This is a genomic window from ANME-2 cluster archaeon (assembly GCA_014237145.1).
Taxonomy (GTDB): domain Archaea; phylum Halobacteriota; class Methanosarcinia; order Methanosarcinales; family Methanocomedenaceae; genus Methanocomedens_A.
The window spans coordinates 1-57,671 of the sequence record JAAXOC010000002.1 but is presented as its reverse complement, the minus strand read 5'-3'; the positions used below and the strand labels follow the sequence as shown (position 1 = coordinate 57,671).

General features: G+C 42.3%; 58 protein-coding genes, 2 tRNA genes and 1 pseudogene. 18 read left to right on the top strand and 43 right to left on the bottom strand.

The genetic code is table 11. The features are described from left to right. Positions 1-104: 104 nt before the first annotated feature. Positions 105-179, bottom strand: a tRNA-Pro gene (locus tag HF974_00400). A 369-nt stretch (positions 180-548) separates the two neighbouring features. On the opposite strand from HF974_00400, the gene HF974_00395 reads away from it, so the two are divergent. Then, complete coding sequence (locus HF974_00395) at positions 549-1,523, top strand: carbohydrate kinase family protein (GenBank protein ID MBC2696808.1); 975 nt, start codon at positions 549-551, stop codon at positions 1,521-1,523. Here the strand turns inward: HF974_00395 and HF974_00390 are convergent. Both HF974_00390 and HF974_00385 read right to left on the bottom strand, forming a co-directional pair. After that, entirely contained in the window at positions 1,507-2,412 is a 906-nt protein-coding gene (locus HF974_00390) for a formylmethanofuran--tetrahydromethanopterin N-formyltransferase (protein MBC2696807.1), read from the bottom strand. The two genes, HF974_00395 and HF974_00390, sit on opposite strands and share 17 nt — an antisense overlap. Before the next feature lie 45 nt (positions 2,413-2,457). After that, the gene (locus HF974_00385; protein ID MBC2696806.1) at positions 2,458-2,631 is read right to left on the bottom strand and encodes a hypothetical protein; all 174 of its coding nucleotides are present in this window, start codon (positions 2,629-2,631) and stop codon (positions 2,458-2,460) included. 16 nt (positions 2,632-2,647) lie between these two features. Between HF974_00385 and HF974_00380 the strand changes: the two genes are divergently transcribed. Continuing rightward, positions 2,648-3,325, top strand: a complete 678-nt coding sequence (locus tag HF974_00380) for a hypothetical protein (GenBank protein MBC2696805.1) — start codon at positions 2,648-2,650, stop codon at positions 3,323-3,325. Between the two features lie 152 nt (positions 3,326-3,477). On the opposite strand, the gene HF974_00375 is transcribed toward HF974_00380, so the two are convergent. Beyond that, positions 3,478-4,077, bottom strand: a complete 600-nt coding sequence (locus HF974_00375) for an endonuclease (protein MBC2696804.1) — start codon at positions 4,075-4,077, stop codon at positions 3,478-3,480. 241 nt (positions 4,078-4,318) lie between these two features. Between HF974_00375 and HF974_00370 the strand changes: the two genes are divergently transcribed. Next, entirely contained in the window at positions 4,319-4,909 is a 591-nt protein-coding gene (locus HF974_00370) for a DUF445 family protein (protein ID MBC2696803.1), read from the top strand. Between the two features lie 12 nt (positions 4,910-4,921). Here HF974_00370 and HF974_00365 read toward each other — a convergent pair whose 3' ends face one another. The 4 genes from HF974_00365 to HF974_00350 form a co-directional block, all read right to left on the bottom strand. Then, positions 4,922-5,152, bottom strand: a complete 231-nt coding sequence (locus HF974_00365) for a hypothetical protein (protein ID MBC2696802.1) — start codon at positions 5,150-5,152, stop codon at positions 4,922-4,924. A 103-nt stretch (positions 5,153-5,255) separates the two neighbouring features. Continuing rightward, positions 5,256-6,173 (bottom strand): GHMP kinase, encoded by a 918-nt coding sequence (locus tag HF974_00360; protein MBC2696801.1) that lies wholly within the window; start codon positions 6,171-6,173, stop codon positions 5,256-5,258. Beyond that, positions 6,170-7,396 (bottom strand): bifunctional phosphopantothenoylcysteine decarboxylase/phosphopantothenate--cysteine ligase CoaBC, encoded by a 1,227-nt coding sequence (gene coaBC, locus HF974_00355; protein MBC2696800.1) that lies wholly within the window; start codon positions 7,394-7,396, stop codon positions 6,170-6,172. Before coaBC ends, HF974_00360 begins: the two co-directional genes overlap by 4 nt. Before the next feature lie 92 nt (positions 7,397-7,488). Further along, positions 7,489-8,010: a M48 family metallopeptidase gene (locus tag HF974_00350; GenBank protein MBC2696799.1), complete on the bottom strand. Its 522-nt coding sequence runs from the start codon at positions 8,008-8,010 to the stop codon at positions 7,489-7,491. 383 nt (positions 8,011-8,393) lie between these two features. Here HF974_00350 and fhcD point away from each other — a divergent pair, with 383 nt between their 5' ends. Beyond that, positions 8,394-9,290: a formylmethanofuran--tetrahydromethanopterin N-formyltransferase gene (gene fhcD / locus HF974_00345; GenBank protein MBC2696798.1), complete on the top strand. Its 897-nt coding sequence runs from the start codon at positions 8,394-8,396 to the stop codon at positions 9,288-9,290. Positions 9,291-9,397: 107 nt separating this feature from the next. Here fhcD and HF974_00340 read toward each other — a convergent pair whose 3' ends face one another. The 12 genes from HF974_00340 to HF974_00285 form a co-directional block, all read right to left on the bottom strand. Next, a complete protein-coding gene (locus tag HF974_00340; protein ID MBC2696797.1) occupies positions 9,398-10,606 on the bottom strand; it encodes a threonine synthase in 1,209 nt (402 codons plus the stop codon). 145 nt (positions 10,607-10,751) lie between these two features. Then, positions 10,752-11,069, bottom strand: a complete 318-nt coding sequence (locus HF974_00335) for a M48 family metallopeptidase (GenBank protein MBC2696796.1) — start codon at positions 11,067-11,069, stop codon at positions 10,752-10,754. Positions 11,070-11,071: 2 nt separating this feature from the next. Further along, on the bottom strand, positions 11,072-13,996 hold the full coding sequence (locus HF974_00330) for an HsdR family type I site-specific deoxyribonuclease (GenBank protein ID MBC2696795.1): 2,925 nt from the start codon (positions 13,994-13,996) through the stop codon (positions 11,072-11,074). Between the two features lie 3 nt (positions 13,997-13,999). Beyond that, positions 14,000-16,579, bottom strand: a complete 2,580-nt coding sequence (locus HF974_00325) for a hypothetical protein (protein ID MBC2696794.1) — start codon at positions 16,577-16,579, stop codon at positions 14,000-14,002. 4 nt (positions 16,580-16,583) lie between these two features. Continuing rightward, positions 16,584-17,873: a hypothetical protein gene (locus HF974_00320; GenBank protein ID MBC2696793.1), complete on the bottom strand. Its 1,290-nt coding sequence runs from the start codon at positions 17,871-17,873 to the stop codon at positions 16,584-16,586. A 153-nt stretch (positions 17,874-18,026) separates the two neighbouring features. Then, on the bottom strand, positions 18,027-18,410 hold the full coding sequence (locus HF974_00315) for a GxxExxY protein (GenBank protein ID MBC2696792.1): 384 nt from the start codon (positions 18,408-18,410) through the stop codon (positions 18,027-18,029). Positions 18,411-18,547: 137 nt separating this feature from the next. Further along, complete coding sequence (locus HF974_00310; GenBank protein MBC2696791.1) at positions 18,548-18,703, bottom strand: GxxExxY protein; 156 nt, start codon at positions 18,701-18,703, stop codon at positions 18,548-18,550. An 85-nt stretch (positions 18,704-18,788) separates the two neighbouring features. Beyond that, positions 18,789-20,360 (bottom strand): N-6 DNA methylase, encoded by a 1,572-nt coding sequence (locus tag HF974_00305; GenBank protein MBC2696790.1) that lies wholly within the window; start codon positions 20,358-20,360, stop codon positions 18,789-18,791. Positions 20,361-20,730: 370 nt separating this feature from the next. Then, the gene (locus tag HF974_00300) at positions 20,731-21,318 is read right to left on the bottom strand and encodes an indolepyruvate oxidoreductase subunit beta (protein MBC2696789.1); all 588 of its coding nucleotides are present in this window, start codon (positions 21,316-21,318) and stop codon (positions 20,731-20,733) included. After that, positions 21,315-23,147 (bottom strand): indolepyruvate ferredoxin oxidoreductase subunit alpha, encoded by a 1,833-nt coding sequence (iorA, locus tag HF974_00295; GenBank protein ID MBC2696788.1) that lies wholly within the window; start codon positions 23,145-23,147, stop codon positions 21,315-21,317. Before iorA ends, HF974_00300 begins: the two co-directional genes overlap by 4 nt. Positions 23,148-23,169: 22 nt before the next feature. Next, complete coding sequence (locus HF974_00290) at positions 23,170-23,712, bottom strand: hypothetical protein (protein MBC2696787.1); 543 nt, start codon at positions 23,710-23,712, stop codon at positions 23,170-23,172. A 97-nt stretch (positions 23,713-23,809) separates the two neighbouring features. Beyond that, positions 23,810-24,637 (bottom strand): alpha/beta hydrolase, encoded by an 828-nt coding sequence (locus HF974_00285; GenBank protein MBC2696786.1) that lies wholly within the window; start codon positions 24,635-24,637, stop codon positions 23,810-23,812. Between the two features lie 212 nt (positions 24,638-24,849). On the opposite strand from HF974_00285, the gene HF974_00280 reads away from it, so the two are divergent. Next, on the top strand, positions 24,850-25,284 hold the full coding sequence (locus tag HF974_00280) for a hypothetical protein (protein ID MBC2696785.1): 435 nt from the start codon (positions 24,850-24,852) through the stop codon (positions 25,282-25,284). Positions 25,285-25,341: 57 nt separating this feature from the next. Next, a complete protein-coding gene (locus HF974_00275) occupies positions 25,342-26,124 on the top strand; it encodes a hypothetical protein (GenBank protein MBC2696784.1) in 783 nt (260 codons plus the stop codon). 7 nt (positions 26,125-26,131) lie between these two features. On the opposite strand, the gene HF974_00270 is transcribed toward HF974_00275, so the two are convergent. The 3 genes from HF974_00270 to HF974_00260 form a co-directional block, all read right to left on the bottom strand. Continuing rightward, positions 26,132-27,190, bottom strand: coding sequence for a hypothetical protein (locus HF974_00270; GenBank protein ID MBC2696783.1), 1,059 nt, complete (start codon positions 27,188-27,190; stop codon positions 26,132-26,134). A 381-nt stretch (positions 27,191-27,571) separates the two neighbouring features. Beyond that, on the bottom strand, positions 27,572-28,423 hold the full coding sequence (locus tag HF974_00265; GenBank protein MBC2696782.1) for a DUF2099 family protein: 852 nt from the start codon (positions 28,421-28,423) through the stop codon (positions 27,572-27,574). A 368-nt stretch (positions 28,424-28,791) separates the two neighbouring features. Continuing rightward, positions 28,792-30,450, bottom strand: a complete 1,659-nt coding sequence (locus HF974_00260) for a thermosome subunit (protein ID MBC2696781.1) — start codon at positions 30,448-30,450, stop codon at positions 28,792-28,794. 214 nt (positions 30,451-30,664) lie between these two features. On the opposite strand from HF974_00260, the gene HF974_00255 reads away from it, so the two are divergent. After that, on the top strand, positions 30,665-32,173 hold the full coding sequence (locus HF974_00255) for a lysine--tRNA ligase (protein ID MBC2696780.1): 1,509 nt from the start codon (positions 30,665-30,667) through the stop codon (positions 32,171-32,173). A 221-nt stretch (positions 32,174-32,394) separates the two neighbouring features. Beyond that, positions 32,395-32,607, top strand: coding sequence for a DUF2283 domain-containing protein (locus HF974_00250; protein MBC2696779.1), 213 nt, complete (start codon positions 32,395-32,397; stop codon positions 32,605-32,607). Positions 32,608-32,713: 106 nt separating this feature from the next. Here the strand turns inward: HF974_00250 and HF974_00245 are convergent, their stop codons facing one another. Next, entirely contained in the window at positions 32,714-34,003 is a 1,290-nt protein-coding gene (locus tag HF974_00245) for an ATP-binding protein (GenBank protein MBC2696778.1), read from the bottom strand. 341 nt (positions 34,004-34,344) lie between these two features. Further along, positions 34,345-35,688 carry a 4Fe-4S binding protein gene (locus tag HF974_00240; GenBank protein MBC2696777.1) on the bottom strand — a complete coding sequence of 448 codons (1,344 nt, stop codon included), beginning with the start codon at positions 35,686-35,688 and terminating at the stop codon, positions 34,345-34,347. A 169-nt stretch (positions 35,689-35,857) separates the two neighbouring features. Between HF974_00240 and HF974_00235 the strand changes: the two genes are divergently transcribed. Further along, a complete protein-coding gene (locus tag HF974_00235) occupies positions 35,858-36,352 on the top strand; it encodes a hypothetical protein (GenBank protein ID MBC2696776.1) in 495 nt (164 codons plus the stop codon). A 9-nt stretch (positions 36,353-36,361) separates the two neighbouring features. On the opposite strand, the gene HF974_00230 is transcribed toward HF974_00235, so the two are convergent. From HF974_00230 to HF974_00205, 6 genes are all read right to left on the bottom strand, one after another. Then, positions 36,362-36,508, bottom strand: a complete 147-nt coding sequence (locus HF974_00230) for a hypothetical protein (GenBank protein MBC2696775.1) — start codon at positions 36,506-36,508, stop codon at positions 36,362-36,364. Positions 36,509-36,512: 4 nt separating this feature from the next. Then, the gene (locus tag HF974_00225) at positions 36,513-36,845 is read right to left on the bottom strand and encodes a GNAT family N-acetyltransferase (protein ID MBC2696774.1); all 333 of its coding nucleotides are present in this window, start codon (positions 36,843-36,845) and stop codon (positions 36,513-36,515) included. Between the two features lie 7 nt (positions 36,846-36,852). Then, positions 36,853-37,836 (bottom strand): DUF128 domain-containing protein, encoded by a 984-nt coding sequence (locus tag HF974_00220; GenBank protein MBC2696773.1) that lies wholly within the window; start codon positions 37,834-37,836, stop codon positions 36,853-36,855. 18 nt (positions 37,837-37,854) lie between these two features. Continuing rightward, the gene (gene glnA, locus HF974_00215) at positions 37,855-39,177 is read right to left on the bottom strand and encodes a type I glutamate--ammonia ligase (GenBank protein ID MBC2696772.1); all 1,323 of its coding nucleotides are present in this window, start codon (positions 39,175-39,177) and stop codon (positions 37,855-37,857) included. A gap of 89 nt (positions 39,178-39,266) precedes the next feature. Further along, positions 39,267-40,415 (bottom strand): hypothetical protein, encoded by a 1,149-nt coding sequence (locus tag HF974_00210; GenBank protein MBC2696771.1) that lies wholly within the window; start codon positions 40,413-40,415, stop codon positions 39,267-39,269. Next, the gene (locus HF974_00205; protein ID MBC2696770.1) at positions 40,409-41,755 is read right to left on the bottom strand and encodes a Single-stranded DNA binding protein; all 1,347 of its coding nucleotides are present in this window, start codon (positions 41,753-41,755) and stop codon (positions 40,409-40,411) included. The genes HF974_00210 and HF974_00205 overlap by 7 nt, the downstream gene beginning before the upstream one ends. A gap of 99 nt (positions 41,756-41,854) precedes the next feature. Between HF974_00205 and HF974_00200 the strand changes: the two genes are divergently transcribed. Further along, positions 41,855-42,550, top strand: coding sequence for a hypothetical protein (locus tag HF974_00200; protein ID MBC2696769.1), 696 nt, complete (start codon positions 41,855-41,857; stop codon positions 42,548-42,550). A gap of 19 nt (positions 42,551-42,569) precedes the next feature. Here the strand turns inward: HF974_00200 and HF974_00195 are convergent, their stop codons facing one another. Together HF974_00195 and HF974_00190 are read right to left on the bottom strand one after the other, a co-directional pair. Beyond that, positions 42,570-43,316 (bottom strand): geranylgeranylglyceryl/heptaprenylglyceryl phosphate synthase, encoded by a 747-nt coding sequence (locus HF974_00195; GenBank protein MBC2696768.1) that lies wholly within the window; start codon positions 43,314-43,316, stop codon positions 42,570-42,572. 11 nt (positions 43,317-43,327) lie between these two features. Beyond that, entirely contained in the window at positions 43,328-43,477 is a 150-nt protein-coding gene (locus tag HF974_00190) for a 50S ribosomal protein L40e (protein MBC2696767.1), read from the bottom strand. A gap of 216 nt (positions 43,478-43,693) precedes the next feature. On the opposite strand from HF974_00190, the gene HF974_00185 reads away from it, so the two are divergent. Beyond that, positions 43,694-43,778 (top strand) — tRNA-Leu (locus HF974_00185). Between the two features lie 453 nt (positions 43,779-44,231). Here the strand turns inward: HF974_00185 and HF974_00180 are convergent. Together HF974_00180 and HF974_00175 are read right to left on the bottom strand one after the other, a co-directional pair. Further along, entirely contained in the window at positions 44,232-44,546 is a 315-nt protein-coding gene (locus tag HF974_00180; GenBank protein MBC2696766.1) for a DUF2111 domain-containing protein, read from the bottom strand. Positions 44,547-44,588: 42 nt separating this feature from the next. Next, entirely contained in the window at positions 44,589-44,930 is a 342-nt protein-coding gene (locus HF974_00175; GenBank protein MBC2696765.1) for a DUF2111 domain-containing protein, read from the bottom strand. Positions 44,931-45,384: 454 nt separating this feature from the next. On the opposite strand from HF974_00175, the pseudogene HF974_00170 reads away from it, so the two are divergent. Then, positions 45,385-46,677 (top strand): annotated as a pseudogene (locus tag HF974_00170) (transposase). Between the two features lie 1,479 nt (positions 46,678-48,156). After that, positions 48,157-48,507, top strand: a complete 351-nt coding sequence (locus tag HF974_00165; GenBank protein MBC2696764.1) for a hypothetical protein — start codon at positions 48,157-48,159, stop codon at positions 48,505-48,507. Between the two features lie 277 nt (positions 48,508-48,784). Here the strand turns inward: HF974_00165 and HF974_00160 are convergent, their stop codons facing one another. The 3 genes from HF974_00160 to HF974_00150 all read right to left on the bottom strand — a co-directional run bounded on the left by HF974_00160 (position 48,785) and on the right by HF974_00150 (position 50,044). Beyond that, positions 48,785-49,120 carry a nucleotidyltransferase domain-containing protein gene (locus tag HF974_00160; protein ID MBC2696763.1) on the bottom strand — a complete coding sequence of 112 codons (336 nt, stop codon included), beginning with the start codon at positions 49,118-49,120 and terminating at the stop codon, positions 48,785-48,787. Further along, positions 49,110-49,505, bottom strand: coding sequence for a HEPN domain-containing protein (locus HF974_00155; protein ID MBC2696762.1), 396 nt, complete (start codon positions 49,503-49,505; stop codon positions 49,110-49,112). The genes HF974_00160 and HF974_00155 overlap by 11 nt, the downstream gene beginning before the upstream one ends. Positions 49,506-49,852: 347 nt before the next feature. Then, the gene (locus HF974_00150) at positions 49,853-50,044 is read right to left on the bottom strand and encodes a hypothetical protein (protein MBC2696761.1); all 192 of its coding nucleotides are present in this window, start codon (positions 50,042-50,044) and stop codon (positions 49,853-49,855) included. 214 nt (positions 50,045-50,258) lie between these two features. On the opposite strand from HF974_00150, the gene HF974_00145 reads away from it, so the two are divergent. Then, positions 50,259-50,399, top strand: a complete 141-nt coding sequence (locus HF974_00145) for a hypothetical protein (GenBank protein MBC2696760.1) — start codon at positions 50,259-50,261, stop codon at positions 50,397-50,399. A 56-nt stretch (positions 50,400-50,455) separates the two neighbouring features. On the opposite strand, the gene HF974_00140 is transcribed toward HF974_00145, so the two are convergent. From HF974_00140 to HF974_00120, 5 genes are all read right to left on the bottom strand, one after another. Beyond that, positions 50,456-50,758, bottom strand: coding sequence for a type II toxin-antitoxin system RelE/ParE family toxin (locus HF974_00140; protein ID MBC2696759.1), 303 nt, complete (start codon positions 50,756-50,758; stop codon positions 50,456-50,458). 4 nt (positions 50,759-50,762) lie between these two features. Continuing rightward, the gene (locus tag HF974_00135; GenBank protein MBC2696758.1) at positions 50,763-50,987 is read right to left on the bottom strand and encodes a hypothetical protein; all 225 of its coding nucleotides are present in this window, start codon (positions 50,985-50,987) and stop codon (positions 50,763-50,765) included. Between the two features lie 155 nt (positions 50,988-51,142). Then, complete coding sequence (locus HF974_00130) at positions 51,143-51,631, bottom strand: HEPN domain-containing protein (protein ID MBC2696757.1); 489 nt, start codon at positions 51,629-51,631, stop codon at positions 51,143-51,145. A 13-nt stretch (positions 51,632-51,644) separates the two neighbouring features. After that, positions 51,645-51,932, bottom strand: coding sequence for a type II toxin-antitoxin system YoeB family toxin (locus tag HF974_00125; GenBank protein MBC2696756.1), 288 nt, complete (start codon positions 51,930-51,932; stop codon positions 51,645-51,647). 55 nt (positions 51,933-51,987) lie between these two features. Continuing rightward, on the bottom strand, positions 51,988-52,212 hold the full coding sequence (locus HF974_00120; protein MBC2696755.1) for a hypothetical protein: 225 nt from the start codon (positions 52,210-52,212) through the stop codon (positions 51,988-51,990). A 100-nt stretch (positions 52,213-52,312) separates the two neighbouring features. Between HF974_00120 and HF974_00115 the strand changes: the two genes are divergently transcribed. The 4 genes from HF974_00115 (at position 52,313) to HF974_00100 (ending at position 57,171) form a co-directional block, all read left to right on the top strand. After that, on the top strand, positions 52,313-53,602 hold the full coding sequence (locus tag HF974_00115) for a TIR domain-containing protein (GenBank protein ID MBC2696754.1): 1,290 nt from the start codon (positions 52,313-52,315) through the stop codon (positions 53,600-53,602). A gap of 160 nt (positions 53,603-53,762) precedes the next feature. Continuing rightward, a complete protein-coding gene (locus tag HF974_00110) occupies positions 53,763-55,787 on the top strand; it encodes a TIR domain-containing protein (GenBank protein ID MBC2696753.1) in 2,025 nt (674 codons plus the stop codon). Positions 55,788-55,833: 46 nt separating this feature from the next. Further along, entirely contained in the window at positions 55,834-56,388 is a 555-nt protein-coding gene (locus tag HF974_00105; protein ID MBC2696752.1) for a TIR domain-containing protein, read from the top strand. 30 nt (positions 56,389-56,418) lie between these two features. After that, entirely contained in the window at positions 56,419-57,171 is a 753-nt protein-coding gene (locus HF974_00100) for a TIR domain-containing protein (GenBank protein ID MBC2696751.1), read from the top strand. Positions 57,172-57,671: the final 500 nt, after the last annotated feature.

Sequence of the window (57,671 nt, the reverse complement as noted above, 5' to 3'; positions counted from 1 at the left end):
CTCAAGTCCACGTATGGAGCCCGCAGGGCTGCATACGTGTGCAGCCTGCTACTGGCTAGAGTAGGGGTGAGTACATGTGCAGCTCGCTACTTGTTATAGTAAAATGGGGCCGCGGAGATTCGAACTCCGGTCGCAAGACCCCCAGCCTTGCAGGATGGTCCAGGCTACCCTACGGCCCCTTTAAGGTGGGATGTTGGGGGTGTTCTTAGTAGTCTCTTTTTAGTATTTTACCTTTTCTAATGAACCGCAGTATTAATAGAAGTACAAAGGTCTAAACTTGAAGGTGAGAACTCTGAAAAACTCGCTGAACTTAAGGCGGCAGGAGATCATCAAAAGAAATTTAGGATATCTGCTGGATAGAAGTGAAGATCTTGGTGAGTAAAGTACTTGCCCATCCGCCCTGCTTAGATTATGATGGTAATGTTCAGGAAACGATTTTACGATCGATTATGCACAATCATTTTAGAAAAAACAACTTATTTAATATTCCATAAAGATTATTTATAGTCCTATAAAAAAAACACAAAATACCTCCATATCTCTAAACCATGACCACACCACAACAACACCCACCCCCAAATAACACCAACCACACCCCCCACACAATACTTGGTTTCGGAGCACTGAACCTTGACAGGATATACTACGTAGACAGGATTGTCAGGCCCGATGAAGAAGGTTTTATAAGTTCCACAGAAAACCACCCCGGCGGGTCAGCAGCCAACACCATTGTAGGTCTGTCCAGACTGGGCACCGAAACCGGCTACATAGGAAAAGTAGCTGGAGATGAAAGCGGCAGGATATTACTTGATGACCTGTCGTTCGAAGGTGTGGATACAACAGGTGTAAGTATTACCAATAACCAGAATGACAGGAGCGGTGAATGCCTGATCATGGTGGACGGCAGGGGAGATAGGGGTATACTTGTAGACCCTGGTGTTAATGATACCATTTCCATAGCAGATGTGGATATGGACCAGCTCAACAGTGCCGCCCTCATCCACATGACCTCTTTTGTATGCAGGAATTCTGACACATCCTTTAATACCCAAAAGCATGTTGCGGCCAGTACTACCGCAGACATAAGCCTGGACCCTGGCACACTATATGCCGAGCTGGGCATGGAAGCATTAATGGAATTCATAAGCCAGGCCAGGGTGGTGTTGCCAAGCGAACATGAACTAAAACTCATGACCGGATGTGAGGATATTCAGGAAGGTGCCAGTATGCTTATCGATGCCGGGGCACAATGGGTCGCTGTCAAGATGGGGGCAAATGGATGCTATGTTGCAGACGGAACCATACAAAAACAGATCCCTGCGCAAAAAGTGAATGTGGTAGACACTACAGGTGCCGGTGATGCATTCAATGCCGGTTTTATCTATGGTATGCTGCAGGGTAAGGACATAGCGACCAGCGCTCTGATGGGGAACATCACTGCATCAATTAAAATAACAAAACGCGGTGCACGCAGCGGATTACCCCACAAGGACCAGCTGGATGCGGCTATAACAGGTCTTTAAGGTATATCCGGAATTTCCCCAGTTTCCTATCATAATTGCCAGCAGAGATACGTTTTAGACCTTGCACCCCGGATGCTGCATACATAGCTGCTTTCATGGCATTTCCCACAGCCTTTTCATCAACACCGTTTATCACGATCTCGGGTATGGACTCTATGCCATCCGGTACTGCAAAATCCGGGATTTTTCCTTTCAACGTGGGGCAGTAAGGATGGTTGGTACTTGGTCCTACCTCAGGATGTGCTTGCCCGGGATAAACTGGCTTGGAACCGGCAGAGCAGATATCAAAGGTCGATACCGCACCTTTTACGCCATCTACAGCCACTACTGCCTTGTCCCCTGCTTCCAGGGCTGAATCAATTGAATCGCAGAAGAACCATACATTTCCACCCATAACACCCCTTGCCGTGCAGAGGTACCGCTCGATGATGAACTCCCCCATCATAAGCGGAAGCACAATGGTCTGCCTGCCGTAGCGCTTTTCTTCTACCTGATAGCCGTCAGCACAGTATCCTACAGGTGCCATCAGATCAATGGAAGTCCCGGATTCCAGGGCATTGAACACTGATGTGGTGGGCACAACAAGGATGCCTTGTCTGATCCGCCAGCCCAGTTCAAAGGCCAGTATCCGGTCAGAGTCCTTGATATCGTTCACCCATATCTGGACAACAGCCCCTATCCTGCCATCGGGAGTGTCGGCAGGGTCAAGCCAGGCTTCTATACCGCCCTCGGATTTCCCGAATACGGTGGACGGCAGGGCAGTGGAAAGGTAAGCAGCACGTTTGAGCCGCTTCTTGTCGCCGGCAGTGATGATAAATCTGGTAAATACGCCGCTGAAGGCTTCGCAGTAGGTATCATCCACAGTGATGTTATTTATATTCAATTTCATACCTATCTCTTAAAGATTACTGCATTTCTTAGTAATTATATTTTCTCATTCTTTTTGCTGCCACTGTTTTTGTTGAATTTGAGCGATAGCGAAATTGGAATCGGTATCGGTATCGTTGATGCATGGCACATGTTCATACTTGTGGTCCGTAAGAGGATAACCGGGACATAGTTCATTGAAGGTCTTATTGTGCAGTCCCAAAAGTTTTATATGTTTCATAAAATACTATTCTACAATGAAAAATGTTGGATTACTGTTAGAAAGACAACATATACATCTGGTCATATTAGCGGTTCTCCTGGCAGGAATATCTATTCTTGTTAAGACTGGCAAATTCATGGAGGGGCAAATTCTTGGTATCGATACTGTAGCATGGTTCGTGCTTGCCATCGCTATTGCCGTATTGCACCAGGTCTATGTATTGTTCTGCTGGCGGGTACAATTGCATTATTCATTGATCACCAGGTTATTTGGCTGGAACGGATTTGCCTATTATTCAACTGGTTTTTTCATACTTGCAATATTAAGGATAATTTTCGTAATACTACTGGCAGTTTCCAGCAGGAACACCCTGCCTGTAGACCAGTTCATATTGAATATCATGGCACTGGCAGTCACATTGCCGGCCGTGTATCTATTTTATTCTATTGGCAGGTTTTTTCCCTACAATCGTGCTGTGGGGATCGACCACTTTGATATGTCCTATAGAAATAAACCATTGGTAAACGAGGGGATCTTCAAGTATTTCAAGAATCCAATGTATATTTTCGGAATTGCAATACTATTGATACCCGGACTGTTATATTCATCAGGGGCAGCGCTGCTGGTAGCTTTATTTAGCCAGATCTACATCTGGGTTCATTATTATACGACTGAGAGACCGGACATGAAACGAATTTACGGCACCGGTTAAGACATATTTCTATTACCTGAAACCTCATGTCCAGTAGGGACAAGCTGGATTCACAGGGTTTTGATTATACACATGGCGAATGTAATTTCGTGGCATACGGATATGGATAATATCGCTTGTTACCAATTTCTCAGACCAACAGCGCCAGAGTATTATTTTTCCACAAGCACACATTCATCACATCTGTTCTTCCCGCAATACTGTTTACCATATTCCACTATCAGGGCATGGTATTCTTTGAACATCTCAGTATCGTGTTTAAGTTCCGACTCAAACATCTCCTGGAGCGAACGGTAGCTGCCACTTAAACCCAGGCATCCCAGTATCCTGCGGGTATAGGCATCGATCACGAACTTGGGCTTGTTAATAGCATAAAGTATAATGCTGTCAGCGGTCTCCTCCCCCACACCATCAAGTTCAAGCAGGTCCTTTCGCAGGTCTTGCACAGGCCTGTCGTACATGGCATCACCATGCAAGGAAAAATATCGGGCCAGGTTCTTGAGCCGCCTGGCCTTCTGGCGGTAGAAGCCTGTACACCTGACCAGTTCTTCGAGTTTTAGGGTATCTGCACAGGCAAGCCTGTCTGAATCCAACAGGGAATGTGATTTCAGGTTTGAGATAGCTTGTTCTACATTACTCCACCGGGTCTGCTGGGTCAGTAGTGCTCCAACTACCACTTCAAAGGGTGTATCGGCCGGCCACCAGTGCTGGTGTCCAAGTACAGATAGCAGTTTTTCATATATCAGACGCATTTTATTTCCTATTATTCTTTTTTTAGGTTAATGTAAAGGTGATTCACCGGTAAATAAATCTATATGTCCTAATCAAGGATAAGAACGTAATTGACTCCGGACTTCGCTTCGTAGTTGATTTGCAATTTTTTACCGTAATTGACACCAACACCTATGCCAGGGATGCGGACCTCTGTCCACCTAGAAACCCCTGGCAGACTTACACCAACATTAAATTATATTCCGGCATATATCTACTAATATGGAGTACGCCCCCTACCTTTTCCCTATCATCGGGTGCCTGATAGGATACTCAACCAATTATATCGCAGTAAAGATGCTCTTTCGGCCCCACAAGCCCATAGGCATCGGACCCTTCAAGATACAGGGTCTGCTCCCAAAGCGCAGGAACGATATTTCAGAAAGCATTGCTGCCACGGTAGAGGATGAACTGATCTCAATGAAAGACCTTACCAAGGTGCTAAAAGCACTTGACCTGGGGCCAGAGATAGATAAGATGGTGGACGGTTTTTTTGAATCATCCGAGTACAATGGAAAAAGCGAGATACTTGGCAGGATCAATACTACGATCAATGCTTACCTGCACTCCAGGGTCAAGAAGTCAATCAATGCCAATAAGGACGAACTGATAAGTGAGTTCATTTGTGAGATCGAAAGGAACGTGGACTTCAAGGACATCATAGTGAAGAACATAGAATCCTATGACCTTGACCAACTGGAGGACATAGTACTCAGGGTATCCTCAAAAGAACTGGGATACATCACCATTATTGGCGGTGTCCTGGGATTTCTGGTGGGCCTTATCCAGATGGTCTTTTACCTTGGAAAATAAGGCAGGGAATAATTAATCTGCCGAATCCTGGCCTCGTTCATCTGATAATTCTATAGCTATTTTCTTTAAGGTCATGTACTCTTCAAAAGTAGGGTCTTCCTTTTTATTGATGGCCTTTAATCTGTTAATTTCGATGCCACTACTCTTGCTTATGTCCTCGTATGTAAACCGGAAATTATGAATCAACTGCTTGATATAACGTTTGGTCCTTGTCCTGATCCTTGATTTATCCTTATTATCCATAGTATTACACCTATATTATTAATGATAATTAAGAGGTCTGTATTGTTAGTGGGATTATTTAATTTATCGCTTGTCAAGGGGTTATCTAAACTCTGTATACTGTTTAAAGATTATGTGCACCCGTGGTTCCTATCCTGCTGCTACCGACCTGCCCGAATTCCATTAGAGCACTACCGTCCCCCAGCGCAAATACGGTGTCCCCCAGCATAGCCATACTGGCTAGTCCGCCAGCGGCTTCCACTGCTTCAATGGCATCTGCAGCTCTTGAACTGACAAGTCCTGTATCAAATGCAAAATCTCTTGAAAGGGATATAAAATATTCAAGCCCTGGCCGTTTGAGCAGTGCCTTCAATGCCCGTTGGCCCAGTATATTGATACTCTCCATGGTTTTCTCATCATCCAGCACCGATGAGGTCGATATCTCACCCAGGCAGACCCATGACACTTCCATGGCATCTACTGGCACTTTTTTGACCGCACCAACCCCGGGTGCCCCTGCTGCTGTCCTGATAACCAGGCCACCTGTATACTGTCCTGCCACATCCCCCATCCCTGTCCTGTTCACCACTTCCGCAGAATGGGCCACAGCAGCCGCCTGTTCCATAGTAAGGCCCTGCCCCTGGTCGGCATTTATTGCCAGGGCAGTTGCCAGCGCAGCCGCACCGCTCACCCCGAAACCATAACCCAGAGGAACATCTGCTGTCAGGTCAACGATCAGCCTGGAATGCCCGGCACGAAGCAGCGATTCGACCACATACTCAACGGTGGGCAGGTCTATCTGCTCACCATTTAATCTTATAAGCGCCCCTGAACCTGTTATATCGGCTGTATCTAGTGTACCTGTTATATCGGTTGTATCGGTTGTATCGGTCGTACCTGTTGTACCGATTGTTACTCTTGCGGTCACTCCTGTTTCAAGACACAGCCCACAGCCAACCGATCCGGCCTTAACAGGGTCAGGATCGGGCCTTACTGCAAAAAAACCAGTGATATGAGCCGGCGCAAATGCCGTTAAAGTCATCCATTTACCTCTATGAACCTGTCAAGAACAGCCCCTGCAATGACCTGTTTATCCCCTGTAACCGGACCGGTCTCACCACCAGGGCTATCCAGGATATAGACAGTATTATCCCGGGTTCCCATTCCGCCCTTTCCCACATCATTGGCCACTACTATTGAAAGACCATACTTTGCCATCAATTCTTTTGCGCTTGCAATAAGCCCGTCCTTGTCCACATTGGCTTCGGCCTTGAAACCGATAATATCCAGTTCAGGATAATTTTCCCTGACCTTTTGCGTCAGCTTTTGGGCAGGTCGAAGAGTTAGGATGAGTGCTTCCTGGCCCGACTTGATCTTATGGTCCACAGGTTCAACAGTATAATCTGAAATTGCTGCAGAACTAATGAAAAGGTCGCAGCCTTTTTTGATCTCATCCAGCACACTGCGGGTCATGTCCTTTGCTGACACCGCTTCTACCTCAGTTATGCCGTACAGCCCCTGCAGCCCGGGATGCACCAGTGTCACATCCGCACCCTTGCGGTATGCCTCCCTGGCCAGTTCCACACCAGTTCGGCCGGATGAGCGGTTGGTAAGCACCCTGATGGCATCGATACGTTCTATTGTCCCGCCGCCTGTGATCAACACCTTCCTGCCATCTAGGCTGCCGTCTCCCAGTATTCGCTGCACCTCCAGTACTATATCCTCATTAGCTGCTATTTTGGCGGTCTTTTCATCGATGAGCGGATCCTGGAGCAGTACTCCCATGCTTTTTAGTCTCTCGATGTTTTCCCGTATTGCCAGGTGGTTATACATTGAACCGTGCATTGCAGGTACAACAAGCAAAGGTATGCCGCTGCCCATGGCTGTGGTGGCGAAGGTAGTAGGCGGGGTATCGTCGATACCAAGTGCCATTTTGCTGATAGTATTGGCAGTACACGGCGCTACCAGCAGCAGGTCGGCAGTACCTTCCTCCCCGCAGTACTCCACATGTTCCACTGCACCCGTAATCCTTGTCATGACCGGGTGCCCGGTTGCGTAATGCAGTGCATCCGGATGGATTATTCCCTGGGCGGCCTGGCTCATCACCACCCTGACAGTGGCACCGTGGCGCACAAGTTCCCTTGCCAGTTCGATGGTGCGTACCGCAGCAATGCTGCCCGTGACTGCCAGTACTATAGTCCTGTTCTTCAGGGTGGCGGATAAAGTGCCGGTCAGTAGAAGGGTTGGGTGTTCGTTCATAGTCATCACCTGATCTGGGTGTTTGTTCATAGATATCACCTGATTTGTCTGGTTGACTATTCAATGTTTTGATGACAAACCATCAAAGATGGTCAGCCTCACTTATCAGACCCGTTGTTATCTTCCATACCCCGGCAGATCAGAAAACCCCTGGCACGTTCTGCATACCTGTATTCATTTACCTTGTTCCAGAACCGTTTTGAATGGTCAGGATATACCAGGTGTGTTATCTCGTGCATGATCACATAATCCAGTACCCAGATCGGCATATCTGCCAGCTTATGAGAGATACGGATGGTGCCACTTGCAGGTGTACAGCTTCCACTTCTGGCATTCTGGTTTGTTACGTACCTGATGGAATTTACACTAAGCTGGCCGCCGAAATACTTGTTATTGAACTCACTGAACCGCTTTTGGAGATATTGGTCATCATTGAGTTCTTTTTTTAAGCTTTTTTTCTCTACCTTTGCTTTTATTTTTTCTATCCACTGCACCTCTTCCTGTTTGCTTAATCCGGCAGGCAGATAGATCTTTAATTTATTTCCATCCTGTCTTGCCTGGATCGTTTTTTTACGTCGTACGCTTCGGATTATTTCAACAGTAGGCTCTTTGTCAGTCATGGTAATGGCCATATATTGTTATATATATTTGATGTTATAACGGCAAAATAATTAATTATTTTTCCATCATAACAACACCATAGTTAAAAACCAAACAAATAAAACTTACTCTTTGCACTATTTGCAATAGCAAGATGTTTAAAAACAATATCTCCCACTACATTTATTTATTAACGCAAAGTATGCACAGAACGCAAAGTGGTCACATGATATTTAATGAATATTATGTTCTTGCTATAATATTTATGTTAGTGAGTATCTGTTTGTAAAATTTACCTGATTTTGAACGCTTTTTGTTCAACCACATGAATAAAATACATAACCGAACAATTTCGAAGAGTATATGTAGACATCAGTAAAATCAGTTACTTGTAGGGATATATATGGAATTAAATGGTATAGAAATCGAAGATACTTTCGCAGAAGCTTTTCCGATAAAGATTGCAAGAGTACTGATCACCGGAGCTACAGAACGATGGGCCCTTGTGGCAGCCAGAGAAGCCACAGGTTTTGGTACATCAGTGATCGCATGCCCGGCAGAAGCAGGGATCGAAAAAGTTGTGGGTGGAGATGAAACCCCAGACGGCAGACCTGGTGTGTACATACAGATATGTACTTTCGGGTACAAGGCCATGGATGAACAACTACTGAACAGGCTTGGACAGTGCGTACTTACAGCACCTACTGCACATATGTTCAATGGGCTGCCAGATGCCGAGAAGCAATTTGATACAGGCTTTAAGCTCAAATTCTTCGGCGATGGGATAGAGTCCGAACTCGATGTGGGTGGCAGGAAATCATACGCTGTTCCGATGATGGAAGGTGATTTTATCACAGAGCACAGTATCGGTGCCGTGGAGGGCATTGCCGGTGGTAATTTCTTTATGCTGGCAGATAACCAGATGGCTGCACTGGCCGCAGCCGAAGTTGCAGTGGATGCCATCGCTAAAGTTGAAGGCGTAATTACACCCTTCCCGGGCGGCATTGTTGCCAGCGGTTCAAAGGTCGGTGCAAATAATTACTCATTTATGAAGGCCACTTCAAATGAGAAGTTCTCGCCCAGTGTCAAGGATAAAGTAGAAGGCAGCAATGTACCTGCTGATGTGAACGGCATCTATGAGATCGTCATCAACGGACTGGATGCAAAAGTAATCTCAGAGGCAATGCTGGCAGGCATTAAAGCTGCGGTACAGATACCAGGCATGAAGAAAATAACTGCCGGTAATTTTGGCGGCAACCTGGGACCCCATAAATTTAATCTGCACGATATAGTCAAGTGAGACCCCTGGTCTCACCGTTCCTTTTTTTTTTCGATTCAATTAGCTGGTATTTATTGTATCAGTGCCGGATGGGATATTTTCCATGAGGATATATTGAGCCTTTTCATCTATGAAAATACTGCCTTTCGCACAGACTCGGCAGTGGCATCAACTACTATCGGGCTCTCGCACATATCCATAACTTCCTCAGGGTCCTTGAGCAGGTGCCCTGTGGTAATACAGACCACAGTCTCATCAGACTTAATCGCACCCATATCCACCAGTTTCTTAAGACCAGCCACTGAAGATGCACTGGCAGGCTCCACACCGATACCCTCAAGCCGGGCCAGGTCCTTTTGTGCTGCCACTATCTCGTCATCCGATACAGATTCAGCCAGCCCTCCCGACTGGTATATTGCCCGTAGTGCCTTCACCGCATTCACAGGGTCGCCTATCCTGATGGCAGTTGCTATGGTCTCGGGGTTGGTTACAGGAACAATGTCCTTCTGGTTCTGCTTGAATGCATTTACTACAGGACAGGACCCTTCGGCCTGTATCCCAATCATCGTCGGGATACGCTCAGTCAGTCCCAGTTCGTAGAACTCCCTGAACCCCTTGTAAATGGCAGTGATATTACCGGCATTACCCACTGGCAGTACCAGTTTATCAGGCACTTCCCATCCAAGCTGGTCAGCGATCTCAAAAGCAATGGTCTTCTGTCCCTCAAGCCTGTACGGGTTAACTGAATTCAATAAATAGAATCCCTCATTATCACACAGGTCCCTGACAAGTTTCAGGGCATCATCAAAATTGCCCTTTATGCTCAGTACCTTGGCACCGTGCATCATTGCCTGGGCCACCTTGCCCATTGCCACCTTTCCTGCCGGAAGCAGTACCACAACAGGAATACCTGCCTTGGCCCCGTAGATAGCCAGGGAAGCCGAAGTATTGCCAGTGGACGCACATGCCACTGTCTTCATACCCAACTCAAGTGCCTTGGATACACCGACAGTCATGCCCCGATCCTTGAAACTGCCAGTGGGATTAAGACCTTCATGTTTCACATACATGGTATCGATGCCGATCTTTTCGGACAGGGGGCTGCATTTATACAGGGGTGTACCGCCCTCGTTGGTTGAGACAGGTTCCCGCTCAACAGGCAGGAGAGCTTTATATTTCCATACAGACAGCGGAATTCCCTCAAAGTCCTTCCTGCCGATGGATAGGTCTGACCAGTCATAGATTATCTCAAGCAGGCCGTCGCATTTCGGGCAGGTATAAACGATCTCCTGCGGGGTATATTCTGCATTGCACTGGATACATTTCTGGCTGTACATCTTGGTTCTCCGGATATGTGATGAATTTTAATATCTTAACGGAACAGGATTACTTAACTTTATTTATAGGTCAGCCCAAGCCAGGTTTAATTTGACATTACAATCATTAGCTGGAGCCAGGAAGCGAAGACTGAATTAATTTTATCTATTTATCCCCATTTGTTATTTTATTCAATTTCTCTTCCATGTTCTTATAGTCGCCCAGGTAAGCACTCATTAGGCTTTTCCAAAGTTTGCCATGGTTGGGAATATTAAAATGTAACAGTTCATGCACAATTACATATTCGCCAATCTCTTTGTCCAGCTCAAGCAGTTCTTTATTGAAATTTAAATTACAATCTGTCGAACATGAAGCCCATTTGTTTTTCATAGGTCGAATGGCAAGTGCCTTTATTTCAATGTCCATTTTCCCGGCAAACTCTCTTACTCTTGCCTTGAATTCTGATTTATCGTTCCATTTCATAATCATAGATCGTAGGCTTTGAATAGGTGATAAAATAATTCTTCTACAATGACGGCAGCTTTGTCAATATCCTCTTCTTCGTTAAGTACTGCAAAAGTTGCTCCTTTTCTTAAATCTCTCAATTCCTTTTCGCTTGTTTTCCAATTCGGATTATTCATAAACTCTGCTTTAATCTGCCTGGTTATTTCATCTGCATTTTTGATATCTTTGTCAAGAAGTGTACGGTAAATGAAGAATGTTAAGCCATCAAATCCTTTTTCTGCCTGTTCCTTTTTCCTTTGTATGTCATCTTCACAAATCTTTTTAATTTCTTCTAATGCTTCCTGTGTGCTGATTTGTCTGTCTTCATAGTGTTCTTCTACCTGTGCGGCTCTTTCCAGCAAACCAATTAAAAATGGATCATCGGAATTATCCTCTGCAATTTTTTCAATACTCTTAACCAGGTTGATTACCCGTGTATTGTAATTGCTTTGGTTTTCTTTTATTTTTTGAATTGTATCTTCATTGATCTCAAAGAATTCATAGGTTTGCTGCAAATTTTCCATGCCAATTTTTTCTTGGATCAGCTCATTGGTTTTTCTTTGAAATTCCCTGTCAACCTGTATTCTTTTTGTGTAAGCATTTCTTACAATTTTATAAATGGCAGAAAGTGTAGCATAATCATCAATGTAAGGTCTCAGGAATTTGTCAGGTGAAATGATCTCGTATAGCATTTCCACCTCTTTGTATAATTTGAAAAATTCTTTTCGTTTGGATTTATCCCTGAAGTATGCAATGAGATTATCAGTGTCTTTGTCGTTAAACCCATATTTTAATAGTTGCAAGTATGGAGGAACCTTTTCTTCCATGTTTGCCTTGAATAAATGTTTCAGCAATTGAATATCCTTTACTATCGCATTTATTTCGTCGCTGTCAAATGCAAGGGCTTTTTCAAGATTTTCAAATATGCCTACAAAGTCCAAGACAAAGCCATGGGGCTTTATCATGTCCTTTTCTTCGTTCTCATATGGTCTGTTTACCCTTGCAATGGCTTGAAGAAGAGTATGGTCACGCATGGGTTTATCCAGATACATGGCGTATAAAATTGGCGCATCAAATCCAGTTAACAGTTTTTCAGTAACGATCAGGATTTTCGGTTGTTCTTCTATTTTGGTGAACTTCTTTCGGATTTCCTTTTCCTTTTTCTTGTCAATGTGATATTTCTTTAAATCTGGTGTATCATTGTTATTTCCTGTATAGACTACTTCTGAATATTCAGGTGGCAGGAATTTATCTAACGCTTTTTTATACATGGCACATGCCGGACGGTCAACCCCAACTAAGAATGCCTTATAGCCCATTGGCTCCACATTTTCTGTGTAATGCTTTGCTACATATTCAGCTACCTTTTCTACTCGTTCCTGTCCTTTCAAAAAGTTACGGGTATTTACAGCACGTTCCAGAATTTTATTCAATTCCTCAATGTCATTTACTCCATAAGCTTCCGCCAGGTTGAGAAATTCTTTTTCTAAAATTTCTTTTGGTACTAATAGCTCGTTTGGAGCCACACCGTAAAAGAGGGGTAAGGTTGTACCGTCTTCAATACTTTCTGCAATGGAATATTTATGCAGATAACCTGATTTATCTTCTATACCAAAGGTTTTGAATGTTCCTCTACCGTAAACTGTTTTGTCAATGGGTGTACCTGTAAAACCTATGAAGGTGGCATTGGGGACAGCAGCCATCAGATAATTACCCAAATCGCTTCCTGTGGTACGGTGGGCTTCATCAATCAAGACATAAATATTTTTACGAGTATTAACTTCAGCAGGCATATCCCTGAATTTATGTAACGTGCTGACGATTATTCCTCTGTAATCGTTTTTCAGTATTTTTTGCAAGTCTTTGATACGCTCTGCCTGTACCACATTTTTTGCACCGACCGAATCGAGGTTTTTGAGCATCTGGTCTTCCAGCTCATTGCGGTCAATCAATAAAAGAATAGTAGGCTTTTCTGCTTCTGGAGCTTTAAACAACAACTCGGCTGTTTTTATCATGGTGTAGGTTTTGCCGCTTCCCTGAGTATGCCACACTAAACCCCTTGTCTTGTCCGGGTCAATTGCCCGTTCCACCACTTTTTCAACGGCTGTTTTCTGGTGCTGGCGTAAGATGTATTTGTTTAACTCTTCGTTCTGCTCGGCAAAAATTATGAACTTTTTTAGGTAATCAAGTATGTTCTGCTTATCGCAAAACGATTTTATTTTTGCTTCCAGATTGCCGATTTCCTCTTCTTTCCAGTTGAAAATATTTCTTTTGATGGTATTCCAGGTCACGCCATATGAAAAACCAATACTCTCTGTTGCTGTGTAGATCTGCTGGGGAACGAAAAACTCAGGGGTCTCGCGGTGATACCGTCTGATCTGGTCTATGCCGATGGCAATCGCTTCGTCTTTGGTGGCGTTCTTACATTCAATAACCAGAACCGGAATGCCATTAATGAGAAAAACCACATCTTCCCGGTTGGCATATTGTCCGTTGAAGAGATAATATTCTTCAGTTACTTCATAGATGTTTTTGTCTGGCTTGTCATAGTTTATCAGAATAAGGTTAAACTCACGGTTTTCTTCTTTGCTGAAAAAAGTTTTTTCACCTTGAAGGTGTTGTAAAAAATCCCGGTTGCCTGCAATGGTGGGTAACGGCAGATCGAGTTTGCGAAGGAGTTCTTCTTTGCTGTCTTTGAATTTTGGATTGAATTGTTTTACTTTTTCAAATAAGGTATCAGTGAAAAACCGGGAAGCATGCTTGGCTCTTTCTCTGGGTGAAGCGCCGGATGGATCAAAGCCTCTGCACAGCTCGGCTTCGCTTTGTGAAACCACTGCCCAGCCGATTTCCTTTGCATATTTTAGTATGCGGGATTGTACGCTTTTATGTTCAGTTGGTATTGTCATAATCTATTTATAAAACTCAAAGAATTGCTTTAATAATTCTTTGATTTCTGTTCTTCCTTTTTTTGCTTCATGTAAAGTTATTATATTGGAATGAGCTGCTCGGTTTCTATATTCTTTAGTAATGCGATTTAATTCATTTAAAAATTCTAATTCAAGAATGTTTTCTTCAAAGTAAGTAAGCAAGAACTTCTTTAAATCAGCAAGTATTGGGCTTTTTCTGGAAGTTTTTCCTGTTAAATAGCGTAAATTGACTTCCATGGTTCCCAATTCAAAGAACCATTCAGATCTGTCTATATCTAAGCATTTTTGTATATGTTTGGCTAATTTAAATGTATTTTCATTATTGTGTTTACCATTTTCTTTCTTTTCGAAATCCCATGCAAATTTATCTTCTATGTTAGTGTTTTTTGCCTTGAGTTCATCTATATATGCCTTAAAGACCTTATTTAATAATTCAGTCTCTAAAGCCCTGCAATATTGTATGATAAAAGGAGAAAAATCGGTATTAGTAAGATTTGATAATTGTGAAAAAATAAATTCCGCTGAAGGTAAATATTGTTTACTTAATTCGTCTAATCTTTCCCAATCATAGCTTAACCAAGATTTTACTATCTCTATATACTTATCTAATTGATCCTGTTTTTGATTTTGCAATTCTCTTATTTTTTCATCAAGTTCTTTATTAAATAAAATAAGTTTTTCTTCTATTTCAAATGGTTCGCTTTTTATATTTCTAAACTCTTCATTTAAATCTGAAACCAAATCAATAATTAAATCTATTTTTTCTTCCGTCCTGTTAGTTGTCTCTTTAATTGCCTTAATGTCTGAACTCATTTTTTGAATTTGTAAACCAATAATCTCTAACATAAATTTTGTAGCATAACTCGAAGGCTGACTTTGATAAATAGATACAGATTCTTGAACTTCAAATCTGTTTTTTAATTCCTTATTTATTGAAGGAAAATCTTCAATTGGAATAAATTCAATTCCATTATATTCAAATAATTGATTATTAAAATATGTGAATGCAAGTTCAAAGCCAGTCGTATTAATTAAATGCTTTAGTTGATTTTCTATTTGGCTTATATCAAGATCTGATTTATATTGTTTTATTTCCACCAGCCCAATAGGCTTATCTTCAATACATAAAGCTAAATCTATGATTATATTATTTACTCTATATTCCCTTTTAATTGACCATCCCTTTTCTTTGAGTTTTTCTTCCAGAACTAAGGCAATTTTAGATTCAGAAAAGGATGTTAATTTATCCGGTTCTGGAATTAGATCGTTAAGCTGTTCATATGGTAAAATGGGAACTTTAATTTTTCGTAAATCAGATAATGTTAGCTTTTGAATAGTCGTTCCACTACTTCTTCTTTGGGCTTGTTGTAGAAATGCATTATATCCTGTTTCACTTTCAAGGTATGCTTTAATATATTTATTATCACATGCTCTAATAATAGCAAAATTTTGGTTTGCAACTGCTTTAGGATCGTTTTCATTGTATATGTATAATTTAAACGTTTGACCAAATAAAGAAAGAAGTATGTCGTCAGGTTTAAGAATTACCCGATTAAAATTCCGTATGTTCTTATTATCCTCTGCATTACAATAATATTGGCGCTCACTAATAATCAATGAATTCGATTTAATATTACCGGGGGTAAGTACTAAGTAATCACCTTTATCTTTTCTGTATTCCGCAGGAATATGAATCCCAAATCGAATTTCTTCCGATATTTCATCAAGTGGCTTTGTATCTTGTTTATTTAACTCATTTTCAATCTCTAAATATTTTGGATCATGGAAGTTTCTATCCCAGCGGTGAATTAGTTGATTCTGTGGAATCCAAAATTGACCTTTTTGGTTAACATAATCACTTATTATTTGATTTTTATCGTAATCATCTATTATAGTAAGTAATACATTGCTGCGTTGTTTTTGGTTTTTTATATGTATTAAATTAAATTTTATTCCTTGAAATCTATTTCTTGGTAATTCAGCAATAAATTCAAGACTATATTCCTTCAAGATTGATTTTCTAATATTATGAAAAGCTGTTGCACTTAGAAAATTAGAAGGAACCGTTAGAAATAAACTTCCGTTATCATTCAAGCTATTGAGAAGTTTCAAAGTTAATTTGCTTAAATTATTATGTTTTTGACCAAATGGAATCAAGATTGAAGCAATGCAATCATAAGTAGTATTGAAGGTCTCATTAAACGCATCCTTACATTCGATTTTAGCATTTGGATTAAAATAATGTGCAGTTTTAGCTTCAGATTTATTTACATTAAGACCATGTAATGTAATTTCTTTTGGAAGATGAAACAACAAAGTGCCCAACCCACAGAAAGGATCAAGCATAGTTTTAGGTTTATTGATAAGTATGACATCTTTTAATAATTTATAGTATTCTGCTTTAAAAAATACAGTCAATTGTTGACTTTGATTCTCATAAAAATCAAATAATAGTTTATAAGAGGGTTTGATGTTATTTTGTTGAATAAAATTCAATTTATCCGTCAAATTGTGGAATTTTTTTAAATGTTCATATAATTCAATATGATTTATGCTGTTCAATATCCTAACACCTCTTATTTGTATTATATTCCTTCATTATCCCATCAAAATCCAGATCATGCACCCTGCGCTGCCCGGTCATCAGCTCGTGCAGCAGGGTTTTAAATAAGTCGGTGAGGGTTTGTTTTTTCTTTTGGTGATAAAAGATTTTTTTATTGCATCTATCCATTGTTTCTGCAATTTCAACTTGTTCTTGTGCTGGCGGAATTGGTATTAACATTTTGAGTAAATTTCCTTTTGAAATTCCATAAACAGAAATACCAGTTGCAATTAACCTTATTTCAGTAGAAACATATTTATTCTTAAAAATATATGCTCCGAACCCTTTTTGAATCAAGTTATTTTTATCTCTCGCGACTATGGTGTGTAACCCACCAATAATTTTTTTATTTTTTACATTTTTTAATTCAATACACTTTCCAATATCAATTAAATCTTCACTTGCATCAGCAATTACGATATCTCCATCTCTCAAAAGGTTATTTTTGTTTTCATCAACATACTCATCAATTATATAAAGAACTTCTTCTAATTCTAAATCAACGATGTTGTCTTTAAATTTAGCATGAATATCACCATAGTGAATATTTAAAATCTTAGTATCTGTTTTTTCATAGGTTAATTTATTTCTGGAATGAGATTGGGTTTTAATAATTTTAAAAATTTCTGAAAACAGTTTTACCTTCCAACTCTCCGGTACTAAACCGATTTCGCTTTCTCTCTGGGGTTCGCCTCTGGTGCCTTCAGTAAAGAGTTTCTGCATGAGAGCTTTTTTCAGCTCGGTGGTGGTGCGGATGAGCTTGTCCTGCTGCTCGATAGCTTTTTGCACCTTGCTTAATACGTGGGCGATTTTGCGCTGTTCGGGGAGAGGAGGGAGTAAAAAATCAAATTGTCTTAGAGAATTCCATGAAGTTCTTGGATGTTGAACACCGTTAGTGGTGGCTTTGGCATAATCTATAAACTCTTGGCTATGTATTAAATGAATCAGAAATTCATTCATAGATTCAGTATTACTATCAAAGACGAGAATGTCAGTTGAACAAATGCCATCGAAAGGGGCAATAACAGCTTTATCCAAATATGGTCGAAGTTTTCCATAAAGAATTTGACCTTTTTTGAACATTGTTTTAGAACTTTTTATCTCACTTTCAAATCCATGATTTGTCAACATTGATTTTTCAGATTCAATATGCTCAAGGCCAACATAAGGTAGATTACTCGATTCTTTTGGTTGATAATTGCTACCCACTTTTGAACATACTTTTTCTAATTCAATTCTTATCCACTCTGTCATCCTACCCCAACTAAATAATAATCAAGAAAATATTAACCGCAGATAAACGCAGATGAACGCAGATTTGTTGCACTGGATTAATCCATTGTAAATACAGTGGTTTTGGGATTATTTTTGATTGATTTCTATTTACACTCATCAGTCACCACAAATTTAAATGCCATTCACAACCCTTTTAATCTCTACCCTTGGTTTACTGAAATTTAACAAAAGGCAAAGTTTCAGCCCTGTTATTCTTAGATAGTTCATGCATTGGGCTAAATGTACTGTATCGATTTCCTTTACAGCCTTAACTTCAATTATGATTTCATTTTCAACTAAAATATCTGCTATGTAGTCTCCTACCAATTCTTCCTTATAAAATACCTTTAATGGCGCCTGTTGAAGTGTTTTTATTCCCCTAAAATTAAGTTCAAGATTCAAGGCATTTTCATAAACCTTCTCCAGAAAACCCGCACCAAGAACATTGCTAACTTCAAATGCCGCCCCTATAATCTCCTCCGACATAGCATTCAATCTGCGTTCATCTGCGTTTATCTGCGGTTCCATTTTTCTATATTCCATAATATCAACTGCCATATCAATGATTCAATAAATTTTTATCAAGTACTTTGCTATATTCTACAACCATCCATCATACACCAAATTTTTGTAAAATATTTTTCACTTCAGCATCAATCTCTCAAATTAAGCTCAACATTCAAGGCATTTTCATAGACCTTCTCCAGAAAACCTGCACCAAGAACATTGCTAACTTCAAATGCTACCCCTATAATTCCCTCAGACATAACATTCAATCTGCGTTCATCTGCGTTTATCTGCGGTTCCATTTCTCGATGGTCCATAATCACAATTCTCATATCAAAGATTCAATAATTTTTTACCGAATACTCCACTATATTCTACAACCTTCCATCATACACCCAATTTATCTAAAATGTTTTTCACTTCAGCATCAATAATAGTATATTCACTCTCCTGTTCCCTAAGTTCATCCACAATCTCTTCAATGGGGCGGTAGATGTAGGCATCATTAACCTGAATGTACCGGCTGGGAGAAATATTATAATCATTTTTTACAATCTCATCCTTCTCAACCAGACGGGAAAATTTTACTTCTTCTTTAAAACCTTTATAGGTTTCAGCAATGCGTTCTATACCTTCCTGTGTGATGTAGTTCTTCGGATCACCCTTTTCAAACTCTTTACCGGCATGCAACAGGTAAATCTTGTCTGTGTGCTGCTTGGCTTTGTTAAGGAAAATAATAATTCCCGGTGCAGAGGTATTGTAAAACAAATTTTCAGGCAGGTAGATCACACCTTCGATCAGGTCATTTTCAACAAACCATTTGCGGCACTCTTTTTCTTTGTTGCCCCCCTTATTTCCACTGCCGCGGCTGGCGGCTCCCGTATCCAGTACCACGGCTCCCCTACCTGCATCATTCAAGCTGCTGTAAATATGCTGAATCCAGCCCCAGTCAATCTTGCCCCCGCAAGGGCCTGCCGGGAAGCGTTCCAATTCATCATTGATAAAAAAATCGTCATTGATATAAGGTAAGCTGTCTTTGCTCTGGTTCCACATGGGATTTGCAACCACACGGTCAAACGTCTTCAGTTTGCCACCGTCTTTGAACTTGGGATTTTTCAATGTGTCGCCAATTTCAATTTCGCCCTCCATGTCGTGTATCACCATGTTCATTTTGCTCATAGCCCAGGTGCCAGGCGTAAACTCCTGTCCGTGCAGTTGAAGTGGTGCATATTTCTCTCTGGAGCTTAAAGCCATTTTTTCTTCCATCACCAGTTCGCATTTAATGAGTAAACCGCCGCTGCCGCAGCAGGGATCATAAATTTCCATGCCAGACTCGGCATCCATTATCTTTGCCATGATAAAGCCCACTTCGGTAGGTGTGTAGAACTCTCCGGCACTTTTTCCGCTGCCCTCGGCAAACTTGCGTATCAGGTATTCATAACTGCGCCCGATAATATCAGGCTCCACATCTTTCAATCCCAAATGCTTCTCGGTAATCTTTTCAATCAGTTTGCTTAAACGGTCATCATCAATATCACGCTGCCCGTGTGTGGTTGCATTAAAATCAACACGGTCAATGATTCCCTGCAGGTCTTTGTTCTCTTTGGCTATATCACGAAGAATATTGGTGAGTTTCTCTCCAATTTTATCAGACAGCGTTCTAATAACATCCCATGTTCTTTCTTCTTCGGGGTCTTTGGGCTTTATTGGCAGATAAAAACGCACCAATTTTTTATCACGTTCCACCAATTGCAGGGCTTTGGTTCTGCGTTTTACTTTTTCTGCAATGCGATCGATCTCATCATCAAACACATCACACAGCCGTTTTACAAATATTAATGGTAAAATGTATTCTTTAAATTTAGCTGCATCAGCCGCACCTCTAATACTGCAAGCTGCACCCCAGATCCAGCTTTCCATGGATTTTTCTTTCTCACCATTTCCGTTTGTTTTTGACATTTATTGTGCTTCCTTTATTATAGTCAAGAACATAACATCTTTGATATATATCCTGAACACTTTGCGCCCTTGGCGTCCTTTACGGTGTATGATTTTGTTCACCGCAAATATTTGTTTGAATTGTTTGGTTTTTGATTCTAATCGATTCTTTTAAATTTTTTCTGGTCTTTTAACTATAACGAACCGCAGATAAACGCAGATGAACGCAGATTTGCTGCATCGTATCTGTGTTCATCCGCGGTTAACAGAACTGATCATCAAGTGTAACCAGAAAACAATAAAAAGTCTCATAATCTGACATTTCGACATTCTACATATTTTAGTCTTCTTTGGTAGAATTAATTTACTATGTTTTCTTTCGTCTTTTGATTTAATCCACTCCCGCCGACTCCCGCCCCAGCCTGAAAGCCTTAAGGTTCACTTCCACTGTCTTAGGCGGCACCAGATTACTTATACTCTCTTCAAGGCTCCCGACATCCAGTGGCAGGAAATTAGAAAGTGCACCTACCAGTGCCACATTAGCTGTTAACGGATGACCTGCCTCAATTGCTATCCTGTCTGCATCCAAAGGCACCAGGTGTTTACAGTGCCCCTTCAGTTCACCCAGCATGGCATCCACCTCAGGGTACTCTGAAGCACCTGACAGAACAGTAATTGGTAAAATAGGATTTGTATTAACTACCACCACACCATCCGGTGAGAGAAAATCTATGGCTCTTAGCCCCTCTGCCGGTTCCAGACCAAGAATAGCATCGGCCCTGCCCGCAGGTATCAGTGAGCCGTACCTGCAATCCAGCCTCACATGATTGATCACCGAACCGCCGCGCTGCGCCATGCCATGTGTCTCAGAAGCCTGTACAGGCAGCCCCTCATTCACTGCCGCCATGCCCACTATATCAGAAGCCAGTATGGTACCCTGCCCGCCAACACCCACAATTACCAGGTCGAATTCTGTCATTTTGAGACCTCCTTAATAGCATCGAACGGGCAGACCTGGGCACATACCCCGCAGCCCACACAAAGTTCACCGATGAGAGCCTTCCCCTTTTGCCCTTCCTCTGTGGATTCAACGAATGAAGACGCAGGACACCCGAACCTGATACATGCCTTGCAGCCCTGGCATTCATCCGGGTCGACTGTAAACGGAGTGAGCCTTATTCCACGCCTGCGGGCCGTGATGATGCATTCCTGTCTTGAAATGACCACTGCCGTCCCTTTATGCTCCCTGGCCTGTTTGAACACATGAATAGTTTCTTTTACATCAAACGGGTCGGTCGCCTCAACAAACTCCACACCGCACGACTTTGAAATATCTTCCAGTGAGGCCATGAACGTAGCATCACCCAGTACGTTCAATCCTGTGCCTGGATTGGGCTGGTGCCCGGTCATGGCAGTGGTCCTGTTATCCAGGATCGTGACTGTGATATCTGCACCGTTGTATACGGCATTCAACAGCCCGGGAATGCCGGTATGCAAAAAGGTGGAGTCGCCAATGGAACAGCAGATCGGTTCGGTCTCACCTGCATGGTATATGCCAGAAGCTGTGGTGATACTGGCACCCATGCACAGGCAGGTATCCATTGTCCCCATCTGGACACCAAGGGTATAGCATCCGATATCGCCAGGGAATACTGCTGAATTGCCAAAGGCCTTTTTCATGGCATAATAGGTGGCCCTGTGCGGGCACCCCGGACACATGACAGGTGGACGGTTCGGCAGTTCAACTGACAACCCTTCAGGTACATGGGGAGTATGGTCAAGACCGGCAAATTTTGAGATGGCAGCTTCCACGATCGATACATTCAGTTCCCCGTTCCTTGGAACCATGTCTTTTCCATGCACATCCACGTTCCTTGTACCCGATATTGACATTACGGCCTCTTCCACAACAGGTTCCAGCTCCTCTATCACCAGTACCTGTCCCACCTGGTCCGGCAGTTGTCCCACCGAGTCCAGTAATTGTTCTATCAGGTTAATGGGCACCGGATAAGTAGATATTTTCAAAAAGGATGCCTTGATACCGAGCCGGTCCAAGGCCTCCCTGGCATAGACCGATGCCACACCCGACGCGATGATCCCCAGTTCAGCGCCCTTAATAATATCCAGTTGGTTCCATTTTGAAGAACTAAGTGTTTCAGCCATTATATCCTGTTTTTCCATTAGCACTTTATGGCGCACCCTGGCATGGGCAGGGAGCATCACCCACTGCTGCGGTCTCTTCTCAAAACCAATCTTTTTGCCTGGTTTTTCAGTTTCAGATATTGTAATGTCGGATTTGCCGTGACACACCCTGGTGGTGGGGCGAAGTATCACTGGCATCTCATACTTCTCTGAGAAATTAAAAGCATAGGACACCATATCGCAGGCTTCCTGCGGCGTGGCCGGGTCCAGGCAGGGTATGCAGGCAAATTGTGCATACCGCCTGTTATCCTGCTCGTTCTGGGACGAATGGCATCCGGGATCATCGGCAGAGATTATGACCAGGCCGCCTTTAACGCCTGCATATGCAAGGGTCATGAACGGGTCCGATGCTACGTTAAGACCTACGTGTTTCATAGTAGCTGCGCTGCGGGCCCCTGACCATGAGGCACCGATGGCCACTTCCAGCGCAACTTTCTCATTTACGGACCATTCCACATGACAATCCGGTTTCAACCGGGCAAGGGCCTCGATGATCTCAGATGAAGGGGTGCCTGGATAACCTGATACAAGGTCCACCCCGCTATCGTATAATGCCTGTGCAATAGCATGATTACCTAACTGGTAGCGAATATTACTTTTTGGCATAGATATGTTCCTCAGTATGTTGTTAATCTGCTTCTTTTATCTCTTTTAGTCGCTGGCTTATGTCTTCCAGTCTCCCGCCGATTCCGGGTAGACCATCGGGCAGCCAGAAATCATAATCATAGTAAAGGTTGAACAGTTCACTGTATTCTGTTTCTACTTTTTCGATCCCGTCGGCAGCGTCCTCCACCAGTGCTTCCAACCGATCCAGTCTACGTGATATATCAGGAATAACATTTGAAGTGACCATGCCCCAGTCAAAGGACCTGCACCCCTTAAATTCAATTGTATCCATGATCTCGCTCAGTTCAGGCGGCACTGTGCCAAATGAAGCAGGGCCTGCTATATATAACATTGAACTTTGTGGGCAGTTAAATACTGCTGTGGACGGTATGGGTTCAAGCCAGTGTATCTTCATTGCCAAGGTGATTAGTTGCCTGAGGTATTCCAGATCAGGAGTCTCATCGTCCCGTAAATATGCCAGTTCCTGGGCAATGTCGATTATCTCTTCCTCAGATACTACAACCATGGTCTCAACAATACCTGAAAGTTCTTTGGTGGTAAGCATAGGTAGACATTGGGGGGTAATATAAAAAAAGATTTCTTTATATTATTACCTTTCTTCAAACGGTCACATTAAATCCACACGATCCAGCACATAAAGATCATAACATTTTACCTGTAAGGAATTCCCGAACCACCATGTTGAAGTATTTCTCATCTTCCAGGAACGGCAGGTGTTTAGCAGATGGTATCACAGAGAACCTGGATTGTCTTATCCCTTTGAGCAGGCGACCGCCTTCCATTAACGGGTCTTTTTCACCAAAGATAATCAGGGTGGGCTGGTGGATATTTTCAAGTTCCCCAGTTACATCGAACAATTGTAATTCCTGCTGCATATCAAAGAAGATACTAACACCCCGCAGGGATTTAATATAATCCGAATATTCAGGAAGCAATCTGTCAGAAACATATATGGGCCAGCTTTTCAGTAGAATCTCCCTGGCAAAGGATTCCTTGTCAATTGTTTTTTTCACCCTGTACTGTAAATAGTATTTCAGGTTCGTATACATCAGGACAGCTTTTAAGGGATAATACCCTTTTATGCCGATTTGTTTTGCTGTTGTGTCTACCAGGATCAATGTATCAAGATGCCTGGGGTAGCGCAGTGCATACAACAGCGCCACAAAACCTCCCATGGAATGACCCAGTATCTCAACAGTCTCGTGCCCGAGAGCTTCACGCAGGGCATTTATATCATCTGTAAAAGTATCGAGAGTATAGGTTTTTTTACCAGCTTTTGAGGACTTGCCGTGCCCCCTGAAATCTATGTAATACAATTCACGGTAACTTTCAAGTCCGGCCAGTGAGCGGCCAAAGTACCTGTGGTCAAGTCCCGGACCTCCATGCAGTACATACATAGGATTTCCTTTTCCTCTTTTTTTATAGTAGAGGTTTATCCCGTTGACTTTTATTTCTGGTATGTTTCTCACCTGGACAGATATTCTTTATATATGTGATTTTATATAAATCAGTAGGGATTGGTAAGAGTTACCATAACCAAGGGGTCATTTTCAATATGATCAATCCGGCTCAGGCGCTGTACGCCTCCGGTCTGGATACCTAACAAGAACTTTAGATATGAATACAACTGTTGCGCCTGGAGTGAAAAGTGTTAATTCCAATGGTATCCTATCCTATTTACATGCAGGAGATACAGGTGATCGCCCACTGCCTGGTAAACCCCAACGTGCGGCTAAAAGGGCTGAGATCCCACAGCCGTCCGGATATTACAGGTAGCATAATTCAACTTCCCTGCCCGGAATTCATCTATCTTGGACCTAAACGGTGGGAAATAACTTCCGAGCAACTGGATATCCCAAATTACAGGAGTTTCTGCCGCCGCATTCTACAGCCCACAGCCGACACCATCCAGATGCTCTATGAAGCAGGTCACAGTATCAGGCTGGTCGGTGTAAAGGGGAGTCCCTCGTGCGGCACCCTTACCACCAGTACCGGTATGAAAGGAGGACGCCTGCATGAGGCTGGCCACACCCACACACAGGGACAGGGCGTATTCTTCCAGGAGATCATCAGGGAACTGGAAAACAGGAATATAGAATTCAATGTGGATGAATAACAAATACGTTATAATAACTAATTTATAATATAAAATAGATATTATTTGAGCGATCAAATGGGTGAATCAGTCCTCAAAACATTGGTCATTTATACTGCTACACTGATGCTAGCTTTAGCATTGGCTGTCGTATTGATACTAGTGCCGGCTTATGTCCATTATGGTGAGATTCACATCCCCGGGTCTTACAATGCCCTGTACCTTTCAAAATACTCTCCATACAAAACAATTGTTGTTGAAATAGACTACCAGCCTGGTATGGAACCTGCACCGGAAACCGTTGAAGCCTTGCAGCAGCAGATCAAGATGTATTCAGGCAAGGACGTTTTGATATACCTCAATCAGGATATTGAAGAAGATGAGGTTCCAGCTGTGATCCGCGGGAATGACCTCTTTAAGGTAACATCAATGCTCCAGGAACAAAACAGGGACTACCGGACCGGATGGTTTGGTGGGAACATCACTCTCTATATCCTATACCTGGATACTGTATGGCACCAGGAAGACCAGGATTATTCGAATCGTATGTCTGCAGCTTCTACAAACCCGTATTCGGTTGGTGTCAGCTATGCCGCCGATTCCATAATAATATTCAAGGATTCCTTGCCCAAAAATGATATAGAAACCACGATTTTACTGCACGAACTGGGGCATATCTGGGGATTTGGCCACACCGATGAGAGTGATAATATTATGAACGCAGAGTTCGAAGTCTATAAAAACGGACCGTCCCCTGATGATGTGGTAGAAACCTGGTACCCAAAAGACTTTAGCCCTGCTCAAAAGGAAGAACTGGCAAGATTGCATGAGACCATGCACATCCTGCCATTGTTCAATTAAATATTTACTATTTTTCCTGAGCCAGTTCAAAGAAAGGAATTTGGGATTCAGGGTACCATGACTTAAGGAAGCTTAGCATATGGTATTTCATGAATACGGGCATAGGCACCGACACCAGCAGTGAGAATACGAATAGTATAACAAATACTACCAGTCCGAATGGTGCCATAATTACCCAGAACACGGCATCCCCTATTCCCAGTCCGGCCCATGACAATAGAAGGTAAATTATCAGGCCCAGTATGGAAACGATGCCAAATACTAAAATGAACAGTATCAGTGTTGCCAGCGCCACAATTATCCCTACTATTATCCAGAGGAAGAACCTTACCACCCAGTAGACTATTATCTGCTTCCAGTCGGTCTTGAATAAGCCCAGGACTTTCTTAAAAGCAGCAATAATGCCGGTGTTCTGGTACATGGACATAGGTATGGAGAGATTAATGAATGACTCGATTATTCCGCTGATAATGGCAAGTATGAGCAGAACACCTATCAATAAGAAAATACCCCCTATCAACATTCCAATATGTAAATCACCTGGTGAATTCAGTATCGGCAAGACTATCGGCAGCATGGATATTATTAATATGGAAAGAAATACCAGACCCAGGACTAACCGGATTATGAACAGATTAAAACCCTGACGCAGGTATTGACTTGTATATGCCCAGAATGTCACGACATTGGTGACAAGGGAATGCACAAAGACAAATTCCATGACATTTGAAATATAGGACAGGAGCAATATAATCCCTATGAAAAATCCGATCCCTAACAGGATAAATATCAAATTAGTGTCAATGAATTGAGTGAACGTTTCACGAAATTCCAAAAACTGGGAATCTGTAATTACTGGTTCTCCGCCATCACCAATTCCACTGAAACCCTGACCTGAACCGCCAAAGTTGGATCCACCGCCCCCTCCTCCTCCTCCTCCACTGCCGCCAAGAAAGAAAATGATAATCCCAATTTTGATCCATTTCCAAAAATTAAAAGGTTCAATCAGTGCATTTTTAGTCCTTTTTAATGCTGTGTCTATAGCATCTATGCTATGCCATGTCATAATTATTGATGGGGAGTCGCCGTATAAATAATTTGCCACACATCTGGAATAAATTAAGAATTCAAAATATAATAAAAATTCATTATTTACCATATCTGGTATCAAAATGTTTTTAGTCAGAAAAACGAACCATTTTTTAACCTATAGGAAAGTATACACTTTTCTGTAGGCCTAGAAAATGCAAACGAAGTAAGCATTTTCTTAACGGCGGGAAGGAAAGCCCGTCGTTGCAAAGGGGAGAATTTACAGGGAGTTGACCTATTGAAAATAACAATGACCTTCATTGACCAGGAGAAAATAAAGAGACTGAATGAGATTAAAACCGCAGAAAATGAATTCAGGCACATTGAGGCTATTTCACAAAGAAAAAAAGGCAAGTAATTAATCAACCAATGGCCTGGGCTGTTTTTCTACAGGCAAAACGGGAAGGGGTATGGTGTTTACCAGAAGTGGGGACTGTACTTCTTTTGCTCTTTCGATCAGGATCTCTTTACCTGATTGGGTCAGTCCGAACAGGGGTATGGCAGTACCCACCTGGATGAGAGGTTCCACTTGTTCCCTTATATTTCCTGAAGCGCAGCTTGTGATTATATCTACCTGGCTTATCATGTTCCTGGCATCATCCTCACATATGCCGGTTAGGTGGGCTGCCATTAATACCACCTGAATCCCAAGCCGGGCTTCAAGTTCACGCAAAAGCGTGGCCGTAGCAGGGTCAACCACTGATACTGCGATCCTGCTGCATCCCTGTTTGGCTGCAAATTCCAGTCCTGCGGCCTGGTCTATCCTGGCAGTGGCTGGGTCAAGCACATGACCGTCCATCCTGTGTATGGCATCTATCACTTCAGGGATAGGCTCGGTTTCCACCAGGCCCGATATTTGGGCATTCATACCCTGGACAAGTGCAGGACTGGATGTGACCACAGTCCCGGCCCCGTCACATACCGTTACCGTGGAATCGATCAGGCCTCTGGTAAGGGCAGTCATCATCACCTCTGAAATACCAAAACTGGCGAATACACCCAGATCAAACCGCCGGTCTGGTGTGAACATGCCAAATTCCCTGATACGCTGCTCTATATTCTGCCTGGCAGCCTCTTGGGTGATATTCTCCACACCGGTGGCCTTGTTCCAAAGTGGGCACCACTTAACCTTCGGCTCACCCACCTCCACTACCTTGCCATCCTTTATTACCACCTTTGTACGTCCAAGGATCTCCATGATATGCGGCATGCTGTTCCTCCTTTATATGATCAACAAATTCCAGGTCTGGTACTTTTTTTTTAGTATTTCCATATCCCTGGGGGACAGGGTCTGTGCCATAGCGTTATTCTCTTGTAATGAAGCAGATATAATTGATTCGGTTAAGGTAAAATAGTAATATGAATCACAGTTTGGAAAAACATTGCCTGTTCCATCATTTTTCACGTTTTTGCTGATAAATACAAAGCGGCGAACCTCCTACTCACTGATAATCCAACAAATAATATGTTCCGAAGATAAAACAAAATCTGAAGACTATATTTTTGCGGAAGAAGGCAAAAAGGAACTAAAAAAAAGCAAAAAGATATTGGCTGTGCCCGTAGGCACAGCACAGTGATTTACATGTCAAAATCCATATCCGGCATGCCGCCTGGCGGCATTCCACCTGGTGGCATTCCCTCGCCCATGCCACCGGTACCGCTGGATGCAATGACATCATCGATCCTGAGGATCATTGTAGCAGACTCTGTAGCAGAGTTCAATGCCTGGGTCTTTACCCTAAGAGGCTCCACCACGCCTTCTTCCCACATATCTGTCACTTCACCGGTAATCACATTCAGGCCGGCAGTCTTCACGCCCTTCTCATGCTCGCTGCGCAGTTCCACCAGTTTGTCGATGGGGTCCAGGCCGCCGTTCTCGGCAAGTGTGCGCGGGATTACTTCAAGTGCTTCAGCAAAGGCGGTCACTGCAAGCTGCTCCCTGCCCTTGAGCGTAGCTGCGTATTCCTTTAACCTAAGCGCCACTTCCACTTCAGGTGAACCGCCGCCAGCTACCAGTTTACCGTCCTCGATAACCACTCCTACAACCCTGGTGGCGTCTTCGAAGGCAGTCTCCACATTGTTCACCACATGCTCGGTACTGCCCCTCAGGATCACTGACACTGACTTTGGGTTCTTGCACTTGGTTACAAATGTAGTATCCTCGCCGCCCATTTTGCGTTCCTCTACCAGGCCGGCAAATCCCAGGTCGGACTCGGATATCTCGTTAATATTATTGACAATGGTGGCACCGGTTGCCCGTGCCATTTTCTCAAAGTCGCTTTTCAGGAACCTTCGGATGCCAAATATCCCTTCCTTTGCCAGGTAATGCTGTGCTATATCATCAATACCCTTCTGGCAGAACAGGACATTTGCACCGCTTTTTGCAATCTTGTCCACCTTAGCTTTTAGCATTTTTTCTTCCTGATCAAGGAACAACTGCAGCTGGTCCGGGGATGTGATGTTGATCTCTGCATCCATTTCGGTCTTCTGGATCTCCACCTGTGCATTGAGCAGCAGTATCCTGGCATTTTCGATACGCTTGGGCATATTCTCATGTACCCTGCTCTTGTTCACTATCATGCCTTTGATAAGTTCCGATTCCTCTACACTGGCACCTGTCTTCGTTTCAAGTTTGATGTCTTCCCGGTCTACACTCTTTTTACCGTCGATGGTCTCGACCACAGAGCGCACTGCAACAACTGCCAGGTTGGAAAGTTTTTCCCTGGCGTTCTCTGCACCTTTACCAGTGATGGCAGTCCCTGCTATCTTTAACAGGAGTTCTTCATCGTCTTCCGATACTTCCCTTACCATTCCTTCCAGGATCTTTTTTGCCTGATCTGAGGCCATTCTGTACCCTGCTGCGATGATAGTGGGATGAACCTCCTGGTTGAGCAGGTCCTCTGCATTTTTCAGCAGTTCACCTGCCAGTACTGCCGCTGTAGTGGTGCCGTCGCCTACTTCATCGTCCTGGGTCTTGGCTACTTCTACCAGCATCTTGGCTGCGGGATGTTCTATATCCATTTCCCGTAAAATCTGGGCACCGTCATTGGTAATTACAATGTCGCCCATTGAATCCACCATCATCTTGTCCATGCCTTTGGGACCAAGTGTGGTACGAACGGCATTGGCCACTGCCCTGGCCGCCATGATATTACTATTCTGTGCTTCCTTACCCCTGGAACGTTCTGTCCCCTGGCGAAGGATAAATACTGGCTGTCCTCCTAATTGTGCTGCCATGAAAATATGCTCCTCCTGTTGCTAATGATTATAGTTAATACAAGTTTGTTTTACATGTTTGTACTTCTATATGAATTTTGCGGGATGCACCAGTATCTCCGAATAACTTGGTGTGTGCCGCAGCAATGCCCTACTTCCAGCATACCGCTACTGCCCTGATACTAAACATTTAATATCGCTTAATGCATCTACTTTCATCCTGAAGTGAGACATCATGGCAGAAACTATACACTGGGCAGATGTAGTAGCAAAAGAAGCACTTGAAAAGAGCAGCAGGCATATCGTTGCTTCGGGCATAACACCTTCGGGCAATATCCATATAGGCAACATGCGTGAAGTACTGACAGCCGATGCGGTCTACCGCGCTTTGCAGGATGCAGGGGGCGACGCCACCCTGATATACATCGCTGATACGTATGACCCGCTGCGTAAGGTCTATCCGTTCCTTGATGACAGTTATGAAGAGCATGTAGGCAAACCCCTGTCCGAAATACCATGCCCCTGCACCGACCACTCCAGCTATGCCGAACACTTCCTTGAACCTTTTATTGATTCCATGGAAAAACTGGGCATCCATCCCGTGATCCACCATGCTGATAAGCTCTACAAGGAAGGGGCATTTGTGGACGCTATTAAGACAGCATTGGTAAAGAGGGACGAGATCGCCAGAATTCTGGAAGAGGTATCGAGCCGCAACCTGGAACCTGGCTGGAACCCGTTCAACCCCATCTGCAATGACTGCGGCAGGTTGACCACTACAAAGGTCACAGGCTCTGACCCTGATGCCGAAACCGTGGACTATTCCTGTTCTTGCGGCTCAACCGGCACCGTATCCATGCGGGGTGGCGGCAAGCTCACATGGAGGGTGGACTGGCCGGCACGGTGGCCCATCCTGGGTGTTACCATCGAACCGTTCGGCAAAGACCATGCCTCAGCAGGGGGCTCATACGATACCGGGAAGCGGATATCTGCCGAAATTTACGATTACCCTGCACCCCACCCCATTGTCTATGAATGGATAATGCTCAAGGGCAAGGGTGCCATGTCATCTTCCACAGGGGTTACGGTATCCATCAGCGATATGCTGGAAATCTTGCCTCCTGAGGTGCTGAGGTACCTGATCATCAGGAGCAAGCCTGAAAAGCACATCGAGTTCGACCCGGGGCTGCCGTTGTTGAACCTTATTGACGAATACGACAACCTGGATGAGAGCCTGGATATGAGGGCTTACCAGTTATCCCAGGCCGGCGGGGACAGGAGTGTAAAAATACCTTTCAGGCATATGGTCACTGCAATCCAGATCGCTGACCACAGTTTCGATTACCTACTGACTGTACTGGAGCGGGGCGGGTATGATGTAACCGATGTGGAGAAGGTACGGCATCGGGCCGGTAATGCTGATAAATGGCTGGAATCTTTTGCACCTCCCATGGTGAAGTTCAGTATACAAAAGACCCTGCCGCCGGAAGTCAGGAATTTCAATACCCAGCAAAGGCAGGTTATGAAAATATTGTCAGAACGCATGCCCGGATACGAGGACGGGCAGGCCATCCATGATGGAATATATAATATTGCCAGGGAAGTGGACATGAACCCGAAGAAACTGTTCCAGACCATCTACCAGGCACTGCTTGGTACCAAGAGCGGCCCACGGCTGGGGTACTTCCTGGTATCCATGGACAGGGACTTTGTGGTTGAGAGGTTCAGGGCGGCATCGGGATAAAGCGATGATGAAAAGAATAATTAATGTTATTGTAGCAAGACACCCTAAATTATCTCACTGATATCAAAAGGATGCAAGGGGCAATTAAATGGGTATTGTGTTTTCAAATCATGCCATCCTTGAAATAAATCGACGACAAATTGAAATTGGAGATGTTGAGCGTCTTATCAATAATCCTCCTCAACATTAAATATCGATAAATATTGGAACGGTGATGGTCTATGAAAGTAATCTACGACCCGAATACTGATATTCTGACCTTGATACTCAGGGAAATGTCCATTGAAGAAAGTGAAGAGATCAGTGAGGGGGTAATAATCGATTATGGGAAAGATAATAAGATTGTGTCTATTGAGATGCTTGATGCATCTGAAAATATATCTGAACCGCAATCTTTCATGTATGAGATCAAAAGAAGTAAAGTAACTGCATAAGTTGATAACTTCCCATATCAACTGAGCATATTATAACCTCAATCTCCTATCCCTCTACACACCATCGCCAAATCCTGTACCCTTCTGTATCCTTATCATTTTGCCTTTAACCATTATGTCCCAGCGAGCTTGGCTCATCCCCGCCATGCCATGTTAACCTCGGACGCATCTTTACTACATGCGATGCTTCTGAAGTATCATCCACAATGAATGCCACACCCTTCTCCTCTCCCATTTTGCGGATCGAATCTGCAATGCTCTGCCTCATATAAGTGGGCCGTACCTTCTCAAGTGCCGTGATATCCTCATGAGATGTCAGGCGGTGGCACATTATAATATCGCTCTGGCTGAGCACATCAGGATGCAGTGCCGAGGGTCTCTGGGTAGCCAGTACCAGGGACAGTCCAGGCTGCCTCCCCTGCCTGAGCCAATCATTTACCAGTACATCCCTTGCAAGACTGCCGCCATTTGCAGGCACGAACAGGTGGGCTTCATCTATGAACATCCAGACCATTGGCATGGTAGCTACATCCGCATCATTTATCCTGTTGATCTCATACTGCCGCCGTGCCGGGATACGCTCCTGTGATATCCTCCTGGCAAGAATGCCCACCACCATCGAACGTATCGCCTCATCTGGCAGGCTGCTAATATCAATAACGGCAGTTAAGCCAGGGGATACGAGATCATCAATATATATCCCGTCCAGTTCAAAAATACCCCATCCACCAGCCGCACTAATGAAATTATTAGCTGCGTTCTTGGTATCATTATCAGTATAAATATCAGCATTGACCTGACCTGAAATATCATCAAGTGAGAACTTCCCGGAATTATTCTTCAACTCCTGCACTATCCTGGTGATAAGTACACCTACAGGATGTACCGGACTGATATCGAACAGCCTGCACCAGTCAGAACCGGTCAGGTCACTTACCGAAATAGTAAGGTGGGTGATATTGACCCCCATATCAGCATATTCTTTTGTCATTCTTCCGGGAACAAATAACCGGATATCCAGTTCCTTCGGTTCAAGCCCCCACCTAGAAAGTTCATCTGCTTCTTTTTTATTCGCATGTGCCATGGTCCAGAAGATGCCCATGCTGTCAATCACAACAGATGCTATATTTTCGCATACCGGCGGCAGCTGACTGGCTAGTTCCTCAATAAGGGTTCCCATTGTGTACGACTTGCCATACCCCCTTTTGCCACATATCAGCACAGCATGGGGTCTGATGCAGTCTATATATACATCAGAGCCTGTTGACCCGTCAATGGCAAGATACTTCCCTACCTTTAGCAGACCCTGGGAAGTCTTCTCTTTATGCCTGCCCAGGATATACTGCTTCTCAGTTACTCCGCTTCGCTCAATATCCAATAATCCTGCACTTTTCATCCAGCCACTTAGACAGGAAATGGTGCACTTAAATATTCTGGAATGATTCCGGACCAGTTAGGACTTTGTGCCTATAGTATTCCTGTTTGGCGTGAGATTGTATAACCATATTTGCTCAAGACTGTGCATAAGCTTTTATGCGAAACATCCCTCGGCATTCTGGGCATACGTCAAAATCTCCTCTCTGACAAAATGAAGCCTGATCACTCTGGACTGTGACAGACGGCGTGCGGATGTTCTGCGATGCAGGCGGCGGCCTCGGTTGTTGTTGGGTGATGCCGGTGGCGGGCATGGCTGTTAAAATATACAATTTTGGTAATTATTAGACATGATTTACAGGATTAACAGGATAAGCCATTTCCATTCATCTTGTCGATCCTGTTGATCCTCTTTATAACCGAGCCGGAGTTATGCCGTTCCCATTCATACCTTGTTTTCACATCATTAAGCATTGGCATCAGGTTGTCCAGCCTTGAGCGTATCTCATCAAGGTGTTCATTTTTTTCCCTTAGATCGATCTCATGTACTTCAGGATGCATAGGTCCCACCACCTCCATCTCGACCCTGCGGTCAGTATCTGGTCTTGACCTATCACCCGTCTTGATCGCATTGATGGCATTCTTCCACTGGGACGACCATGGCAGATCCCTTACTTCAGTATGCTGCACGCCAGAGCGTTTTACATCTATTGCATACACATGGCAGGCCTTCTCGCATGCTCCACAGTAAATACAATAATCCTTTTTCACATCGATTTTCTTATCAGACGGCACATACCAGGCATGTGCAGGGCATACATTGAAACACCCATGGCAGCCTACCGGGTCACAATCAGCCAGCCTGTTCTCGATAAGTTCTATCTCCCCTTCAAAGGGTTTTATTATATCCACTGCTCCATAAGGACAGACAGCCTTACACCAGCCGCACCTGCTGCACTTTTCGTCATCAATAGTCACAGTACCTGATATCTTGGGCACAGGTGCCTCCAGTTTTCCTTCCACCTTTATGGCATCCTCAGGGCAGAAATCCTCACATATCCTGCAATAGTCGCACTTATCCAGGTCGATGAGCAGGTCCTGGAACGGTACAGGGTTATCAGGCGTTGGCTCTTGCTCCACCAGTACAAAGGCAGGACATAGGTGTGCGCACATGCCGCAGAAGTTGCACTTGTCCATATCCACTGCGATCTCACCTTTTTGCCCCTCTTTGAATGGGGCTACTTCTTCCTTTGTAGGAAAAGTGAGTTCCAGTTTAATAGCTTCCTGGGGGCAGGCTTTTTCACACAACATGCAGGGCAGGCATTTCTCATTGATGACCACCTTTGAGTCCAGTTTGGAGAAGTCGGGATTGTCAAGTAGATCCTGGCCATCTATGTCCATCCTGATAGCCCTTACCGGACAAAAGGATGCACACATGCCGCAAAAGGTGCATTTGGTCTGGTCGATGATCACCGGCGGTGCGTCCATACCTGTGGCTATCTCGAAAAGCGGACCTGCCTCTATAGCATTTGCAGGGCATACATCGATACATATCCCGCAGCCGTTGCACCGTTTGTAATCGTAGTCCAGGGTCTTCTTTGAGGCGTTAACTGTCTGGGTGTAAATGAAATGGGAATCACGGATATCCATTTCCACATTGACTTCAAGGCTGCTGTCTGCGGAATCTTGTGTAGTACTATCAGACATTTGCAGTGTATTTAATATTTAAAAAACTATATAAGTCTAGTGTGGTAGTATTGAAGATCCATTCCAATGGAGGTATAGTAAAATCCTTTTAGCGTTATCAGACTTTTCCTGCAATTTATTTATATAATGGGATTTCTATCAATACATCCATATCAGGCGCGTGATATCATTGGACCTGCAAAAAATACTTGACGAACACAGACAATCCTTCAAAACCAGGCTCGTAGAATCACTTGCCGCCAAGCATTCCATATCCAGTGATGAAGTCATGGAGCCGTTTGGGGACAGTGTGGATAACCTGGTCGAGTCACGATATGCACCCCTAAAGCAGGTGGTAGAAGCCATCTGCGCAGTTCCAAAACCGGTTTTACTCAACATCATGCGTGATCGCCAGCGAGAGGATACCTGCAAGATATGCCTGGCAAATGAAGCTAACATCCGGGTCGTGGATAAAAAGTACGGTGATTCCATATCCATATTCGAGATAAGCGAAGACAGTCCGGCCGGAGCCCTTTACCAGGTGCTCTTCCAGGGCGCACCTGACGAGGATAAAAAAGTCCCCCTGACCGCAATTATCCACAACTGTGATGTGAAGCGGGTATGGGCCGGAAAGTCAGTAGACAGTTCAGTATATGCCAGCCAGATAAAAAAAGCCCTTGCATGATGTCACGGTTCACTTGAGACTTTTCCTGAAATAGATGGTATCCACGCCCGGGCCACGGTGGTCTTTCAAGGTCTTTGAGACGACATAACCAAGCTGCTGGTACATCCGGTATGCACCAGGGTTTGTGGACCATGTAGTGACGTTGACATGTATCATCCCATCACGACCCAGTTTTTTTGCCAGTGCCCGGGTCCAGCAACCTGGCAATATTCTGCCCCCTGTACCCGGGATGAACAGCAATGAACGAAATATACGCCTCCTCCAATACTTCTTCTATCCCGTTGTAGTTCTTCCTGTATCCCACGGCACCAACCAGTCTTCCATTTGACTCACCAATAAGAAAATTAGAATCCACCTTAGCAAGAGTACCCGATACCCTTTCGTATATACCGCCCGCCCGTAAGGACAGTGGCGGAACAAACTCATTGTCGACCAGTTCCATGAAATCGATCAATCTTCCAAGATCGTCTGGTAAGCCTTCCCGGATTTCCATAGAAGAACTACAGTCGGGTCATATTCTTATAATTAGCCATCCTGGATATGGGGAATACCGACACATCAATACCACTTTCTTCTATTGCCACAATACAGTTCAGGCCAGCATATATGGGTAATCCTATCTTTCCCGGGCTGACAGGTGCCTTGAATATTGGACTGCCGGATTTACCGATTCCAATCAGGCCGTCGATATCTATACCTTTGGCCTTGTCAAAGACCTCAATAGCATGCTCTTTAGCTGAAGCAGGTATCTCCCTCATATTTGCAAGAAGTTTACCGTTTCCTGTCTCAAGCACGTCCAGTACCGAAGTCATTCTGCGGTTGATGAATATCTTCATCGGATCGATAGTTATACCACTGTATAACAGTAGATCTGAAAAAACGGCAGGGGCCCCATTTTTAATCGCTATGAGACCTCCGTATTTCGTGTTTACAGGAATCCCGTTCTTTGCCAGTATTCCATCAATTGTTATGCTGCATACGGTAGCAATGCCTACCTTTCCTTCCGGCACCCTGTAATCAATAGTGTCCTCTTCGATAATCTGGATATATGGGCTTATGGAGTACGGGGATTCGTTCATAGCCGCAATAATCTCAATACCATCATCAAAATCATCCTTGTCGATCAGCGCCATGTTCACGATAACGTTACCTTCCCCAGTGTCCACATCCAGGTCCGTGTTATAGACCAGTTCATCAATGGCTGTGATGATGAATCCCACCCTGTGGCCTATGAGCCCGTCTTCCAGTTCCTGCAATCCGTTCTCGGTAATGACCCGTCCGGAATATCCTTCCCTGGCGGTCAGCCCCCTCTCATCCAGTATCCTCAGATGATACCTGACACCCCTCTCACCGATCTGGTACCCTCTTTCCCTCATTTTGTCAGCAATGATGCGAGCGCCGATAGCACCATCACTTTCATTGATAATCCTTAGAATTTCTATAAGTTTTCGCTGCACCTGGGGGTCAGAGGTTAAGGTGTTCATAACTTGTACCTTTTTTTCCTACATGATATTGATATACCGCTGGATTTCCCAGTTATGTACCTGTATCCTGTATAATTCCCATTCGGCACGGCCCAACCTCATGAAGTTATTAAAAACATGGGGGCCCAGGGATTTAATTAATATTTCATCACTTTCCAGTTCGTTCATTGCATCCCTGAGAGTCCCTGGCAGTGAATCAATGTTGCATTCCAGGCGTTCATCAGCTGTCATCCTGTAAATATTATCATTTACCGGATCACCGGGGTCGATCTTATTCCTGATACCATCCAGTCCTGTCATTAGTATGACCGCAAAAGACAAGTATGGATTACAGGAGGGGTCAGGACTGCGCAATTCTATCCTTGTGCTTGACCCCCTGGCCATAGGTATCCTGATAAGCGAACTCCGGTTTGCCCCTGACCATGAAACATATACAGGTGCTTCATACCCTGGTACCAATCTTTTATATGAGTTGACAATTGGATTGGTGATCGCAGTAATAGCTTTAATATGTTTCAAAATTCCGCCGATAAAGTATCTCAAAGTATCACTGATGCCATATTTGCTATCAGGGTTATAAAAAGCGTTCTTTCCATCCTTGAACAGGGAAATATTGATGTGCATGCCGCTGCCGTTCTCACTGAACAGGGGTTTAGGCATAAATGTTGCATGCAATCCCATATTATTAGCAATTGTCCTGGTGACATATTTGAAGGTCACCACATTGTCAGCCGTTATAAGGGCATCATCGTATTTGAAGTCGATCTCATGCTGTCCTGATGCAACCTCATGATGTGAGGCCTCTATCTCTAATCCCATGCCTTCCAGGGCGACCACGATCTCCCTGCGAATATTTTCTGCCAGGTCCACTGGCCCGAAGTCAAAGTACCCTGCAGAGTCATGTGGAATAGTGGTAGGACGTCCGTCCTTTTTCTCAAACAGGAAAAATTCAAGTTCAGGTCCGGTATTCATCTTAAAACCCATTAAAGCCGCTTCTTCCATGGCACGCCTGAGCACATACCTGGGGTCGCCTACGAAAGGCTCACCATTCGGCAGGTGGACATCACATATCATCCTGGCACTGTTGCCTCCGTCATGGCTCCATGGTAGTATCTGGAAGGTATTAACATCCGGTTTTAAGACCATGTCTGATTCTTCTATCCTGACAAAGCCTTCAACGGACGAGCCATCAAAGGATATTCCCTGATCCAGCGCCTTATCTATCTGGGATACTGGTATGGCCACGTTCTTAACGATACCCTGTATATCCACGAACTGCAGCCTTACAAACCTGACGTCTTTTTCACTGATTATTTTAAGAATTTCTTCAACCGATTTCATTATTTCACCTGGTATATGGGATGTTATGAAACTTTTTTTAATTTTAAGATGTATGATAAAATATTAAATGTTTGTTCTCATTTGCCTTTTCATACCCTGCGAAGTACACCGATCCTGGGCTCGTAACACCTGCCTTCTGACATCAATGTTTTCACAGCACCGTCAATCTGTTCATCGGTAAGACCACTTCGTTTTGATTCATCCACCAGTTCAGTGACAGGCACGCCGTTCCCTTTATCCATTATACCCATCAGTTCATAGACCATCTCGTCAGGTTCGGGCTTGTCCTCTTCAGGTCTGGCGGGCTCACTACCTGTTGTTCCAACGTCGATCTCTTCTCCCACCACCTGGGCAGTTTTAGGTTCTGTGGACCGAGCAGAGTGGGGAGACTGTGTAGGTTGGGCAGGTTCTGTCGACTGGACAGAGTGGGGGGACTGTGTAAGTTGGGCAGGTTTTGTGGACTGGACAGGCTGTAGCGATTGTGTTGGTTGTGTATCCTCTACAGAATACGGGGCAGGTGTCTCTTTCACCATAGCATCTGCGGGCTTGCTTCCCGCAACCACTTCCATGGAGTGTGAAACCACGGGCATTGATGTCGGTTGGTGGTCAGCAGACGCCAGGTTCTTCAATGCATCAACGATCACACCTGATAGTGTATTAAGGTATTTGTCCAGGTCAGTGTAATGAGAAACGGCCCAGAGTATGCCATTGGCAAGTTTTGGACTGGCACCGGACTGTACAAGCATAGCTGTCAGTTCATCACCCTTAAGACCTGAATCCATGGCAGACCTGACCAATTTTATGCGCTCATAGGTCAGCCGGGCAGTATCAACTATCCACCTGTCCCTTATGCTGTCGCTTGCAGTGTTGAGTTCTTCCGGCCTTACCGAAGTATATATAGTTCCGTCCTCTGGTTCATAGGTCCTGGCCTTGCCTGTTATAGCCACAAAACAGGGCACATCCAGTCCTGACAGGAACACTGATGCTTGCGGCTGGTACTGTCCTGCATACACAGAAAAAGCACCGGTGGGATCAGACACTCTTGCCCTCCACATGTCTTCCCCTGCGCCAAGATTATCGATCTCGGTCAATACACCAACAAAGTACAGCCGGTTCACCCTGGCACCGGTGGGAGTGACCAGGTAATTGGGGGAGAACTCATCCCCGTCATGAAAGAAATAATCCGAATGAATGAATTCATGGGCAAAGACCCTCCAGGCAACCTCCCTCTCTACCATAGGTCACTATCCCCCTGCCCGGGTGAATGATGACCTGCACCCTCTATCTCTTTTACCAGGTCTGCGGCAGCGGCAGCAGGGTTGATCTCAGTCACCTCTACATTGGATGCCACCAGTGTGATCCCGTATTCGCCCTTGGTCATATTACCTCTCAATCGCATGGTCAGTCCCATAAGCTTTCTCCTGATCTCTTCCTCAACAGCAGACAAGTTCATATCCGCACCAGCAACTTCCCTGGCCTTTTCAATTGAATAGCCTGTGATCTTCCGGGTCAGGTCTGCATCCAGTACTACGGTCAGGGCTCCGGTACCGTCGTCCAGTATGTACTTTATCCTCATATCGTTCCTGCCTTCCACCAAACCATGGACACGGCAGATGTTCTTTTGTATCACCCTATTGCATTCAGAACATCTGGTAATAAGCCCTGAACCAGGCCTGACCGAGATTATGTTGCCTTCTATACTTACATCAAAAGCTCCGTCCCGGTCAGTTATTTTATCCAGCCTGATTGGGACGTGGTCCATTACCCCGGCAATATCACTGTCATCTATTGGAGTTTCTGAATGACTGACCGAAGTGAATTCTCCCATATTGATAGTAGGAATACCCTGCCATGACCTCATATATGCATTTTTGATCTCTACTGTATTTCCTACCGTAAGCTCGTGAGATGGTACCCATGAAGTGAAGGGGAGTTTGGCAGTGCTATCGACTGCTATCCCTGTTACTATGGTCCTGGGCCCGTTCTTTGTGTTGATCTCCTGCTGCCCGGATTCCATTATCCTTATTACAGTATGAACGGCAGGTTCGCCCTCTTTCAGATCTGCCAGCAGGACAGGACGTTCCAGGTTTTTCGACAGGAGCGGTTCCAGGGCGCTTGAGTCTAATTTCTCAACTTTCGACCTGGCACCGAAATTAATCTCTGACATGCCTTGCCACATCCTGACATAGGCGTTAGTGACCTTGACCACATCTCCTTTTTCAAGCCCGAAATCCTCCCATGCAGTAAAACTCCGTGCCCCGGTCTCGTCTACCATGGTACCCATAAAGATGGTACGCTCCTGGTCCTTGATGCCAACGACTTTGGTATTGATCTCAAGAATCCGGGCAGTAACCTCTATATTTCGCTCCCCTGCGCCAAGTTCGGATAGTTTTTTCACGGAAGGTAGATCGATATCCCCGTATTTTTTAAGCAAGCTCCTTTTTGCCTCTTGAAGAGGCACCTTGAACTCCAGGAGCCTTGCAAGTTCTTCTATAATAATAGCCTGATTTACTGTTGTGCCTGTTGTACCAAGCGCCCTAATTATTTCGTCCACATGGGGCGCAATTTTTTCATCCATTGTCTGCCTCCTTTATTCCAGACAGTCTCTTTTTATTATGGTCACAAAGGATAAAAAAACATCGATACTGTTAATTTGATGAATCCGGAATATTGTGTAATGTATCCTAAAGGAATAACTGGCTTTTCAGAACGTGCCCTTGACTGGCTGGGGAGTGTGCAGATTACCAGTGTTAAAGAGGCATCACAGATAGCAAAGGCATTGTGCCTGTGGGGACGGGATGCCAGAAAGGCAATTGAGTGGCTGCAGCATGCCAGGTCAGATGACCACTGGGAATCAGGCAATCCGGTGCGGGATACTGCCAGGGCTTGTGCTGCACTTATGGAATGTGGGATTTCCTGTGAGGGTACGGTGGACTGGCTGGAGGAAATGCAGTCGGACAGTGGTTCGTGGAACGATGATGTGTATGACACCTGTTATGCCCTTATCGCGCTTGGGGTCATGGACAGGCAGAACAGGCAGGGATTGGACTGGCTGCTTAATAACTTTTCAGGAAAATGGATGCATCCGGGCACCATCGCCCTGATTAACTCGGCACTGATACACGAGGATGTAAAAGGTATGTCTGACCATATCCAGCGCAATTCTTTGTGGCTTTTGTCGCAGTGCACGGATGATAACTGGAAGTATACTGCAACTTCCTGTCTGGTTGTACAATCTCTGATACTTGATGGCAGGTCCTGGGATGTGGGCGGGTCCCTTGACTGGCTGGTTGAAAGGTTAGAGGAGAGTGAATGGAAGGTTTCTGTGGTTGCACTGGTCTTGATCACACTTAAAATGTACCAGGATGACTGAACTGGAAGTATTAACTATATTACTGCTTTATTGCATCCACAAGTTCGCTTATCTTGGATTTTATATCGCTGACCTGTTCCACGATAGTACCGGTCACAAGCATGTCCGCACCTGATTTGACCAGCCTGGCTGCAATCTCCCCGGTGCGGATGCCGCCGCCTACAATTACTTTTGTCTCTTCACCTACTGATTGCTTCACAGCACCCACCATGGCGGCCGGGATTGGCGTATCAGCACCTGAACCTGCCTCCAGATAGATATAGTGCATGCCCATGTATTTGCCTGCCAGTGCATAGGCCACAGCCATTGCAGGCTTTTTCCGGGGTATCAGCCGTGCATCCCCGACCCAGCCTACTGTACCGCCGGGCTCAATAATTATATATGCCATTGAAATGGCCTCGACACCGTATTTTTTTACAAGGGGTGCCCCCAATGCCTGGTTGGTAGTGATATAATTTACATCCCTTGAGTTCAGGAGGCTCATAAAAAAGATGGCATCTGCATGCGCACTGACACCGCCTGCACTGGCAGGGAACAGTATTGTGGGCAGGTCTGTGTGCTCTTTGATAGCTTTCAGGGTCTTATCCAGGACAGTACCGCCCGCACCTGTGGAACCTCCTACCATGATGGCATCGGTACCTCCTTCTGCGGCCTGTGCTGCCATGCTACCTGCTGTGTCAGGGGATTGGCTGTCAGGGTCTATCAGGGTCAGGTGTACTGCACCCTGGGTCTTCACGACATTATTGAGCTGTGCTTCGACGCTCATATTAACCGGGATCAACTGCTTCTGCTTTCTTTGGATTTCATTCGCAATTGTTTGGAATTGCATTTCCTGCACCTAGTGGCCTTGACCGGGTTGCGGGCATTGCATCTCATGCATATCTTCATGTGCAGTATATGTTTTTCAGCTTCTGGGAATCGTGCCATTAATGTTATCTCCTTGAATTAATAATCTTAGTATCTATTTTGATTAATTAGATATCTTACAATTTAATTAGTTTGAATGTATTAATCTGATAGGGGCATAAAAAGGTGATAATTGCTTTTAATGGTTTCGATGCAAAAAACTTGTAGGATTGCACAATGCGATACTTTGAAATAAAGAAAAGTGTATCTATACCACCCATATCATACAATCCATATGCGGGGATAGCCAAGCTAGGCCAAAGGCGCAGGACTTAAGATCCTGTTACGAAGGTATTCGTGGGTTCGAATCCCACTCCCCGCACTACTATGATGGGTTATAGGTAAGTCCGAAAAAGTGTACGTAATTGTATATTTCATGCACAACCGTTTTTTTATGAGCTTCCCATCAAAAATAAAATATTTATGATCCATATTTGCCCTGAAGAAAAAAATACCTGAATTTCATCAAAACAATTAAGTCCAAAAAAAGTATATGATTCTCAAAGTTTTTAGACTGTTGATTATATTTTGAAATTATTAAGTGCCCTGAAAAAGAATTCAATAGAAATTCATTGAAAATTGTCCATTTAATAACTGTTTGAGGACGTTGGATATTTTTGTTTATCATTTAATGAAGACAGTTGAAATTTTTTGGTAAGGTGTGTTTGGTTTGGACGCATATTTGGTTCAACCATAAGAAAATAAAAAGTCTCGGAATTCAGAACAACCTCATAAAACCTTACAATTTGGCGTAAAAAAATAATATTTACAGACTTCACAGACTGTGAATTATATCCACAACCCCTATTGCTGCTATTGCATTACCCTTTTCATCTTTAATAGTGGTCACCATTACAGGAGTACCTGAGTAATCTCCACTTTTCGGGATTGTTGTAATTGTTGAATTTTTCTTAAGAGCCTCTTCAAGTACAGGTCCTGAATAATCATAATCCAGCACTCTGCTTGTTTCGATCCGTACGCCGCGTTTATTCAGCGTCCGCATAGTAACCGGAAGTCCTATAACTACTTCATGGATTGCCATTGCTATTGGTGCGATTTCTTTACTGGTTGAATCAGCACTTATTATTATATCAGGATATGCCATTGTCTTTCGCTCCACATCTAATAATTTCTAATGCTTAAATTTCAGACCGTGTGTAACATTTACAATTCCAATCGCTGCAACCGCATTACCATCTTCATCCTTAACAGTAGATACTACTATCGGAATGCCTTTATATGGACCTGATTTTGGTGTGGTTTTAATTGTTGAGTTTGTCTCAAGAGCCATCTCAAGTATAGGGCCTGAATAATTATTATCCACTATTTTTCCCATTTCAATTCTTAAACCTTTTTTGTTTAACGTCCGCATAGTAACAGGAAGTCCTGCTACCATTTCATGGATAGCCAGTGCTATTGGTGTGATTTCTTTACTGGTGGAATCGGCTGAAACCTTTATTACAGGAAGTTCCATTTTGTTCACTCCGGATATTTTATGATAAATTTATTACTTAATCTATAATTACTTATTCTATAAAATGTTGACGATTGTACATATAAACATTATCTATAGCGTCAGGAATGGCTTGGATTTACCGTTATAAGCATCAGCAAACTGCTTCCACGCTCATTTCTGCCCCTAAAATGGCTTGAAGAGTAGAAATCAATTCACCCGGAGACTTTTTATTAATTTCTGATTATGGCTAATATAAATCAGTTTAATTAGATATTTTAATTTATATTATAATCACTATGGGGCTTGTATTTCTATAAAACCATTGGTAATTTCAAAATTATTGTTTAATAAATAACATTACTATTTGATTGTTTTCCTCAATAAATCGTTATGAATAGACACATTTAAATATGATTGGGTATTTTATGACATAAAAAGTATATTTTTATAGTAATTATTAGATGTGATTTAAATGCCACGTGGTAATATTGCAATTAATAGAGAAATATCAAAAAAAGTACAAAATGGAATAGTCTACCAGGTATTACCTGAGATTGAACATGAAAGACAAATGCAACCATTATTTTCAACGGTTTCACCAATCAAATGTAAAATATGTAGTTGTGCTTTATTTGCAAACCAATACTATGAACGAATTATAATTACAAGCTATGGGAATATAATAGTCCAAACCACCTATTGGATATGCACAAATCCAGACTGTGCCAAACATCATACAGATACAATATTAGGCGTTACTGGATCAGCAAATTATAGTGACGAGTACAATGAAAAAATGCAATCTGTAAGATACAATGGAAGATGTACTCTATGGAAATCACATACAGTAGGTGAAATATTTACGGAGGGCCTGACTGATATCTCAGGAAGAGCTCCATGTCCAACAACATTGTGGAAATATGAACAAATACGAGGTAAAATATCAGCCCAGGAATTGCAGGAACAGGAAATCAATTTTAATGGAACTTTATACATCGATGGATATTGGGTAAAAACTGGCTGGAGAAAATATATTGAAGCTCAATTGGGAAGGAAATTTACTGACCATGAATGGAAAATATTTAGACATAAAGTGATTTATGTTGTAGCAACTGAAGATAAAGTTATTTTAGATTTCCAAATAACCAATCGCATGCCAAGTTTTATTGAATTGGTACCATTAATGTATAGAATTAAAAATCGCCTACCTGAGAAAGATATTTTGAAAATTGTTTCTGATGAAGATGATGCAATTATTGGATCCATAGAAAGGATTTTTCCAAATGTTTCGCATTCATTCTGTGTTTTTCATCAATTGCAAAATGTCACTGAGAAATATCTTAATGAATTTAAATATATTAATAAAATTCCGTTTGATGAATTAAAATTATATGGACTTGCACAGGGTCTGATAGTTGCTAAAACTGTTATTGAATCGACGATATACTACCAGAAAATTTTAGAAATAGCCTCAAGTATAGAGTTATCGAAAGCATCTGAGAAGGTAATTTCTTACATTAAAAAAGTCTATTCACAAAATAAAAAATTACTAAAGAAAGGATTCACACCAGAAACTAATAATGTGATGGAGCAATTATTCTCTTTAATATCTGATATATTCACTCAAGCTAGATCTTTTAAAATTGATGATAGTTTGTATAATTTCTGTAATAATATATTTGTATTTTTTAATAAAAATTGATTTAATACCGGTGAATGGAAGGGCTTTTCCCCTATAGATCGGGCTAAAATCAAATATGGATGATGCATTAGATCTTATTGTACAAAATGCCATAGTGGCAACACTCTAAAAAATCTCAAATGTCATACTTTTTATTCTGAATTATTGATTCTTACAGGAGATTGAATCTCAACATTTAAAATATTTATGCATTGAACGAGTTATTCTGGCTAGTTCTTAATTCAATCACAAGATAATAAAAAGTCTCCTGATTTGGTGATGAGCAGAGTTCATTGAGGATTAAATGACTCGGTTTTGAAGGGGCGGCATTCATCTTGAATTGTTTCATGAAGATCAGAGTTTTCAAAGAATTTGACATTTGAATAACTTTTTGCAAAGTGGAACCTTAAGATGAATCCAATGGTTTAAATGAACTATAGTTAAGAGCGCTCAGGGTCTCCAGACATTGATATTATCAATATGTTCAAAGTCACTATCATTGGTGGCAATGTTGTTAATTACCTGACTTTGAAAGATAACCTTATTTCCTTACTGTTGAACTTTTTTATAACTTCTATTGTTAGCGATTTCTTATTGTTTGCTGATTTCGTAATGTTGCCACCAATTAATTTTAAATTAAAAAATATTCAACAGTTCGAATTGCAACTATATTTTGCCACCAACTATAAATAGTATCAACACATATAAAATATGCATAAATATTCGAAATATCAAACTGTATCTTGAGAAAAAATAGTCAAAGGGAATACATATTATCAACATGTAAGAAAAACAAGAATTGACGGTAAAGTCAAACGTGTTTGGTCAAAATACCTCGGCACACAAGAAATCATCGAAAAAGTAACGACATGTACGAAGAACAAACCTCATTACAGCTCACCAGTTTTGAATATAGCAGAACTGCAGCATTAATTGAAGAACTGGAGAAGATCAGAGTTGCTTTGGTGAAAAAGGGTAACGGTGAACCGTAGTTTGTGTTTGAAATTGTGGACTTTGATCAAATGAGATTTTTTATTTCACTTATAATGGAGACATTTTTGAAAGATAGCTGATTCAAGATTTTTATTTAAAATTTTGTGGTGGCAACAGAAAACGCTAGATAAAGGGCTTATTTTTTAGGATCTTTCAAAGTAAGGTAATATGCATTTAAATAAACATTGCTTTTGTAGGCGGTGTGAGAATATATGGATTACTACAAACAACAACTATAACAATTACGCATGATTTTTTAGAACTTTATCAGAGATTTACCACTGTTTGAATAGTTCATGGTTTCACGGACCGTACGCGTAAGTGACATTATCTGGTAACAGATGAGCGCTACAGACGGGGTCGAGTTCTTCAGTGCAACTGCAGCAGGGTGATGGCTTATGCAACGTGCGCCCGCCTGCGATCAAGACTGTACTCCACCGGCCGTGGGCTTGAGTGCAGCAAAAACAGGGAGATGGGGCGCGGTTTTCGTGCCCGCTCCGAGTTTTCAACCTGCACCAGCCCAGCAGCCTATGCTCAGACCTCGCGCAGGCGGCTTCTACGTGTTAATTGATGTACCGCCGGGTGGAGATCGAGTTCTCCAGAGCGAAAGCAGTCGCAGAAGGAGTGGTGAGCAAGCAGTGTGCCCGCCTGCGATTGAGACTGCACTCAAACGGCGGTGGTTTTAGTGCAGCGAAAACAGGCAGATGTGGCGTGGTTATCGTGCTTGCATCCGGTTTAGACTCTGCACCGGCCCTGTCGTCTGTGCCAAAACCACACGCAGGCAATAGGTGCACGTTGATCAAGAAGCGCCGCTGGTTCGATTGTAGAGCTGGCAGTGGATCCAGACACGGCAGGGTGCGGCTCATGAAATATGCACCCAAGCGGAGTGAGAAGAGTGGGAGACGGATGGGCGTGGTTTAACTATTTAAAAAAGAACGGCGCTACTACCATGCATGAAGTGCGTCGCTGTATTCCACCACTGCCGGAATGCGCATCGAGTGACCAGTCCCTGCATGGTTGCGTTTGCATAGCTTGTTGTGAATGTGTGGTTGATGGTTAGTGGCGGTAGAACGTGCCGCTTGGTGGAGTTGTTACAATTGAAGAATCAGCTTTGGTGCAGTGCCATATCAATTACTTCTGATCTGTGAGAGTATAATAAGAACAGCAAACAACTTTTCACTCAACACATTAAAAAATGTTAAATAATGCTAATTCCATTCTTTACAGCCTTACTGATGATTAGATTCTCACTTTTTTTCCGATCAAATTCCTCTGGCGTATAACAGATTGCATCTATGTGTTCGGAAAAACGCACTTCTTTTAGGAATTGTGCCATTCTGCCCAAAAATTCCTGTCCCTTGAATATGTCAGAGACGATTATCAGGTCAATATCGCTCTCTTCAGTCGGCTTTCCCCATACACGCGAACCAAAAAGTATCAACTTCTCAGGATTGAACTTTGATACAATGATTTCCATCTTTTCAGCCAGAAATCTCTGGATTATTTTATCCCCTACTGCTGTGTTATCGATCATTATCTTCACCCATTTGTGTTCTGACCCATGATAGTATCTCTTCGGACCTGACAAGCTTTATCTTTGCCATATTTTCATCATACAGTTCAAAAGGCAATTCATCTGATACATCAGGATATCTTGAAAGCATATAATCTTCAGACAGTTCGTAAGTCGCATCCATGATATCAAGAGGTGCATTGACCAACGAGGCAAGCTTATCAATGTAATGGATTCTTGGAGGAGAATCATTAAATAGTTTGATGTATAACGCTTTTAGTCCCTTTTCTATAGCCTGCTCGCTGAAGAAGACACTTGCATAATAGTCGCCTGAACCTATACAATTTTTTGCAGTTAGCAGATCCCTATTCGCCTGTTTCCACCACTTTAATATCATTTTTTTCATTGTTACTCTATAATCATCTAAGTATTTTCAGTATATATAAGATTGCTTTTATCTGTTTGTATTGCATAAAATGATAGTATAATTTTTGTAGCACTGAATTCTATAAACGGATGCTTGCCCATATTGAAATATTCAGTGCACAGCAGTTTTCATGTGGATAATAATGATACGAGTTTGAACCTCTGGTCGAGTGAGCATGTGAAGTGCACCACTCTACCAGTGGCGAGCTCAGTGTAGCAAATACAGGCAGATGGAGCGCGGCTTTCGCGCTCAATACAAGTTCACACCGCACACCCAAAAAAAACACACCCGGGCTCCCCCACAAGCCCCTTACAAAAATCCCGTCTTTAATGACTCGATGCCGCATACCGCTCAGCAATAAGCGCCTGGGTCAGCCTGAACTGGACTCTATGCTTGTCCCAGTCATACTTAGCACCCAAAAACTTAATGAGCCGCTTCTTGGAAGCACCCTTTAACTCATTGGCCTCCATCAACTCATTAACAAACGCCTTTTCCTGTTCCTTATCAAGCTCAACCATTTACACCGAATCCGTGGAAACAATAGTGATCCATCCCATCGCCACAGGTAATTTCTTAGTAGTCAGGATCAGCCCGTCGGGCATATCCTCAACCCTGTAACGCATATTCACAGTACCGCCCTTCTAAGGCGCAACTCAGACGCACCAGTCTAGCCGCCTGTGTTCAGACCGCGCGCAGGCAATAGGTGTGTGTTGAGGGAGAGGCGCCGCCGGTTTGGTTGAAGAGATAGCAGCAGAGGAAGTTGCGGCAGGAGTAGTAGCTCCAGCAGTGTGCCCGGTGCGAGAATGTGGGTTAAGTGAATTAAACGGGTGTGGATTGGGTGGTTGGTGGCGGTGTACCCTCGCAAAGAGGTAAAAGAAAATGTGTACTGGATCTGGGCATGGTGAGCAGGGATTACACTGTTTTTTCTATCACTCTTTCCGTCCATCTTCAAATGATAACAACATAAGTTTATAGATATCCTCTCGGTGTCCAAAAGCAACAAGTGTCACTTCACTTTCGTTCTCATGCACCATATAAATAAGTCTATATTTTCCTTTTACTCTAAGAGATCTATAATTAGAGAGTCGATATTTCAAAGGCTTTCCAGAGTAGGGCGTATCATACAGTTTCTTCACTTTTTGCATCAATTCTTCCATCAACACTTTATTTTTTTTCTTCACATTTTCAATCTGCTTTTTGAAAATCTTGGTGTATTTCAGAGAATATACCATCAGATCACTCCAAAAACAAATTGCACAAATCATCTTCCGACTTAATTTCGAAGACCTTCCCCTCTCTTATATCATTTTCACTTTCATTTATCTGTTTCATTAAATCCTTATCACTCAAAATTTCGATGGTTTCCATCAAAGATTCCATCTCACCAATCAGATCTTCAAAGTCTTCTTTGCGCAACACTACGTTTCCTTTAACCTCTTTTATTCTTACAACACCTGCCATTTTATTACCTCTACTTATGGATGGGGTAATAAATATTAATATCTTGCCGTATTATGTAAAACTGATTACTTTTTCTTTTGTAACTATTCAGCCATCCTTAAGACCGGATGCAGATGGCGAAAATCCGTTCATTTGTGTCTATGGCGATACATTTTTTAGTTTTTAATACTGAGTCTAAGTTCATCGTTTTCAAAGGTGTTTGACAATTGTGTGCAATTATCTATTTGTATACTATTCAGTCTGACGATAACGTTTATGTATGGCTGAATAGTTACTTTCTTTTGTTCATTTGTGAATGTAGCTGGAGTCGCTGGTGCAGTGACATTAATGTACTCATCATACAGTTCAAAAGGCAATTCATCTGATACATCAGGATATCTTGAAAGCATATAATCTTCAGACAGTTCGTAAGTCGCATCCATGATATCAAGAGGTGCATTGACCAACGAGGCAAGCTTATCAATGTAATGGATTCTTGGAGGAGAATCATTAAATAGTTTGATGTATAACGCTTTTAGTCCCTTTTCTATAGCCTGCTCGCTGAAGAAGACACTTGCATAATAGTCGCCTGAACCTATACAATTTTTTGCAGTTAGCAGATCCCTATTCGCCTGTTTCCACCACTTTAATATCATTTTTTTCATTGTTACTCTATAATCATCTAAGTATTTTCAGTATATATAAGATTGCTTTTATCTGTTTGTATTGCATAAAATGAACGGGTGTGGATTGGGGGGTTGGTGGCGGTGTACCCTCGCAAAGAGGTAGTGTCACTTCACTTTCGTTCTCATGCACCATATAAATAAGTCTATATTTTCCTTTTACTCTAAGAGATCTATAATTAGAGAGTCGATATTTCAAAGGCTTTCCAGAGTAGGGCGTATCATACAGTTTCTTCACTTTTTGCATCAATTCTTCCATCAACACTTTATTTTTTTTCTTCACATTTTCAATCTGCTTTTTGAAAATCTTGGTGTATTTCAGAGAATATACCATCAGATCACTCCAAAAACAAATTGCACAAATCATCTTCCGACTTAATTTCGAAGACCTTCCCTTCTCTTATATCATTTTCACTTTCATTTATCTGTTTCATTAAACCCTTATCACTTAAAATTTCTATGGTTTCCATCAAAGATTCCATCTCACCAATCAGATCTTCAAAATCTTCTTTGCGTAACACTACGTTTCCTTTTACCTCTTTTATTCTTACAACACCTGCCATTTTATTACCTCTATTTATGGATGGTTTAATAAATATTAATGTCTTGCCGTATTATTAAAAAAGAATCATTTAAGTGAAATGGCTTTTAATGGAGTATGATATGATGGATGAGATTCATAAAAGAACGAATCCTTTGCGCATATTCCTGTGTCATTCATCTGGAGATAAGCCCGCAGTAAGTAACCTGTATCAGCGATTATCCAGCGATGGTTTTGATCCGTGGCTGGATGAAGAAAAACTTTTGCCAGGACAAGAATGGCAACTTGAGATTGCAAAGGCCGTACAAACGTCTGATGTTGTTATTGTTTGCCTTTCGCATAAAGCAATAAATAAAGCTGGTTATGTCCACAAAGAGATAAAAGATGCTCTGGACAAGGCAGAAGAACAACCCGAAGGCACAATATTTCTTATTCCCCTCAAGCTGGAAGAGTGTGATGTTCCTGAAAGGTTACAACGCTGGCACTGGGTCAATTTATTTGAAGAAAAAGGCTACGAACGATTAATGAGATCGCTGCGCTTGCGCGCTGAAAAAATAACCTCTGGTAGCAATCCAAAGACAAATGTGATACAAAGGCCTGAAGAAGTTCAAGATCCTCCTCAGAATGGCAAATGTGTCAAGTTCATCTGCACAAGTCGTGAAGCTGAACATGCTAAAGAAGTCTATGTAGCAGGTGAATTCAATAATTGGCTTAGGCCAAAAGGCAGTTTAATACGACCTACCCAAAAGTACCAGAAAAAGTATGGGTTGCAGAAGCAAATTAGTGAAGGAAAAGAAATCTGGGAAAAAGATATTTTTGTATCACTGGGGCATTATGATTTTAAATTTGTTGTTGGAAAAAGGCATTGGATACATTGGTATGAAGAATCCGGTTATACACGGGGAAACGATGCTCCAGGCGGTCCTAATTTTCGGATAGAAGTCTCTGATACTCAACAAAAACAAAAAAATCTCAAAAAAATCCCTAAACCCAAAAAATTATTTAAATATGATGTTTTTATATGTCATGCAAGCGAAGATAAGGAATCTTTTGTAAGAGCGTTGGCTGTAAAACTTCAAGATAGAGGTCTTAAGGTCTGGTTTGATGAATCTACAATAACTCTAGGGGATAGTTTAAGTCGATTAATTGATAATGGTCTTGTTAACTCTCGCTACGGAGTGGTTGTTCTAAGCAAGAAATTCTTTGAGAAAGAATGGCCTCAAAAAGAACTTGATGCTCTCGTAGCAAGAGAAGAGGGGTTAAATAAAGTCATTCTTCCTATTTGGCATGGTATTACCCAACAAGAAGTAAGATTTTTTTCACCAATTCTTGCTGATCGACTAGCGGTATCATCTGATAAGGGCATAGATCATGTTGCTAATGAAATAGTGAGAGTAAAGAACTCCACATAGATAATGGAAACTTTTTAATTTGTTCAGGAAATGCTAGAACCGCTTATGTAGTTTGCGAAATACAGAAGTACTAATAAGGTCTCTATCCAAAACCCCCAGGATATGATGAAAAATAACTCAACATGCAAATTTTGTGATGTAACCCAGTGAGGAAAGCAAAATGGTAAGTTACACTCCACCGCTTTCGGTTTTTTTTGTTTGGCATCCCGCTGATGCAAACACAGTCCAACCAATGGTTAAACATTGTTCTTCCATGTTGCAGCGTGATATTAACAAACCTTTCTCTCGTGCTATGAATTTACCGATTTTTTATAGGACAACGGCTAAGAAAGGCGTGCCTTCTAATATAAATATTGAATCTGAAAACTCAATAATATTTATCTTTTTAAGCAAAAATATTGTGGGAAATGGCGATTGGGTTGAATATATCAAGAAGCTACCCGAAAGCGATAAAATACATATTATTCCCATTGCACTTGATAATTATGCCTTTAATGTTGGGGGTCGCCTGCAGGGTAAAAATTTTATCCGGACTTATGAATATGAAGAATTATATACAAATTATTTAATATTCATTTCTGTAGCGCATGAAATCTATCGTCTAATCCTAAATGAGTCTTTTAACATAATGAGACCAGGCAAATATAACGCATTGAAGATATTCCTTAGTCATGCAAAAGATGGTAAGCAGGGTATCAAGCTTGCTAAAGCATTAAAGAATTTTATAGACAACAGCTCAATGAGGAATTTTTTTGATGCGACTGACATTGCCCCAGGATATCAATTTGATAACGAAATTATCGATCACATTAAAGAGTCCACAATCATTGCCATTCACTCTGATCCTTATTCCTCTAGATATTGGTGTCAACGTGAAATTTTATGTGCTAAAGAAAACCATCGCCCAATCGTTGCAGTTGATTGTTTAGAGGAATTTGAAGACCGGCGTTTTCCTCATGCTGCAAATATTCCTGGTGTTCACGTGAATATCGGGGAATATACAGAACCTGGGAAAAAGGACTTACTTCGAATAGTAAGTGTGGCATTGCTTGAAACCATTCGATTTTATTATGCAAAAATGTTGCTTACTCAATATATAAAAGTAAATTGGATTCCGAATGATGCTGAAATCTTGTCAAGGCCTCCTGAAGCTACCGATATTTTCAAAATATTAATAAATAATTACAATAGTATCCATTGCCTGAAAAAATCGGTAGTATATCCAGAACCACCAATATATGAAGAAGAGCTAGCTTTCTTTAAAAATTTTGGAATTGAATTTTTCACACCATTATTATTTAATCCCATTAATATTCATGGTAAATCAATCGGGATTTCAATATCTGATCCTTCTGATGAAGAATTAATTGAAATTGGTCATGGTAGTTATCACCTAATACACTTATCGCAAGATCTTGCAAGGCATTTTTTAGCCCGTGGTGCGAAATTAGTATACGGCGGCGATCTTCGAGAGAATGGGTTTACGGATTTCATTTTCAAAGAAGCTGCGGCTCTTCAGGCAAGGTTACGAACAGATAATATTCATTTAAAGAATTATCTAGCCTGGCCGATCTTCAAGGGAAATACCACTGCTATGACAGAATGGAAAGCAAAATATCGGCATATAGCGGCAATGGAGGAAATTGAACCGCCCTCTGATGTCTTTGACCTGATTCCCGATAAGAATTCATTCTTACCTCCGTTAAATACTCAAAACTCTTATGTGTGGAGTCGATGCTTAACCGAAATGCGAAACACAATGATTAATGATTGTGAGGTGCGCATTTGTGCAGGTGGGAAACACTCTGGATATAAAGGTAAAATACCAGGTGTTCTCGAAGAAATTGTTATTGCATTGGAGAAAAAGAAACCACTCTATTTATTAGGGGGTTTTGGCGGAGTTACGGCGAGTATATGCAAATCCATCCAAACGCAAGTGATGAATTATGAACTTACAGAGGCTTGGCAAATTCAAAATAATGCAGGTTATATGGATTTGTTGAGCTTCATGGATTCAAGGGGTGAGCGATATAAAGTTGATTACAAAGCCATCGAAGATAAACTAATAAATGCAGAGTTGAATAATGGCCTTTCTAAGGACGATAACGAAAAATTGTTTAATACCACATTTATTGATGAGGCAATGCATTTTATATTCAAAGGTTTGAAAGTCTTATATAGGTAGTAATATATCTAAATAAAATATCTAAAAAAAACGTGGAGGTATAAAAATGACTATGAGACATAACGTGTTCGTAAGCTACCATCATAACGATGACCAGAGGTATAGAGAGCAATTTGAAAGTATTTGTGAGGACGTCATCGTATCACGTTCCGTTGATATTGGGGATATTGATCCTAATGCAAACACAGAATATGTTCGTCAGAAGATTAGAGATGAATATCTAAGAGATTCGACCGTTACAGTCGTGTTAATTGGTAGACAGACATGGCAAAGAAAACATGTTGACTGGGAGATTTATTCAAGCTTAAGAGATACACAAAAAAACCCTCGATCAGGACTTCTCGGAATACTTCTACCTTCGTATGATTATCCTGAACCTCGTAAATATTCCCCATATACGGTGCCTCCTCGACTTTATGATAATCTAAAAGAGAGAAACGACGGAAAAAAACCATTCGCGGCAATTCACCCTTGGAGTACGAATCCTTTTGATATCCAACAGTGGATTCACGAGGCGTTTCATATAAGGGACCAAATTACACCGATAAACAATCGTCCTATGTATGGAAAAAACCATACTGGGGACCGATGGCAAGATTAACTAAATAAGTATAGCTAAGGAAGATAATCGATGGTTTCCCAAAAGCATAAAGTATTCATCAGCTATCATCATGATGCGGATCAGGTTTACGCAGATAAATTAAGAGAGCTCTATGGTGGAAATGCGATTATTGATAAATCAATGTATATGGACCTTAGTCACCTTCAAGTAGATACTATCCTTAATAAAATTCGGCAAGAACATTTACTTGATTCCACAGTTACCGTTGTATTAGTAGGGGAGCACACATGGGGGCGAAAATGGGTTGACTGGGAAATTTATGCATCACTAAGACCCTATGCTGAAAGAACACGCAATGGTTTAGTTGGTGTGTATCTTCCAAATTATAACGAGAAACATTTCAGGTTGACAGATAATGTACAAAGTGGCTATGCTGTTGCAATTAAATGGGAAGATGTCGGCGAAAAGTTAATTGATGCAATACATCAAGCATGGAATAATAGAAAACGACCGGAGTTGATTGATAATTTGAGAAAGCTACGTGAGAGGAATGCTCCGTTAGAGAAAAAAAGCTACTCAACGCCACAAGAAAACGATAATTGTTTTATTGCTACAGCCGCTTATGGGACTCCACTAGCTTATGAAATTGATATTTTAAGGAAATGGAGAGATCATAGGTTGAAAAACTCATTAATTGGAAGATGGTTTATTAACTTTTATTATAAAAATAGTCCTCCTTTAGCAGATTATATAAGAACGAAGAGAAAGCTAAGACTAATAATCCGAGGAATTATAGGTTTATTAATTAAAATAATACGTTGATGGAATATATGATAACCCATCTTCGCCAGTTTAAAATAAAATCGATATTTTCACTCTCTACATTTGGAAAAAACGCTAGCATTAAGACCCACGAGTAGTTTTTTAGGCAAATGAAACGGTTAATGGTCGGCTCTTTAACTTTTATTATTGGCTATTGCTTGACAATAATACCAAGAGCCTATCCGATAAATAGAAAAAACAAGGATCTATCAACAATTTTCAGAATATTTTCTCAATAATTCTTCTAAAATCTTTTTAACTTTTTTATTATTATTATGAACGTTTATCCATTTTTCATTATCTTCAATTACTTTTCTTTGTTGTAAACAATTTCCTACATCCAATATATACGTAATGAATCGTTTACGAACTTCAGTAGCTTTTTCATAATTTCTATTTTCATTTAACCAATTATTATAATTTTCAAATATAATATCTTTTACATGACTTTCGGCTTAGCAACGGGTTAAATTAGAGAACATTTAAATATTGTAACTTCC

Excerpts from the sequence above, each read along its gene's own strand:
- HF974_00320 (MBC2696793.1), bottom strand. The coding sequence starts at position 17,873 with ATGACAGAGTGGATAAGAATTGAATTAGAAAAAGTATGTTCAAAAGTG.
- HF974_00250 (MBC2696779.1), top strand. The coding sequence starts at position 32,395 with ATGAAAGTAATCTACGACCCGAATACTGATATTCTGACCTTGATACTC.
- HF974_00135 (MBC2696758.1), bottom strand. The coding sequence starts at position 50,987 with ATGGCAGGTGTTGTAAGAATAAAAGAGGTTAAAGGAAACGTAGTGTTG.
- HF974_00205 (MBC2696770.1), bottom strand. The coding sequence starts at position 41,755 with ATGGATGAAAAAATTGCGCCCCATGTGGACGAAATAATTAGGGCGCTT.
- HF974_00210 (MBC2696771.1), bottom strand. The coding sequence starts at position 40,415 with ATGGTAGAGAGGGAGGTTGCCTGGAGGGTCTTTGCCCATGAATTCATT.
- HF974_00330 (MBC2696795.1), bottom strand. The coding sequence starts at position 13,996 with ATGACAATACCAACTGAACATAAAAGCGTACAATCCCGCATACTAAAA.
- HF974_00165 (MBC2696764.1), top strand. The coding sequence starts at position 48,157 with ATGTACCGCCGGGTGGAGATCGAGTTCTCCAGAGCGAAAGCAGTCGCA.
- HF974_00365 (MBC2696802.1), bottom strand. The coding sequence starts at position 5,152 with ATGGATAATAAGGATAAATCAAGGATCAGGACAAGGACCAAACGTTAT.
- HF974_00370 (MBC2696803.1), top strand. The coding sequence starts at position 4,319 with ATGGAGTACGCCCCCTACCTTTTCCCTATCATCGGGTGCCTGATAGGA.
- HF974_00150 (MBC2696761.1), bottom strand. The coding sequence starts at position 50,044 with ATGGTTGAGCTTGATAAGGAACAGGAAAAGGCGTTTGTTAATGAGTTG.
- HF974_00110 (MBC2696753.1), top strand. The coding sequence starts at position 53,763 with ATGGTAAGTTACACTCCACCGCTTTCGGTTTTTTTTGTTTGGCATCCC.
- coaBC (MBC2696800.1), bottom strand. The coding sequence starts at position 7,396 with ATGACTATGAACGAACACCCAACCCTTCTACTGACCGGCACTTTATCC.
- HF974_00340 (MBC2696797.1), bottom strand. The coding sequence starts at position 10,606 with ATGTACAGCCAGAAATGTATCCAGTGCAATGCAGAATATACCCCGCAG.
- HF974_00100 (MBC2696751.1), top strand. The coding sequence starts at position 56,419 with ATGGTTTCCCAAAAGCATAAAGTATTCATCAGCTATCATCATGATGCG.
- HF974_00385 (MBC2696806.1), bottom strand. The coding sequence starts at position 2,631 with ATGAAACATATAAAACTTTTGGGACTGCACAATAAGACCTTCAATGAA.
- HF974_00395 (MBC2696808.1), top strand. The coding sequence starts at position 549 with ATGACCACACCACAACAACACCCACCCCCAAATAACACCAACCACACC.
- HF974_00120 (MBC2696755.1), bottom strand. The coding sequence starts at position 52,212 with ATGGCAGGTGTTGTAAGAATAAAAGAGGTAAAAGGAAACGTAGTGTTA.
- HF974_00140 (MBC2696759.1), bottom strand. The coding sequence starts at position 50,758 with ATGGTATATTCTCTGAAATACACCAAGATTTTCAAAAAGCAGATTGAA.
- HF974_00130 (MBC2696757.1), bottom strand. The coding sequence starts at position 51,631 with ATGAAAAAAATGATATTAAAGTGGTGGAAACAGGCGAATAGGGATCTG.
- HF974_00335 (MBC2696796.1), bottom strand. The coding sequence starts at position 11,069 with ATGAAATGGAACGATAAATCAGAATTCAAGGCAAGAGTAAGAGAGTTT.
- iorA (MBC2696788.1), bottom strand. The coding sequence starts at position 23,147 with ATGCCAAAAAGTAATATTCGCTACCAGTTAGGTAATCATGCTATTGCA.
- HF974_00380 (MBC2696805.1), top strand. The coding sequence starts at position 2,648 with ATGAAAAATGTTGGATTACTGTTAGAAAGACAACATATACATCTGGTC.
- HF974_00240 (MBC2696777.1), bottom strand. The coding sequence starts at position 35,688 with ATGTCTGATAGTACTACACAAGATTCCGCAGACAGCAGCCTTGAAGTC.
- HF974_00290 (MBC2696787.1), bottom strand. The coding sequence starts at position 23,712 with ATGCTTACCACCAAAGAACTTTCAGGTATTGTTGAGACCATGGTTGTA.
- fhcD (MBC2696798.1), top strand. The coding sequence starts at position 8,394 with ATGGAATTAAATGGTATAGAAATCGAAGATACTTTCGCAGAAGCTTTT.
- HF974_00230 (MBC2696775.1), bottom strand. The coding sequence starts at position 36,508 with ATGATACATGTCAACGTCACTACATGGTCCACAAACCCTGGTGCATAC.
- HF974_00275 (MBC2696784.1), top strand. The coding sequence starts at position 25,342 with ATGGGTGAATCAGTCCTCAAAACATTGGTCATTTATACTGCTACACTG.
- HF974_00105 (MBC2696752.1), top strand. The coding sequence starts at position 55,834 with ATGACTATGAGACATAACGTGTTCGTAAGCTACCATCATAACGATGAC.
- HF974_00375 (MBC2696804.1), bottom strand. The coding sequence starts at position 4,077 with ATGCGTCTGATATATGAAAAACTGCTATCTGTACTTGGACACCAGCAC.
- HF974_00305 (MBC2696790.1), bottom strand. The coding sequence starts at position 20,360 with ATGTCAAAAACAAACGGAAATGGTGAGAAAGAAAAATCCATGGAAAGC.
- HF974_00260 (MBC2696781.1), bottom strand. The coding sequence starts at position 30,450 with ATGGCAGCACAATTAGGAGGACAGCCAGTATTTATCCTTCGCCAGGGG.
- HF974_00255 (MBC2696780.1), top strand. The coding sequence starts at position 30,665 with ATGGCAGAAACTATACACTGGGCAGATGTAGTAGCAAAAGAAGCACTT.
- HF974_00300 (MBC2696789.1), bottom strand. The coding sequence starts at position 21,318 with ATGACAGAATTCGACCTGGTAATTGTGGGTGTTGGCGGGCAGGGTACC.
- HF974_00155 (MBC2696762.1), bottom strand. The coding sequence starts at position 49,505 with ATGAAAAAAATGATATTAAAGTGGTGGAAACAGGCGAATAGGGATCTG.
- HF974_00220 (MBC2696773.1), bottom strand. The coding sequence starts at position 37,836 with ATGAACACCTTAACCTCTGACCCCCAGGTGCAGCGAAAACTTATAGAA.
- HF974_00115 (MBC2696754.1), top strand. The coding sequence starts at position 52,313 with ATGATGGATGAGATTCATAAAAGAACGAATCCTTTGCGCATATTCCTG.
- HF974_00350 (MBC2696799.1), bottom strand. The coding sequence starts at position 8,010 with ATGACTGACAAAGAGCCTACTGTTGAAATAATCCGAAGCGTACGACGT.
- HF974_00200 (MBC2696769.1), top strand. The coding sequence starts at position 41,855 with ATGTATCCTAAAGGAATAACTGGCTTTTCAGAACGTGCCCTTGACTGG.
- HF974_00310 (MBC2696791.1), bottom strand. The coding sequence starts at position 18,703 with ATGGAACCGCAGATAAACGCAGATGAACGCAGATTGAATGTTATGTCT.
- HF974_00190 (MBC2696767.1), bottom strand. The coding sequence starts at position 43,477 with ATGGCACGATTCCCAGAAGCTGAAAAACATATACTGCACATGAAGATA.
- HF974_00390 (MBC2696807.1), bottom strand. The coding sequence starts at position 2,412 with ATGAAATTGAATATAAATAACATCACTGTGGATGATACCTACTGCGAA.
- HF974_00245 (MBC2696778.1), bottom strand. The coding sequence starts at position 34,003 with ATGAAAAGTGCAGGATTATTGGATATTGAGCGAAGCGGAGTAACTGAG.
- HF974_00270 (MBC2696783.1), bottom strand. The coding sequence starts at position 27,190 with ATGACATGGCATAGCATAGATGCTATAGACACAGCATTAAAAAGGACT.
- glnA (MBC2696772.1), bottom strand. The coding sequence starts at position 39,177 with ATGAAATCGGTTGAAGAAATTCTTAAAATAATCAGTGAAAAAGACGTC.
- HF974_00160 (MBC2696763.1), bottom strand. The coding sequence starts at position 49,120 with ATGATCGATAACACAGCAGTAGGGGATAAAATAATCCAGAGATTTCTG.
- HF974_00175 (MBC2696765.1), bottom strand. The coding sequence starts at position 44,930 with ATGGAACTTCCTGTAATAAAGGTTTCAGCCGATTCCACCAGTAAAGAA.
- HF974_00265 (MBC2696782.1), bottom strand. The coding sequence starts at position 28,423 with ATGCCGCATATCATGGAGATCCTTGGACGTACAAAGGTGGTAATAAAG.
- HF974_00280 (MBC2696785.1), top strand. The coding sequence starts at position 24,850 with ATGCAGGAGATACAGGTGATCGCCCACTGCCTGGTAAACCCCAACGTG.
- HF974_00225 (MBC2696774.1), bottom strand. The coding sequence starts at position 36,845 with ATGGAAATCCGGGAAGGCTTACCAGACGATCTTGGAAGATTGATCGAT.
- HF974_00195 (MBC2696768.1), bottom strand. The coding sequence starts at position 43,316 with ATGAGCGTCGAAGCACAGCTCAATAATGTCGTGAAGACCCAGGGTGCA.
- HF974_00360 (MBC2696801.1), bottom strand. The coding sequence starts at position 6,173 with ATGACTTTAACGGCATTTGCGCCGGCTCATATCACTGGTTTTTTTGCA.